The organism is Cellulophaga sp. 20_2_10, assembly GCF_023476645.1.
Taxonomy (GTDB): domain Bacteria; phylum Bacteroidota; class Bacteroidia; order Flavobacteriales; family Flavobacteriaceae; genus Cellulophaga.
In genome coordinates this window covers 173,014-230,684 of sequence record NZ_JAMCOJ010000005.1, presented here as the reverse complement: position 1 = coordinate 230,684, position 57,671 = coordinate 173,014, and the positions used below count along the sequence as shown (strand labels likewise).

Annotated in this window: 49 protein-coding genes (2 of these 49 only partly in view); 33 read left to right on the top strand and 16 right to left on the bottom strand. The window is 32.7% G+C overall.

The window, feature by feature from the left end:
- A protein-coding gene (locus tag M4I21_RS11750; protein WP_249559355.1) for a sulfite exporter TauE/SafE family protein crosses the window boundary here: on the bottom strand, positions 1 to 78 show its start. It extends 678 nt beyond the left edge of the window; 78 of the gene's 756 nt are visible here — the first part of the coding sequence; it begins with the start codon at positions 76 to 78; its stop codon lies beyond the left edge, outside the window.
- 74 nt (positions 79 to 152) lie between these two features.
- Here M4I21_RS11750 and M4I21_RS11745 point away from each other — a divergent pair, with 74 nt between their 5' ends.
- Positions 153 to 1,964 carry a sodium:solute symporter family protein gene (locus tag M4I21_RS11745; protein ID WP_249559354.1) on the top strand — a complete coding sequence of 604 codons (1,812 nt, stop codon included), beginning with the start codon at positions 153 to 155 and terminating at the stop codon, positions 1,962 to 1,964.
- A 78-nt stretch (positions 1,965 to 2,042) separates the two neighbouring features.
- Here M4I21_RS11745 and M4I21_RS11740 read toward each other — a convergent pair whose 3' ends face one another.
- Positions 2,043 to 2,627 carry a riboflavin synthase gene (locus tag M4I21_RS11740; RefSeq protein ID WP_249559353.1) on the bottom strand — a complete coding sequence of 195 codons (585 nt, stop codon included), beginning with the start codon at positions 2,625 to 2,627 and terminating at the stop codon, positions 2,043 to 2,045.
- Positions 2,628 to 2,682: 55 nt separating this feature from the next.
- On the opposite strand from M4I21_RS11740, the gene pdxA reads away from it, so the two are divergent.
- From pdxA to M4I21_RS11680, 12 genes are all read left to right on the top strand, one after another.
- Complete coding sequence (gene pdxA, locus M4I21_RS11735; protein ID WP_249559352.1) at positions 2,683 to 3,735, top strand: 4-hydroxythreonine-4-phosphate dehydrogenase PdxA; 1,053 nt, start codon at positions 2,683 to 2,685, stop codon at positions 3,733 to 3,735.
- A gap of 166 nt (positions 3,736 to 3,901) precedes the next feature.
- The gene (locus M4I21_RS11730) at positions 3,902 to 4,435 is read left to right on the top strand and encodes a YceD family protein (RefSeq protein ID WP_249559351.1); all 534 of its coding nucleotides are present in this window, start codon (positions 3,902 to 3,904) and stop codon (positions 4,433 to 4,435) included.
- Positions 4,436 to 4,444: 9 nt separating this feature from the next.
- Positions 4,445 to 4,642, top strand: coding sequence for a 50S ribosomal protein L32 (gene rpmF / locus M4I21_RS11725; protein ID WP_072303994.1), 198 nt, complete (start codon positions 4,445 to 4,447; stop codon positions 4,640 to 4,642).
- 174 nt (positions 4,643 to 4,816) lie between these two features.
- The gene (locus tag M4I21_RS11720) at positions 4,817 to 5,812 is read left to right on the top strand and encodes a beta-ketoacyl-ACP synthase III (RefSeq protein WP_249559350.1); all 996 of its coding nucleotides are present in this window, start codon (positions 4,817 to 4,819) and stop codon (positions 5,810 to 5,812) included.
- A gap of 42 nt (positions 5,813 to 5,854) precedes the next feature.
- Complete coding sequence (gene accB / locus M4I21_RS11715) at positions 5,855 to 6,337, top strand: acetyl-CoA carboxylase biotin carboxyl carrier protein (RefSeq protein ID WP_249559349.1); 483 nt, start codon at positions 5,855 to 5,857, stop codon at positions 6,335 to 6,337.
- A 67-nt stretch (positions 6,338 to 6,404) separates the two neighbouring features.
- Positions 6,405 to 7,760, top strand: a complete 1,356-nt coding sequence (gene accC / locus M4I21_RS11710; RefSeq protein WP_249559348.1) for an acetyl-CoA carboxylase biotin carboxylase subunit — start codon at positions 6,405 to 6,407, stop codon at positions 7,758 to 7,760.
- 150 nt (positions 7,761 to 7,910) lie between these two features.
- A complete protein-coding gene (locus M4I21_RS11705; protein WP_249559347.1) occupies positions 7,911 to 8,678 on the top strand; it encodes a DUF2314 domain-containing protein in 768 nt (255 codons plus the stop codon).
- Positions 8,679 to 8,775: 97 nt separating this feature from the next.
- Positions 8,776 to 9,465 (top strand): hypothetical protein, encoded by a 690-nt coding sequence (locus tag M4I21_RS11700; RefSeq protein WP_249559346.1) that lies wholly within the window; start codon positions 8,776 to 8,778, stop codon positions 9,463 to 9,465.
- 4 nt (positions 9,466 to 9,469) lie between these two features.
- Positions 9,470 to 11,410, top strand: coding sequence for a DUF4836 family protein (locus tag M4I21_RS11695; protein ID WP_249559345.1), 1,941 nt, complete (start codon positions 9,470 to 9,472; stop codon positions 11,408 to 11,410).
- A 51-nt stretch (positions 11,411 to 11,461) separates the two neighbouring features.
- Positions 11,462 to 12,823, top strand: coding sequence for a hypothetical protein (locus M4I21_RS11690; protein ID WP_249559344.1), 1,362 nt, complete (start codon positions 11,462 to 11,464; stop codon positions 12,821 to 12,823).
- A gap of 45 nt (positions 12,824 to 12,868) precedes the next feature.
- Positions 12,869 to 13,987 carry an NAD(P)/FAD-dependent oxidoreductase gene (locus tag M4I21_RS11685; protein WP_249559343.1) on the top strand — a complete coding sequence of 373 codons (1,119 nt, stop codon included), beginning with the start codon at positions 12,869 to 12,871 and terminating at the stop codon, positions 13,985 to 13,987.
- Positions 13,981 to 14,430 carry a 3-oxoacyl-ACP synthase gene (locus M4I21_RS11680; protein WP_249559342.1) on the top strand — a complete coding sequence of 150 codons (450 nt, stop codon included), beginning with the start codon at positions 13,981 to 13,983 and terminating at the stop codon, positions 14,428 to 14,430. The genes M4I21_RS11685 and M4I21_RS11680 overlap by 7 nt, the downstream gene beginning before the upstream one ends.
- Positions 14,431 to 14,506: 76 nt before the next feature.
- On the opposite strand, the gene M4I21_RS11675 is transcribed toward M4I21_RS11680, so the two are convergent.
- The 8 genes from M4I21_RS11675 to M4I21_RS11640 all read right to left on the bottom strand — a co-directional run bounded on the left by M4I21_RS11675 (position 14,507) and on the right by M4I21_RS11640 (position 21,142).
- Positions 14,507 to 14,905 carry a plastocyanin/azurin family copper-binding protein gene (locus M4I21_RS11675; RefSeq protein ID WP_249559341.1) on the bottom strand — a complete coding sequence of 133 codons (399 nt, stop codon included), beginning with the start codon at positions 14,903 to 14,905 and terminating at the stop codon, positions 14,507 to 14,509.
- 36 nt (positions 14,906 to 14,941) lie between these two features.
- Positions 14,942 to 15,490 (bottom strand): carboxymuconolactone decarboxylase family protein, encoded by a 549-nt coding sequence (locus M4I21_RS11670; RefSeq protein WP_249559340.1) that lies wholly within the window; start codon positions 15,488 to 15,490, stop codon positions 14,942 to 14,944.
- A gap of 312 nt (positions 15,491 to 15,802) precedes the next feature.
- Positions 15,803 to 16,645, bottom strand: a complete 843-nt coding sequence (locus M4I21_RS11665) for a helix-turn-helix domain-containing protein (RefSeq protein WP_249559339.1) — start codon at positions 16,643 to 16,645, stop codon at positions 15,803 to 15,805.
- Positions 16,646 to 16,772: 127 nt separating this feature from the next.
- Positions 16,773 to 18,221: a pyruvate kinase gene (gene pyk, locus M4I21_RS11660; RefSeq protein ID WP_249559338.1), complete on the bottom strand. Its 1,449-nt coding sequence runs from the start codon at positions 18,219 to 18,221 to the stop codon at positions 16,773 to 16,775.
- A 2-nt stretch (positions 18,222 to 18,223) separates the two neighbouring features.
- Positions 18,224 to 18,688, bottom strand: coding sequence for an IPExxxVDY family protein (locus M4I21_RS11655; protein WP_249559337.1), 465 nt, complete (start codon positions 18,686 to 18,688; stop codon positions 18,224 to 18,226).
- A gap of 110 nt (positions 18,689 to 18,798) precedes the next feature.
- The gene (gene rnc, locus M4I21_RS11650) at positions 18,799 to 19,539 is read right to left on the bottom strand and encodes a ribonuclease III (RefSeq protein ID WP_249559336.1); all 741 of its coding nucleotides are present in this window, start codon (positions 19,537 to 19,539) and stop codon (positions 18,799 to 18,801) included.
- 4 nt (positions 19,540 to 19,543) lie between these two features.
- Complete coding sequence (gene fabF / locus M4I21_RS11645) at positions 19,544 to 20,794, bottom strand: beta-ketoacyl-ACP synthase II (protein ID WP_249559335.1); 1,251 nt, start codon at positions 20,792 to 20,794, stop codon at positions 19,544 to 19,546.
- A gap of 114 nt (positions 20,795 to 20,908) precedes the next feature.
- Entirely contained in the window at positions 20,909 to 21,142 is a 234-nt protein-coding gene (locus M4I21_RS11640) for an acyl carrier protein (RefSeq protein ID WP_008269813.1), read from the bottom strand.
- Positions 21,143 to 21,304: 162 nt separating this feature from the next.
- Between M4I21_RS11640 and purN the strand changes: the two genes are divergently transcribed.
- From purN to M4I21_RS11615, 5 genes are all read left to right on the top strand, one after another.
- Positions 21,305 to 21,871, top strand: coding sequence for a phosphoribosylglycinamide formyltransferase (purN, locus tag M4I21_RS11635; protein WP_249559334.1), 567 nt, complete (start codon positions 21,305 to 21,307; stop codon positions 21,869 to 21,871).
- Positions 21,872 to 22,504: a ribonuclease H1 domain-containing protein gene (locus M4I21_RS11630; protein ID WP_249559333.1), complete on the top strand. Its 633-nt coding sequence runs from the start codon at positions 21,872 to 21,874 to the stop codon at positions 22,502 to 22,504.
- 86 nt (positions 22,505 to 22,590) lie between these two features.
- Positions 22,591 to 23,517 carry a PfkB family carbohydrate kinase gene (locus M4I21_RS11625; RefSeq protein WP_249559332.1) on the top strand — a complete coding sequence of 309 codons (927 nt, stop codon included), beginning with the start codon at positions 22,591 to 22,593 and terminating at the stop codon, positions 23,515 to 23,517.
- Positions 23,518 to 23,562: 45 nt separating this feature from the next.
- On the top strand, positions 23,563 to 25,461 hold the full coding sequence (locus tag M4I21_RS11620) for an amidophosphoribosyltransferase (protein ID WP_249559331.1): 1,899 nt from the start codon (positions 23,563 to 23,565) through the stop codon (positions 25,459 to 25,461).
- A gap of 781 nt (positions 25,462 to 26,242) precedes the next feature.
- Positions 26,243 to 27,133 carry a neutral zinc metallopeptidase gene (locus M4I21_RS11615; protein WP_249559330.1) on the top strand — a complete coding sequence of 297 codons (891 nt, stop codon included), beginning with the start codon at positions 26,243 to 26,245 and terminating at the stop codon, positions 27,131 to 27,133.
- Between the two features lie 408 nt (positions 27,134 to 27,541).
- On the opposite strand, the gene M4I21_RS11610 is transcribed toward M4I21_RS11615, so the two are convergent.
- The gene (locus tag M4I21_RS11610; RefSeq protein ID WP_249559472.1) at positions 27,542 to 28,150 is read right to left on the bottom strand and encodes a superoxide dismutase; all 609 of its coding nucleotides are present in this window, start codon (positions 28,148 to 28,150) and stop codon (positions 27,542 to 27,544) included.
- A gap of 122 nt (positions 28,151 to 28,272) precedes the next feature.
- On the opposite strand from M4I21_RS11610, the gene M4I21_RS11605 reads away from it, so the two are divergent.
- From M4I21_RS11605 to M4I21_RS11555, 11 genes are all read left to right on the top strand, one after another.
- Positions 28,273 to 31,392, top strand: a complete 3,120-nt coding sequence (locus M4I21_RS11605; protein ID WP_249559329.1) for a UvrD-helicase domain-containing protein — start codon at positions 28,273 to 28,275, stop codon at positions 31,390 to 31,392.
- 5 nt (positions 31,393 to 31,397) lie between these two features.
- A complete protein-coding gene (gene kbl, locus M4I21_RS11600) occupies positions 31,398 to 32,591 on the top strand; it encodes a glycine C-acetyltransferase (protein WP_249559328.1) in 1,194 nt (397 codons plus the stop codon).
- A gap of 114 nt (positions 32,592 to 32,705) precedes the next feature.
- A complete protein-coding gene (locus M4I21_RS11595; protein ID WP_249559327.1) occupies positions 32,706 to 34,064 on the top strand; it encodes an OmpA family protein in 1,359 nt (452 codons plus the stop codon).
- Between the two features lie 68 nt (positions 34,065 to 34,132).
- Positions 34,133 to 36,868 (top strand): PD-(D/E)XK nuclease family protein, encoded by a 2,736-nt coding sequence (locus tag M4I21_RS11590; RefSeq protein WP_249559326.1) that lies wholly within the window; start codon positions 34,133 to 34,135, stop codon positions 36,866 to 36,868.
- A 181-nt stretch (positions 36,869 to 37,049) separates the two neighbouring features.
- Positions 37,050 to 37,451 (top strand): response regulator, encoded by a 402-nt coding sequence (locus M4I21_RS11585; protein ID WP_249559325.1) that lies wholly within the window; start codon positions 37,050 to 37,052, stop codon positions 37,449 to 37,451.
- A 77-nt stretch (positions 37,452 to 37,528) separates the two neighbouring features.
- The gene (locus M4I21_RS11580) at positions 37,529 to 38,071 is read left to right on the top strand and encodes a heme NO-binding domain-containing protein (protein WP_072303967.1); all 543 of its coding nucleotides are present in this window, start codon (positions 37,529 to 37,531) and stop codon (positions 38,069 to 38,071) included.
- Positions 38,064 to 40,043 carry a PAS domain-containing sensor histidine kinase gene (locus M4I21_RS11575; RefSeq protein ID WP_249559324.1) on the top strand — a complete coding sequence of 660 codons (1,980 nt, stop codon included), beginning with the start codon at positions 38,064 to 38,066 and terminating at the stop codon, positions 40,041 to 40,043. The genes M4I21_RS11580 and M4I21_RS11575 overlap by 8 nt, the downstream gene beginning before the upstream one ends.
- Before the next feature lie 4 nt (positions 40,044 to 40,047).
- On the top strand, positions 40,048 to 41,181 hold the full coding sequence (locus tag M4I21_RS11570) for an FIST signal transduction protein (RefSeq protein ID WP_249559323.1): 1,134 nt from the start codon (positions 40,048 to 40,050) through the stop codon (positions 41,179 to 41,181).
- Complete coding sequence (locus M4I21_RS11565) at positions 41,181 to 42,257, top strand: sensor histidine kinase (RefSeq protein ID WP_249559322.1); 1,077 nt, start codon at positions 41,181 to 41,183, stop codon at positions 42,255 to 42,257. The genes M4I21_RS11570 and M4I21_RS11565 overlap by 1 nt, the downstream gene beginning before the upstream one ends.
- Positions 42,244 to 42,561, top strand: a complete 318-nt coding sequence (locus M4I21_RS11560; RefSeq protein WP_249559321.1) for an Hpt domain-containing protein — start codon at positions 42,244 to 42,246, stop codon at positions 42,559 to 42,561. The genes M4I21_RS11565 and M4I21_RS11560 overlap by 14 nt, the downstream gene beginning before the upstream one ends.
- A 3-nt stretch (positions 42,562 to 42,564) precedes the next feature.
- Positions 42,565 to 43,284 (top strand): LytR/AlgR family response regulator transcription factor, encoded by a 720-nt coding sequence (locus M4I21_RS11555; protein WP_249559320.1) that lies wholly within the window; start codon positions 42,565 to 42,567, stop codon positions 43,282 to 43,284.
- A 56-nt stretch (positions 43,285 to 43,340) separates the two neighbouring features.
- Here the strand turns inward: M4I21_RS11555 and M4I21_RS11550 are convergent, their stop codons facing one another.
- On the bottom strand, positions 43,341 to 45,413 hold the full coding sequence (locus M4I21_RS11550) for a tetratricopeptide repeat protein (RefSeq protein WP_249559319.1): 2,073 nt from the start codon (positions 45,411 to 45,413) through the stop codon (positions 43,341 to 43,343).
- A 226-nt stretch (positions 45,414 to 45,639) separates the two neighbouring features.
- Here M4I21_RS11550 and M4I21_RS11545 point away from each other — a divergent pair, with 226 nt between their 5' ends.
- From M4I21_RS11545 to M4I21_RS11535, 3 genes are all read left to right on the top strand, one after another.
- Positions 45,640 to 45,942 (top strand): STAS domain-containing protein, encoded by a 303-nt coding sequence (locus tag M4I21_RS11545; RefSeq protein WP_249559318.1) that lies wholly within the window; start codon positions 45,640 to 45,642, stop codon positions 45,940 to 45,942.
- Positions 45,929 to 47,164, top strand: coding sequence for an MATE family efflux transporter (locus M4I21_RS11540; protein ID WP_249559317.1), 1,236 nt, complete (start codon positions 45,929 to 45,931; stop codon positions 47,162 to 47,164). The genes M4I21_RS11545 and M4I21_RS11540 overlap by 14 nt, the downstream gene beginning before the upstream one ends.
- Positions 47,165 to 47,465: 301 nt before the next feature.
- Complete coding sequence (locus M4I21_RS11535; protein ID WP_249559316.1) at positions 47,466 to 48,740, top strand: glycosyltransferase; 1,275 nt, start codon at positions 47,466 to 47,468, stop codon at positions 48,738 to 48,740.
- 53 nt (positions 48,741 to 48,793) lie between these two features.
- On the opposite strand, the gene M4I21_RS11530 is transcribed toward M4I21_RS11535, so the two are convergent.
- Genes M4I21_RS11530 through M4I21_RS11520 form a run of 3 tightly spaced genes read right to left on the bottom strand, consistent with a single transcriptional unit; the run spans position 48,794 to position 54,630 of the window.
- The gene (locus M4I21_RS11530) at positions 48,794 to 50,314 is read right to left on the bottom strand and encodes a glycoside hydrolase family 2 TIM barrel-domain containing protein (RefSeq protein WP_249559315.1); all 1,521 of its coding nucleotides are present in this window, start codon (positions 50,312 to 50,314) and stop codon (positions 48,794 to 48,796) included.
- Entirely contained in the window at positions 50,311 to 51,540 is a 1,230-nt protein-coding gene (locus tag M4I21_RS11525) for a hypothetical protein (RefSeq protein WP_249559314.1), read from the bottom strand. Before M4I21_RS11525 ends, M4I21_RS11530 begins: the two co-directional genes overlap by 4 nt.
- Positions 51,541 to 51,543: 3 nt before the next feature.
- Positions 51,544 to 54,630: a putative glycosyltransferase family protein gene (locus M4I21_RS11520; protein ID WP_249559313.1), complete on the bottom strand. Its 3,087-nt coding sequence runs from the start codon at positions 54,628 to 54,630 to the stop codon at positions 51,544 to 51,546.
- Positions 54,631 to 54,846: 216 nt separating this feature from the next.
- Here M4I21_RS11520 and M4I21_RS11515 point away from each other — a divergent pair, with 216 nt between their 5' ends.
- Positions 54,847 to 55,998 carry a response regulator gene (locus tag M4I21_RS11515; RefSeq protein WP_249559312.1) on the top strand — a complete coding sequence of 384 codons (1,152 nt, stop codon included), beginning with the start codon at positions 54,847 to 54,849 and terminating at the stop codon, positions 55,996 to 55,998.
- Positions 55,999 to 56,074: 76 nt separating this feature from the next.
- Here the strand turns inward: M4I21_RS11515 and M4I21_RS11510 are convergent, their stop codons facing one another.
- Positions 56,075 to 57,671, bottom strand: the 3' portion of a protein-coding gene (locus tag M4I21_RS11510) for a sodium:solute symporter (protein ID WP_249559311.1). 41 nt of this gene lie beyond the right edge of the window; 1,597 of the gene's 1,638 nt are visible here — the last part of the coding sequence; its start codon lies off the right edge, out of view — the gene reads right to left on this strand; its stop codon occupies positions 56,075 to 56,077.

Below are 57,671 nucleotides of genomic sequence, written 5' to 3'. Positions count from 1 at the left end.
AACGCCCATAACAAATACGGCAGTAAATGCCAATATCCAAGCAGTTGTAGAAATATCTGTTGTTATTAATAGACCCATAATTGGCGTTTAGCTAAAAAAGGCAAAAGTATTGTAAAAAATAATATCTTTACTAATTAACCAACGACTAAAAAATGGAATTAAGTACGTTAGATTACACCCTAATCATTGTTTTTTTTACAATTGTTTTGGGTATTGGAATTGTGGTTTCTAAAAAATCAGGAAAAAGTTCGTCGGAATATTTTTTATCAGGGAGAACAATGCCTTGGTGGTTGTTGGGGCTTTCTATGGTGGCTACAACATTTTCTACAGATACGCCCAATTTAGTAACAGATATTGTTAGAACAGATGGTGTTTCTGGTAACTGGGTTTGGTGGGCTTTTTTAATTACGGGTATGCTAACCGTTTTTGTTTATGCAAAACTATGGCGTAAGTCTAATGTAAATACAGATTTAGAATTTTATGAATTACGATATGGTGGCAAGCCAGCCAGTTTTTTAAGAAAATTTAGAGCAATATATCTAGGAGTTATTTTTAATGTGATTACAATGTCTGCTGTAACATTAGCAGCTATAAAAATTGGAGGAATAATGCTTGGTTTAGAGCCTTGGCAAACAGTAGTAAGCGCAGGTTTAATAACAGTTACTTTTAGTGCGTTAGGTGGTTTTAAAGGTGTAGTTTATACAGATTTTCTATTGTTCTTTGTAGCAATGGGGGGAGCTATAGGTGCAGCTTATTACTTGGTTAACTTACCAGAAGTTGGTGGTGTTGCAAAATTGCTTGCGCACGAAAATGTAAAAGGAAAACTTTCTATTTTACCAGATTTTAGTAATACAAAGGCAGTGATTACCTTATTGGTTATACCCTTAGCTGTACAATGGTGGAGTTCTTGGTATCCAGGAGCGGAGCCAGGAGGGGGTGGTTATATTGCGCAACGTATGTTGGCGGCCAAAGACGCAAACCATGCAATAGGGGCAACATTCTTTTTTAATATTATGCATTATGCATTACGTCCTTGGCCATGGATTTTAGTAGCATTGGCGTCTATAGTTGTTTATCCAGATATAGCAAGTATATCAGAAGCTTTTCCTAATATTGCGGCAGATAAGTTGGGGCACGATTTAGCGTATCCGGCAATGCTAACAAAATTACCAAGCGGACTTTTAGGTTTGGTGCTAGCCTCTTTAATAGCGGCTTATATGAGTACTATTTCTACGCAACTTAACTGGGGGTCTTCTTATATTGTCTACGATTTTTACAAGCAACAGGTTAATCCTAAGGCATCAGAAAAAAAATTAGTAGCAGTTGGTAGAATTTCTACAGTGATATTAATGATACTAAGTGCATGTTTAGCATTGTTAATGCAAAATGCAATGGAGGTTTTTGATATGTTACTTCTTTTTGGTGCCGGTACAGGGTTAATTTTTATTTTACGATGGTTCTGGTGGCGAATTAATGCATGGACAGAGATTACAGCCATGTTTGCATCTGGAATATTATCTATACTCTTAAAAGTAACTCCTCTTGGAAACTATCTTTTTGCTACAGAAACAGGTGTTTTCCCAGATTGGTTTGAAATACCATTTGTGGTACTTGTAACTACCATAATATGGGTGGTAGCTACCTTTATGACCAAGCCAGAATCTAAAGACGTATTAAATAGTTTTTATAAAAAAATTCAACCAGGAGGCCCTGGTTGGGAAAAGGTGGTAATAGATGCTAAAGCAGACAATGTAGATATCGTAAACCCTAACGAAAAATGGAGTGTACCATCTGGTATAGGTGCTATGGTGTTAGGTTGCGTGTTAATCTACACTTGTATGTTTGCAACTGGATATTGGATTTACGGAGAAACAATGAAAGGAATTATATTTACAGTCATTGCAATTGTAGCTGGTTTATTCTTAATAAAAGCTTGGAATAAAATGAAAACAGACATTTTGTAAACAAAAAGACGAAGCCGTGTATAGGTCTAAAAGATATATACACGGCTTTTTATATGAAAATCGTTAGAAGAGGCTCGCTTATTTGGCAATTAGCTTAGCTACATATTTTCCAATAACATCAAACTCAAGGTTTACAACAGTACCAACTTTATAGGTGTTAAAAACAGTGTTTTCAAACGTATACGGAATTATAGCTACACTAAATGTATTTTTTCCGGAGTTAAAAACAGTTAAGCTAGTACCGTCTATAGTAATAGAACCTTTTTCAATAGTTACATTGTTATAATTGGGGTCATACTCAAAATTAAAAACCCAACTACCATCTTGTTCTTCAATAGCAGTGCAAATTGCAGTTTGGTCTACGTGGCCCTGTACTATATGTCCGTCTAACCTTGTTCCTAAGATCATTGCGCGCTCCAAATTTACCGGAGTATTAACTTGTAGGGAGCCAATACTTGTTTTTTGTAATGTTTCATCAATAGCAGTAACAGTATAGGTATCGTTGTCAATAGCAACTACTGTAAGGCAAACCCCATTGTGGGCAACACTTTGGTCTATCTTAAGTTCTGGTGTTAAAGTAGATTGTACAGTAATGTGTAGATTGCTGTCTTCTTTACGTAATGCGGTTACTTTCCCTAAAGTTTCTATAATCCCAGTAAACATATCGTTTTAATTAAGTAGTTTTGCGGTGTAAATTTAGACATTATACAGTTGAATTATGCAAGAAGGCAAAAAAATTAAAGTAGGAATTTCTATAGGCGATTTAAACGGAATTGGCTGTGAAGTTGTTTTAAAGACTTTTGAAGACAACCGAATGCTAGATTTTTGTACTCCAGTTATTTTTGCATCGAACAAGACCATTTCATTTCAAAAAAATGAATTAAAGTTAAACATTAATTACAATGGTATTCAAGATGCAGAAAAAGCAATAGATGGCAAAATTAATGTAGTTAATGTATGGAAAGAGGTGCCCAACACTAAATTTGGTGAAGCAACTGAAGAAAGTGGTAGGTATGCGTTAAAATCTTTGCAAGCGGCAACAAAAGCATTAAAAGAAGATAAGATTGATGTGTTGGTAACAGCACCTATAAATAAAAATAATATACAGTCTGAAGAGTTTAATTTCCCAGGGCATACAGATTATTTGGCAAAAGAATTAGATGGTAAAAGTCTAATGTTTATGGTAACGGATTCTTTAAAAGTGGGCTTGTTAACAGATCATATAGCAGTAAAGGATGTAGCTGAAGCTATTACGGCTAAGTTGATAAAAGAAAAGGTTGCTACTGTAGAACGTTCTTTGATAGAAGATTTTGCAATACAAAAACCAAAAATAGCATTGTTAGGTATAAATCCACATAGTGGAGACAATGGTGTTATAGGCAAAGAGGACGATGCTGTTTTAAAGCCAACCATAACAGAATTAAAAAACCAAGGTAAAATGGTTTTTGGACCGTATTCCGCAGACAGTTTTTTTGGTTCTGATGCATATTCTAATTTTGACGCCATTTTAGCAGCATATCATGATCAAGGCTTAATACCTTTTAAGACATTGTCTTTTGGTAAAGGAGTAAATTATACTGCAGGGTTAAGTAAGGTGCGTACATCTCCAGATCATGGAACAGCTTATGAAATAGCGGGTAAAGGAGAGGCTGATCATAGTTCTTTTAAAGAGGCTGTATTTACAGCTCTAAAAATCTTTAAAAACAGAGAAGAGTACAAGGAGTTAACGCAGAATCCATTAAAAAAGCAGCGTTTAAAACGAAAAGAATAAAATATTTCCTCTAGATTTAGAGATAATTAGCCCCGAAAATAGGCGAAAACTATACCTAAACTATTAAGTAGTAATATATTTGCAACAAATAGTTGGGTTTAATTAAAAAAATAATATCTTTGCACCCGCCTTTAAGGAGGCTGGTACTTTTAAATATAGTGTTGTTATGATGAAGCTAAAGGAGTTTTCCATTCCTTTTTCTGGATTAAAACAGGGAAAGCACAGTTTTGAGTATAATATAGATAATAAGTTCTTTGAAGCATTTGAGTACGACGAGTTTAATAGCGCTACTATACATATAGAGGTGTTGTTAAATAAGACAAGCACAATGTTGGAGTTAGAGATGAGAGCAGAAGGGACAGTGAATGTTTTTTGTGATATTTCTAATGAAGCTTATGACCAAGCTATAGATTCTGAATTAGAATTGGTAGTTAAGTTTGGCGACGAGTATAATGATGAGAATGAAGAAATACTGATAATACCTCACGGAGATTACCAGGTAGATATTTCGCAATATTTATACGAAATGCTGGTATTAGCCATGCCGTCTAGAAGAATACATCCAGGAGTAATGGATGGAACTTTAAGATCTGAGGCTGTAGATAAGTTGGAGGAACTTCAACCAAAGGAAGAGAAGGAAAATAAGGAAGATATTGATCCCAGGTGGGACGCATTAAAAAAATTAATAACGGATAAATAAAGTTTCATAATGGCACATCCAAAGAGAAAAATTTCAAAAACCAGAAGAGACAAGAGAAGAACGCACTATAAAGCGGTAGCTCCAACACTTGCAAAAGATGCAACAACAGGAGAAATTCACTTGTTTCACAGAGCTCACTGGCACGAAGGTAAATTATACTACCGTGGACAAATTTTAATTGACAAAGCAGAAGAGGCAGTAGCTTAATTCTATTTTTGTACAATATTCAAAACTCTCACCGTAAAAGTGAGGGTTTTTTTATTTTTCATCAATTTTCGTCAAAAAATAATCACTTTTGGTAAAAAGTCATAAAAATTGACTAATTTTCCATAATTTTTAGACTTTTTTGAAACTTTTTGATTAAAAAAATCAGACTTTAATATGGGTAAAATATCAGCGGCAATAACTGCAGTAGGTAAGTATGTTCCTGACTTTGTTTTAACTAACAAGGAATTGGAAACGATGGTAGATACAAATGATGAGTGGATTACCACTAGAACAGGTATCAAAGAGAGGCGAATATTAAAAGGAGAGGGTAAAGGAACTTCTTTTATGGCAATTAAAGCAGCTGAAGAATTAATACAAAAAAGAGGTATAGATCCAAAGGAGATAGACTTAGTTATTGTAGGTACTGCAACGCCAGATTTACAGGTGGCGGCAACAGCAGCATTTGTAGCGTCAGAAATAGGAGCAACTAATGCTTTTGCTTTTGATTTAGAGGCTGCGTGTTCTAGTTTCTTATACGGTATGTCTACAGCTAGTAGTTATATAGAATCTGGAAGGTATAAGAAAGTGCTATTAATAGGAGCAGATAAAATGTCTTCTATTTTAGATTATACAGACAGAACTACTTGTATCATTTTTGGTGATGGTGCAGGAGCTGCACTTTTTGAGCCAAATGAAGAAGGTTTAGGTTTTCAAGACGAGTACTTAAGGTCTGATGGTATCGGAAGAAACTTTTTAAAAATTGATGCAGGTGGATCTTTATTGCCAGCATCTGAAGAAACAGTAAAAAATAAACAACACTTTGTTTTCCAGGACGGAAAATCTGTTTATAAATATGCCGTATCTAATATGGCAGAAGTTTCTGCAAAAATAATGGAACGTAATAATTTAGAGGAAAAAGACGTAGATTGGTTGGTGCCGCACCAAGCAAACAAACGTATTATAGATGCTACAGCTAGTAGAATGGGTGTTGATTCTTCTAAGGTAATGATGAATATTCAGAAATACGGTAATACCACATCTGCTACTTTACCTTTATTGTTAGCAGATTACGAGAAACAATTAAAAAAGGGAGATAATCTTGTTTTTGCTGCTTTTGGAGGTGGCTTTACTTGGGGTTCTATTTACTTAAAATGGGCCTACAACTCTTAATAAAACATATAAAAACTTACAACTAAACAAAATCTAATTTTTATGGATATTAAAGAAATTCAGAGTTTAATTAAGTTCGTTGCAAAATCTGGCGCTAGCGAAGTTAAATTAGAAATGGAAGACATTAAAATTACCATTAGAACAGGAGCACTAAACTCTGGTGGAGAGACTACTATTTTACAGCAGATACCAATGGGGCAACCTCATATGGGACAAGCTGCAGCACCTGCACCGGTGGCAGGAACTGAAGCGGCACCTGCTCCGGCAGAAAGCGAAGATGCTAAATACATTACTATAAAGTCTCCAATTATTGGTACTTTTTATAGAAAACCATCTCCAGACAAACCTGTGTTTGTAGAAGTTGGCGATACTATTGGTCAAGGAGATGTTCTTTGTGTTATAGAAGCAATGAAACTTTTTAACGATATAGAATCAGAAGTATCTGGTAAAATTGTAAAAGTGTTGGTAGATGATTCTTCTCCGGTAGAATTTGATCAACCTTTATTCTTAGTAGATCCATCATAAGGAATTTTAGACACTAAATACTTTTAGTTTTTTAGAATTTAGGATTTAAAATTTAAAATTTCATAAGATGTTTAAAAAAATACTTATTGCAAATAGAGGAGAGATAGCGTTGCGTATTATTAGGACCTGTAAAGAAATGGGGATTAAAACGGTAGCGGTATACTCTAAGGCAGACGAAGAAAGCTTGCATGTTAGGTTTGCAGATGAGGCTGTATGTATTGGCCCTGCTTCTAGTAGTGAATCTTATTTGAAAATACCGAATATAATTGCAGCAGCAGAAATTACTAATGCAGATGCAATACACCCAGGATATGGGTTTTTATCAGAAAACTCTAAGTTTTCAAAGATATGTGCAGAGCATGAGATTAAGTTTATAGGAGCATCTGGCGAGCATATTGACCGTATGGGAGATAAAGCTAGTGCTAGAGAAACTATGAAAAAAGCTGGTGTTCCAACTATTCCTGGTTCAGAAGGTTTGCTTAAGGATGTTGCTGAAGCTAAAAAAGTTGCTAAAAAAATGGGGTATCCTGTTATGGTAAAAGCAACTGCAGGTGGTGGTGGTAAAGGTATGCGTGCTGTTATGTCTGAGGATAAAATGGAATCTCTTTACGAAAGTGCCGTGCAAGAAGCAACAGCTGCTTTTGGTAATGGTGCTATGTATATGGAAAAGCTTATTGAAGAGCCTAGACATATAGAGATACAGATTGTAGGTGATCAATACGGTAAGGCATGTCACTTGTCTGAAAGAGATTGTTCTATACAAAGACGTCACCAAAAATTAACAGAAGAAACACCTTCTCCATTTATGACAGATCAGCTGCGTAAAGATATGGGAGAAGCTGCGGTTAAAGCTGCGGAATTTATTAAGTATGAAGGTGCAGGTACTATAGAATTTTTAGTAGATAAACACCGTAACTTCTACTTTATGGAGATGAATACTAGAATACAAGTAGAGCATCCTATAACAGAACAGGTAGTAGATTACGATTTAATACGTGAGCAAATTTTAGTAGCAGGTGGTGTGCCAATTTCTGGTAAAAACTACTTTCCTAAATTACACTCTATAGAATGTAGAATTAATGCAGAAGATCCTAGAAACGATTTTAGACCTTCTCCAGGAAAAATAACGACACTACATACGCCAGGTGGTCATGGTATACGTTTAGATACTGCAGTTTATAGTGGTTATACGATACCTCCTTATTACGATTCTATGATTGCTAAGTTAATTACAACTGCGCAAACTAGAGAAGAGGCTATTAATAAAATGAAACGTGCTTTAGATGAATTTGTAATTGAAGGTGTAAAAACTACAATTCCTTTTCATAGGCAATTAATGGATCATCCAGATTATTTGGCAGGTAATTATACCACTGCCTTTATGGATACTTTTGTTATGGAACCAAGTAAAGACGACGAATAAATAATAACAAAGAAGTATAAATTAATAACTCCGATTCTAAATCGGAGTTTTTTTTTGGATAATAGCGAGAAGTTAGCTTTTCACGGTTTACAGGGTATAGGCTAGATGGCTTTGGCAATATCTTTGCAGTATCAATTAAAAAGTAACGCAATGTCAACATCAGAAAATAAAGAACAAGAAGTTTTTTTTGTAAAAGAGAACGATAAAATGTCTGTAGCTTATAAAAAAGCACAGGAAACTTTTAAGTTTTTTTGGAGAGAATTATATTGGGAACATAGGCGTATAGTGCCAGCTCATGGTATAGCAATAGTTAAGTTTCCGTTTGAGCAAATGTTTGAAGGAGATGAAAAACCTACAATTGAGTATATGTGGGTTAACGATATTAATTTTAATGGAGAGTCTGTTACCGGAGTGCTAGTAAATAAACCGATACAATTAACAAATGTGTCTGAAGGAGATGTAGTTACTTGTGATTTACATAAAATTAGTGATTGGCTGCTCGCTATCTCAGGTAAAACCTATGGTGGTTATACTGTTCACGCATTGCGTTCTGATATGAGTGAAGAAGCAAGAGCACAACATGATAGTTCTTGGGGATTAGATTTTGGTGATTACAATAACATTTTAACTGTTTATAACCAGCAAGAAAACCCAGAAAACCTTATAGAGCATCCTATGTGTGTAAATATGGGTGATAAATTTTTAGAATTCTTTAAAGAAAATCCAGACCAAGTTACGGCTGTAGATGAAGAAGGTTTTACTGTTTTACACAGGCAAGCAATTGCAGGTAATAAAAAAACCATAGAGATATTATTAAGTTTAGGAGCAGATAAAGAAGTTAAAAATAATAAGGGAAAAACAGCACTAGAATATGCTAAGGCATTAAACTGGGAATACGTTATTTCTGTATTAGAGTAACATTTAAAGCGAATGGTAGTCTAATTAAGAAAGTTTGCTCTAATTACAATTTTAAAGGAAAAATATAGTTTACTATTATAATTTTACAACAATACACATGTTTAAAAAACTATTTACATACACACTTTTGTTTAGCTCATTGTTGTTGTGTACAAGTTGTTTTGAGATTTTAGAAGAGATAAACTTAAATAAAGACGGTAGTGGCCGTATAATAGTTACAGCCAATCTAAGTAAGAGTAAGTCTAAGTTAGCTTCTGTAATGCTATTAGATAGTGTTAATGGTTATAAGGTGCCGTCTAAGGACGATATCAATTTAGCTATAAAAAATGCAATAGATCATCTCGGTAAAACAGAAGGTATTTCTAAAATAGAAAAGAGTGTTGATTTTGATAATTATATCTTTTCAATTTCATGCAATTTTAAATCGGTAGAGAATGTAAACTCAATTTTTAAAGAGTTAATTACCAAGCAGAATAAAAGAGAGAAAACAAACTTTAATACTACAAACTTCTCATACAATAATACAAATCATCAATTTAAAAGACATTTTAGATACGACGGTAGTGTAAAAAAGACATTTAATTCACTTAAACAAGAAGATAAGAAAGTGTTTAACGATGCTAGTTACACAACAATATATAGATTTAATTCACCTGTAAAAAGCATTTCTAATTCAGGTGCAAAAATAGCTCCAAATAAAAAGGCAGTATTTATGCGTGTGCCTGCATTGTCTTTAATAACAGGCCAACAAACCTTAGAAAATACCATACAATTAATAAACAATTAAAAGAATGAAAAAATTATTATTAAGCCTAACCATTTGTTGTGCAGCCTATACGGCACAAGCACAAGATTTAATACAAAATATACCCGCCAACTCTAGTGCGGTTGTCACTATAAAAGGAAGTAATGTTACAGAGTTGTTTTCTATTAAGGAGTTTGAAAACTCTAAAATAGGAAAAGAAATGCTAAGAGAACTAACTAGAGAATCAGATGGTGACTTAACAAGTCTTACTGATTTGGGTATAGATTTTAATGCAAATGCGTACTACTTTTTACAGGCAGAAAAAGGCGTTTTTTCTAATTACTTTGCTATTCCATTGCGTTCTAAAAGTGGTTTTGATAGCCTAATAAAAAAGAATAACAGCAGTACAGAGAAAATAAAGACTGATGGTGATATTACATATTTACAGGACAACTATGACGGCATTACTGTAGCCTGGAATGATAGCATGCTTGTTGTGGTTATTTCTGAGGATACAAACGAAGATGATGATTATGGCTATTATAATTATAGTGATGCTGTAGAGGTTGAAGAAGTAGTAGAAGCCGCTGCGGACGCTGTAGAAGAAGCTGTTGAGGTAGTAGAAGTTGAGGAAGTTGAAGAGGCAGAAGAAACCATTGAGGTTGTAGAAGTTGAAGAAGTTGAAATTGAAGAAACGGTAATTGAATCTACTGAAGATGCAGCATACTCTAATGAGGATTACTACCAAAAAAGAGAGGAGCGTTACAAAAGAGAGCGCGAAGAAAGAGAAGCAAAGAGAATAGCTAAAACTCAAAAAATAAAAGTGCTTAATTTGCAAAAAGCAAAGGCTTTTATACATGGTGATCACTCATCTAATAATATTTTACGTAATAAAAGTTATGTTGCTAGTTTAGGAAAACAAAACTTTGAGGCACACGCTTGGGCAGGAGATTTTATGAACCTTTACCAGGAATTGGTATTAACTAGAGGTTTTACCAATACTTTTGGCATGTATAATGTGGAGGAATTATATAGAAACTCTTCTGTATCTTCTACTTTAGACTTTACCAAAACTAGTGCTGTTTTAAATATAGATTATACGATGAGCGATGCTATGGCTAAACACGCCAAAGCGATGTATGATGGTAAAATGAACAAAGACTTTTTTAAGTATTTTAATGAGGATAAAATGTTAGGTTATATGTCTGTTAATGCTAGCACAGAAGGTTTACTTACAGAGTATCCAAAACTTATGAAGTCAATGTTTGCTAACTCTTCTAATAACGAAATGGCAACACTTGTACCACTTGGCGCAGATGTTTTGTCAATCTTTTTAGATGAAGAAGCTATTGGTGAATTGGTTAGAGGAGATATGTTGTTTGTGGTAAATGATATTGCTAAAAAGCAAGTAACATATACGACCTATGATTATGACGAAGACTACAACAGAATTCCAATAGAGAAAACTAAAGAAGAAGTCGTGCCAGATTTTATTTTTATGGCTACGTCTAATGGAGAAAGTATCTTTAACAAGCTTATGGCTATTGCTATTAAAGAAAACGAAATGACAGTAGATAACGGTATTTACAAGTTTAATACGCCAAGAAGTGTGCCTGTAAATGTGTATGCAATGCACAACAAAGGAGTGTTGTTTTTTGGAACATCTAAAGACCAGTTATTAGCAATTAGAAATGGTAGTTTTAAAGGTGGAGTTAGTAGTGAACATAAGAAAAATATTAGTAAAAATACTTCTGCAGCATACGTTAATGGTAAAAATATAATTTCTCAGATACCAGTTAATGAATTGCCAAGAGAGTTTAAAAGAAAAATAAACTTTTTAACAAGTAACACAGAAGACCTTTTAATCACAACAGGTAAGTTAAAGGGGAATAAATCTAGTAGTCAAGTTATTTTAAATACTCCAGAAGAAGGACATAAAAATGGCTTAGCATACTTTATTAATTTTATAGATGCTTTTGTAGATTAAGTTTTAAAACACAATATGCGTTTAAAAAAAATAGTAAAAATAGTAGTCCCAATGATTATACTTTTAGGTATAGTTTATTGGGGCTATAAATTTGTAAACAACACATCTTCTTTAATTGGTGTTGTACATAAAAATGCAGATGCTGTTGTAAAAATAGACTTGCACGGTATTAAAGAAACTTTAGTTTTAGATGCACTATCTGCACCTAAGTTTTATTACGATAACATATCGTTTTCAAGTAGTAAAAAAGAGAAAGATTCTACCGTAGAAAAAGGCATTAACCTAAAGCCATATACTGCAGTTTTATATACACTTAAAAATGTAAAAAATACAATTTTTACAACGTTACCTATAGAAAACACAGCGGATTTTAATGCGTATGTAAAGGAGTACGTAACAAAGAAAAAAGGAGTAATACAAATTGCAGAGGGGTACACATATGCAGTTTTAGAAAAGTCTAAAGTTAGTATAGCTTGGAACACTAAAAACTTGGCAATTGCAGCTGCGCCAGATAAAATAGACATTTCAAAAATTACTGCTGTTTTTAAGGATGTTTTAGTTGATGAAAAGTTAATTACAGATAAGAGTAATAGTTTAATTCAGAAACTAAAAAGTATAAAAGATCATATTGCTTATGTAAAAGGAGCTAGTGTAATTGGATTAAATTTTGAAGACGGAAAATTAGCTGTAGCTGGACAATTAGAAGTTGATAAATCTTCAGTTTTCTCCAATGAAATTATAGTAAATAGTCTTCCGGACGCATCTTTACAGATGTATATAGATTATAGTTTTGCAGATGATAATCATAAGAAAGATTTTATATCAACCTTTAAAAATAGTTCTTTTTTACAGAAAAGTAATTTACAGGTAGACAGTATTGCTAAGTACAGTACTGGTTTTTTTAGTTTAGCTATAGACGGTAAAACCAAACAACAAGATACTATTATTACGTATGCTTACGATGATAATTTTAATAAGGTTGAAGAGAAAACGGTTCAAGAAAAAGAGGCGCCAAAAATGTTTGTAAACTTGGGAGTAAATAAGGATGGTTTTCCGGCTTATCTACAAACACAAGGTACCATAGAACAGGGTGTATTTACTGCATTGCCTATTTATAATTTTTACGTATCATCAACAGCAACAACAAGCTTGTTTGCTACAGCTAAAAAGGCACCAAAAACAGAGGTGTTTAAAAGCGCTAACTTTTTAGATATTACGGCTAATTTCTCTAAATTAAACAGAGATATAAGCTTTCCTAAGTCCGGCGTACTATTTGGACTTTTAAATACACTAGATGTAAAGGCAAACTTGGTTAAACAAGGTGTTGTTGGTCTAGAGGGTTCATTATCAGCAAAAAGGGAAGATATAAATATTATTACCCAGCTCTTTTTTGGTTTAGAAAATGCCAAATAAGATTTTTGCACACATTTACTTGGTTTTAGTTCTTATTTTAGTAAAATGAATTTTAGTTACTGGGAGCATAAAACGTGGTTGTCTGCAGTAGACTTTACTGTTGTGGGTAGTGGTATTGTAGGTTTAAGCTGTGCATTGTATTTAAAAGAACGTTATCCTAAAGCCAAGGTTTTAATTTTAGAAAAAGGAATGCTGCCACAAGGAGCTAGTACTAAAAATGCTGGTTTTGCTTGTTTTGGAAGTATTTCAGAAATAGTATCAGATTTAAACTCGCACTCAGAAGAAGAAGTTGTATCGCTTGTAAAAAAAAGATTAGAGGGCATTAGTTTATTGCGATCTAATTTAGGAGACACAGCTATTGGATATAAAAATTACGGTGGGCACGAGTTATTTTTAGGCTCTAGTCTTAATTTGTATCAACATTGTTTAGATAAATTAAGCACTATAAATAAGTTGCTAAATCTTGTTTTTAAAGGTGATGCATTTGTAACTACACAGAATAAATTCAACTTTAATAAAATACAAGAAAACTATATTACACATACTTTTGAAGGGCAAATAGACACTGGTAAAATGATGCAGAGTTTATTAATAAAGGTCCACCAAAAAGGTATTTTAATTTTGAATAACACAAGTGTAAAAGCGTTTACAACAACAGCAAATGGTGTAGCTGTAGACACCGGTAATTTTACTTTACAGACGAAGAAACTAATAGTTGCAACCAATGGTTTTGCAGCGGAACTATTACAAGAAAAAGTTAAGCCAGCAAGGGCGCAAGTGTTAGTAACAGAACCGATACCTAATTTACATATAAAAGGAACTTTTCATTTAGACGAAGGTTATTATTATTTTAGAAATATAGATGATAGAATTTTATTTGGCGGAGGAAGGAACTTAGATTTTAAAACAGAAGAAACCTCAGAATTTGGACAAACGGAGTTAGTGCAGCATCAACTTGAAAAAATACTTAGAGAGACTATTTTGCCGAATACAACTTTTAAAGTAGATCAAAGATGGAGTGGTATTATGGGTGTTGGTAGTCAAAAAGCTCCAATTGTAAAAGAGATAGAGCCTAATGTGTATTGCGGTGTGCGTCTAGGCGGAATGGGAATAGCTATAGGTAGCTTGGTTGGTAAAGAATTAGCAGATATAGTAAAATGGTAGATAAAAAAGAGCTTTTAAAATTTTGTGCAAGTTTTGTAAACGACAGAGTTTCTAGAATACAAAAGAACATTGCAGGAGTGCAAGAATCACTTACTTCTGAAACAAAAAGTAGCGCTGGCGATAAGCACGAGACCGGTAGAGCTATGTTGCAGCTAGAACGAGAAAAGCTGGGGCAGCAGTTATTAGAGGCGGAGAAAATGCAGCAATTGTTATCTAAAGTTAGACCTATAAAGCAGGTAGCTGCTATTGGGTTGGGAAGTGTTGTTTTAACAGAGAAAAACAATTACTTTTTAGCTATATCTGCAGGTGAGTATACACTAGGAGCTAAAAATATATATTGTATATCTGCAAATACACCAATTGGTAAGTTATTGTTTGGTAAATGCAAAGGAGAAAATTTTGTTTTTAATGGTGAAAGTATAGGCATAACAGACGTACTCTAAAATAAAAAAATCCTCTACCAACATAATTATGCTAGAGGAGGATTTTTACACAAAAAAAGAATATCCTTACTTTACTTTACTTTACTGTAATTGTATTGTCTGTAGCTGTTGGGTTTAAAGGACAAAAGTATATATACTCGCCTTTTTCTAAAACCGTTGGGTTAGACTTTTCTTTTTTACCATTAGCAACTGCTTTAGTAACGTAAGCTGTCTTAATATGGTTTTCTGGCTTGCTAATATCTTGTCCTTTTTTCACGAGTACAAAACCAACATCATGACCAACATTGTTGTTTGCAATTTCAAAGACATACGTACCTTGACTAAGGGTTAAGTTTTTCTTAGTAAACTCACCTTCAACTTGCTCTAAAGAAACTACTTTAGGTTGTTTTTTGTCCATTTTATCTTGTGCGTTGCTTGTAAATACAGAACCTACTACTAATGCAACTAATGCGATTGTGTTTTTTAAATTTTTCATCTTGTTTATTTTATTTAATTGTTTGTTGTTTTTGTGTTAAGCCTCTACTGCGTTTAATGGCTGTGCTAAAGGGAAATCTACAGGTACTTTTGTTGTGCTGTGTACGTAGTTAGATATGGTTTTGTCGCCAACTAAAACTATGGTGTCTATTAGGTTTTCTTTAGTGTAACCAGCATTTAAAAAGTTATCTACAACAGTAGTCTCTGTTGCTCCTCTTTTTTCTGTAATATTTTTGGCTAAAGCAGCTAAAGCATCTAGTTTAGAATTAAAAGAAGCTTTACCAGCTCTTAACTCTAGTATTTCTGAATCTATAAAACCATTCATTTTACCTATTGCAGTATGTGCAGATAAACAGTAAATACAATTGTTAACCTCGCTAACGGCTAAGTTTACAGCTTCTTTTTCTTTTGCAGATAAAGATGATTTTGCGCTACTTAAATTAAGGTAGTTTTCTAATGCGTTTGTAGAGTATGCATATGTTGCGTATAAGTTGGGTACAAAACCTACTTTTTTCTCTAGTGAATCAAAAATTACTTGATTTTTTTCACTTACTTCTGCTCTTGTTGGTACGTTAAATTTGCTCATAATTATTTTTTTTGAAATCATTTTTTGAAATGACAGTTGCTATTATTTTTTATTATTGAAAATTTTGGATAAAAGGTTTTTCTGCATCACAGTAGAAATCGTGATGGTATTTTTTTTCACAATGATCTGTAGCTAATACAGGTTGTTGTTTGCTTTTTTTTGATGACCTAAAGATTTCGATTAGGTTAAAAATAGATGTATGTATTAAGTTCATGATTGCGTTGTTTTTAATTACAATGCAAAGATGCAGCCTATTACAAGTTATTTGTTAATAGCAATTTCCCGACGACTTGTAGAAACTTCCCGAAAAGGTTAGTTTTTGTGTATTTCGCGGTATTGGGTAGGAGAATAGTTGGTCATTTTTTTAAAAAATGAACTAAAATGTGCAGGATCGTTAAAACCTAAGTCGTATGCAATTTCTTGATTTTGCTTGTCTGTAAAATTCATAAGTCGTTTTGCCTCTAAGGCAATTCTACTTAAAATTATTTGTTGTGGTGAGTTTTGATTGTAAAGCGCAAAAATATTAGAAAGGGTTTTTGGACTTTTAAAAAGCAGGTCTGCGTAGTCACTTACTTTGCGTTTGGTTTTAAAATGCTCATCAACCAAAACATTAAATCTACGTACAATATCTATTTGTTCATTATTTAACTTTTTTAAAGTTAGTTGTTCTTTAGCTAAACGTGTGCATATGATTATAAGCCTTTTTAAGAGCATCTGTAGCATATCTCCTTGTATTTTGTCAGACGTACTAAACTCATCTATAAAAATCTCATACAGCGTGCTAAATTTGCGTTCTTGTTCTTTAGGTATGGTTACAATTGGCAATTCTTGCGTGCCAAAAAATAGAATACCGTTGCATGAGACCTCACTATCGTGATCTCTAATACAATAAAAAGGCCTGTTAAACATAAAAGCTGTTAAAGGTTTTTCTGTTTTTTGATAAGAAACGTAGTGTAAATAGGTGGTTGTAATTAATTGATTTGGGTGTAGCTCTACAATTGTGTTGTCTATTTCTAGAGTAACTGTCGTATTATTTTGGTTCCATAAAATACTTATGGTGTCTTTATTGGTATTAAAATAAGTGAGATGTTTTTTAATATCGTCTGTCATTCCAAAAACAGAATCTACTTTAGTATCGGTATATTTAAATTTCATAAAGACAGGTGTTAATGCTCTAGCTTAGTAGTCTTTTAAAGTAGGCCTAACTTACAATTACTTGTGGTTACAAACAAAAAAATCCTGAGCGTAAACTCAGGATTCTTGTATAAACTTAAAAAATTTCTTATTTTTTTATTGTACTAGCTTCTATTTCTGTAACACGTAATGTATTTACCATGCCTTTATTTGCAATTGGCATTGCGGCAAGGCTAATAAGCATATCGCCAACTTCTAGAAATCCTTTTTTGCAAGCAATAGCATTTACATCATCTATAGTTTCATCTGTAGTAACGTATTTGTCATAATAAAAAGCTTTAACACCCCATAGAAGGTTTAACTGTGTTAATATTCTTTTGTTAGATGTAAAAACTAAAATATGTGCACTTGGTCTCCATGCAGAAATTTGAAAAGCAGTATATCCACTATTTGTTAATGTAGAAATAGCTTTTGCTTTAATTTCATTAGCCATAATAGCTGCATGGTAACATACAGATTTTGTAATGTATCTGCTCGTTTTTACATGAGGTGGATTATGTGGTACAGAAATTAAATCTGATCCTTCTACACTTTTTAAAATGCTAGTCATTTTTTGTATTACCTGTACTGGGTAATTTCCAACCGAAGTTTCTCCTGAAAGCATTACAGCATCTGCGCCGTCCATAACAGAGTTTGCAACGTCATTAACCTCTGCACGTGTTGGTGTAAGGCTTGTAATCATTGTTTCCATCATTTGTGTAGCAATAATTACAGGGATACGCGCTTTTTTAGCGGTAAGTACTAATTGTTTTTGAATTAATGGTACTTCGTGTGCAGGAACTTCTACTCCTAGATCTCCACGAGCAACCATTAAACCGTCACAATAAGCAACAATTTTATCTATATTTTCTACAGCTTCAGGTTTTTCAATCTTAGCTATTATAGGAATTTTGTGATCTGTGTGCTTCTTAATTAGTGTTTGTAGGTCAATCAAATCTTGACTAAAACGAACAAAAGAAAGTGCTATCCAATCTACTTCTACTGAAATGGCAAAAATGGCATCTTTAATATCTTTCTCTGTAAGTGCAGGTAAAGAGATATTGGTATTAGGTAAGTTTACTCCTTTTTTGGACTTTAATGGTCCACCTTGTATAACCTCTGCCTTTACTTCGTCTTTCTTGTTTGTAGAAAGTACTTTAAACATTAATTTACCATCGTCTAAAAGAACTAATTCTCCTGGCTTAACATCTTTAGGAAAAGAGGCATAGTTCATGTATACTCTTTCTGCTGTACCTTCAAAAGGTTTTCCTGTAATAAAAGATATTTTATCTCCTGGAGAAACAACTACTTCACCAGCCATAACACCAACTCTAAGTTTAGGTCCTTGTAAATCTCCTAATATAGAAGTGTTAGATCCTAATTCTTCACTTAGTTCACGTATCATTTTAACACGTTCAGTAACATCTGCATAATCTGCATGTGAAAAGTTAATTCTAAAGACATCTACTCCAGAATTAATCATATCTCTTAAAACCTCTTTTGTGCTGGTAGCTGGTCCTAGTGTTGCTACTATTTTTGTTTTTTTGTTAGTTGGCATTCTTAAAAAATTAAGTTGTTTTTAGATTTTAGGTTATCAACATCAATACTATAAGCAGTTACAATTTTTGGTATACTTACAATTTGCTTTAAAATTGCAGCTACAATTTGTTTGTCTTCTTGCTCAATCTTTAAAAAATAATCTACGTCCTTATATTCGGGCACTAGATAATGTGTTGTGTATGATAGTTCACTACCAAACAGACCTCCTTGTTCCTCTTGTTCTTCTATTTTACTATGGTTGCTAATTAAAGTCCAATTATTGTGATTGTCTATGTCTTCCCATTCAAAAAAAGGAAATGAAATACGCTGGTTGACATCTAAATCTATTTTAGCTCTTTTAAAATTAGTTTTTAAAAATAAATTAAGATTATAGCCAATTGCATAATCTTCTAGACTGCTGTGTAGGGCAATTAATGAAAAAGAATCTTCAAAAAAATCTTCAGAAATTTTATGTATAGCTCCCATATTCTTTATGTCTGAAAGAGTAAATATAGGATTAAAACAAATACTAGCCTAGTATGTTTTAAGGTTTAAGCAAGGTATTTAGAGCGCAAACGTTTTAGTTAACAATTATTTTACTTAGACTGCTTAATTTTGTCTTGAAGTGCGAAAAAAGCACGCTTAGAAGCAAGCTCTTCAGCCTTCTTTTTAGATGTTGCTCTGGCTTTTGCTATGATGTTATTGTCTATAGAAAGTTTTACGGCAAAGTGTTTTAGAGCATCATTACCTGTATCTTCATATACATTATAATTAAACTGCTTTTTTTGTTTTTGACACCACTCAATAACCAAACTTTTATAACTTATTACTTTACCTTCTAATTGTTCTATATCTACATAGGGGCCAATTACTCTTTCGCGAATAAATTTTTCACAATAGTTGTATCCTCTATCTAAATAAATGGCGCCGACTAGGGCTTCAAAAACATTGCCATGTATGTTTTCTCCAAAATGAGATTTAGAAATTCGGCTTTCTACGTATTTAATTAGGTTTAGATCTTTTCCTAATTCGTTTAAATGCTCTCTGCTAACAATTTTAGAGCGCATTTTGGTTAGGTATCCTTCGTCTCCTAGTGGTACCTCATTATACAAGTATTTAGAAATAATAGTGCCTAGCATAGAATCTCCTAAAAATTCTAGGCGCTCGTAGTTTAAAGGATTCCCGTCTTTGTCTTTTTTGTTTGCGGATCTATGCAAAAAGGCTTTCTGGTAAATACCTATCTCTTTAGGTTTAAAACCTAAAATGTGTGTTATTCCTAAAAAAAAATCCCCATCTTTTTCTGGATGGGAATTAAATATTTTGGAGATAAAACTCATTATCTTAGTTTATTTTTTTAAAAATTACACAAGCATTGTGCCCTCCAAATCCAAACGTATTGCTCAGTGCAACTTTCACGTCTCTTTTTTGAGCCTTATTAAGTGTAAGGTTTAACTTAGGATCTATATTCTCATCTACATGCTCATGATTAATAGTAGGCGGTACAATACCGTGTTCCATAGCAAGGATAGATGCAATTGCTTCTATTGCCCCTGCAGCACCAAGTAAGTGCCCTGTCATAGATTTAGTAGAGTTTATATTAATGTTATGTGCGTGCTCACCAAAAACTTTAGTAATAGCTTTTAGTTCTGCAACGTCTCCTAATGGTGTAGAAGTACCATGTGTATTAATGGCATCTACATCTTCAGGATTTAAGCCTGCATCTTTAAGGCAGTTTTGCATAACACGTACAACACCAATACCCTCTGGGTGTGGAGCTGTCATGTGGTAAGCATCACTAGATAAACCACCGCCAGCAACTTCTGCATAAATCTTTGCACCTCTTGCTACAGCATGTTCGTATTCTTCTAATATAAGTGCACCAGCTCCCTCACCTAATACAAAACCATCTCTGGTAGCGTCAAAAGGTCTAGATGCTGTTGTTGGACTTTCGTTTCTTGTAGATAATGCATGCATTGCTCCAAAACCGCCCATACCCGCAATGGTTACAGCAGCCTCACTACCACCAGTAACAATTACGTCACAATGGCCTAAACGTATTGTGTTTAGTGCATCTATAATTGCATTTGCAGAAGATGCACATGCAGATACAGTAGTATAGTTAGGTCCCATAAATCCATGTTTAATAGATATGTTACCTGGCGCTATATCGGCAATCATTTTTGGTATAAAGAAAGGATTAAATCTTGGCGTGCCGTCACCAGCAGCAAAATTTAATACTTCGTTTTGGAATGTTTCTAAGCCACCAATACCTGCTCCCCAAATAACACCAACTCTAAATTTGTCTAATGTATCTAAGTCTAATTTAGAATCTGCGATAGCTTCATCAGCAGAAACCATAGCGTATTGAGCAAACTTATCTAGTTTACGTGCTTCTTTTCTATCAAAAAAATCGGCTGGATTATAGTTTTTTAATTCGCAGGCAAACTTTGTTTTAAATTTTTCTGCGTCATAATAGGTAATAGGGGCGCATCCACTTCTTCCATTTATCAACCCATCCCAGTATTCTTCTATGTTATTGCCTATAGGCGTTAAAGCTCCAAGACCAGTAACTACAACTCGCTTTAATTGCATGAACTCAAATTTTGTTAAATCTATTTATTAGATACGTGTAAATTAAAAAAAAAAATCCATGCAGCAAGACTACCACATGGATATTTTTTTAAATCTTGTTCAAGATATAATAAATTACTTTGCTTCTTCTATATAACTTATTGCTTGACCAACTGTTGCGATGTTCTCCGCTTGATCATCTGGAATTTGAATATCGAATTCTTTTTCGAACTCCATAATTAACTCAACAGTATCTAAAGAATCTGCTCCTAAGTCGTTTGTAAAGCTCGCTTCTGTAACAACTTCGTTCTCATCAACTCCTAATTTGTCAACGATTATAGCTTTTACTCTTGATGCAATGTCTGACATAATAATTTTGTTTTAATAATTTTAATTGAAGGCAAAAATAAAAAACTTTGGTTTAAATACACCATTTGTCGTTAAAATGTGTCAATTTTTAATTTAATTTAATATTGAAGTGTTAATTTTACACCTCATTTTTTATTCAATAATAACCCTTTATAGCCCTCTATGAAACGTATTGTTCTATTTGCTTCTGGTTCTGGTTCTAATGTAGAAAACATAGCAAATTATTTTAAAGACAACCCTTTGGTGACTATCACCAGTGTATTTACTAACAAAAGGGATGCCAAAGTAATTGACAGATGTAACAGATTAAATATCAGTGCGTTGTATTTTAATAAGGAGTCGTTTTCTAAGTCAGATTGCCTTTTAAGCATACTTAAGGGTATGGATCCGGATTTAATTATTTTGGCCGGTTTTTTACTTAAAATACCTAAAAACTTCGTGACAGCCTTCCCAAATAAGATTGTAAATATACATCCTGCACTTCTTCCAAAATATGGAGGAAAAGGAATGTATGGGATGAACGTACATAATGCAGTAAAAAACAATAATGAGACCGAAACTGGCATCACAATTCATTATGTAAATGAAAATTATGACGAGGGAGCAATAATTCATCAAGCAAAAACGACTGTTACTAAAGAAGATTCTCCAGAAAATATTGCAGAGAAAGTGCATGCATTGGAGTACGAATACTTTCCTAAGGTAATAGATCAAATTTTATCAAACTAAATGGGTAAAAAAGGAAAATTTTATACGGTTTGGAGAGGTAAAAAGCCAGGAATTTATGATTCTTGGTCTGCTTGCAAGGCGGCTATTAATAAAGAAAAGGGAGCGCAATACAAATCTTTTCCTTCTTTTGAAGCTGCAAAAAAGGCTTTTAATGGTAATTATGACGACTATAAAGGAAAAAAAATAGGAACAACCTTATCTAAGACAGCGTTAGATAAAATAGGACAGCCAAATTACAATTCTATTTCTGTAGATGCAGCCTCTAGCGGTAATCCTGGTATTATGGAATATAGAGGAGTAGTTACCCAAGGGGCAAAAGAGCTTTTTAAACAAGGACCTTTTAAGCAAGGAACCAATAATATAGGTGAGTTTTTGGCTTTAGTGCACGGGTTAGCGTATTTAAAGAAAAACAATAGTGACCGCATACTTTATACCGACTCTAGAACAGCTATGAGTTGGGTTCGTAAAAAAAAGTGCAACAGTAAATTAGCGGAATCCGCAAAGAATAAGGATGTTTTTGAGCTAATACGTAGAGCAGAAGATTGGCTAAAAACAAATACATACACCACTACAATTGTAAAATGGGAAACCAAGGCATGGGGAGAAATTCCTGCAGATTTTGGTCGTAAATAGTACTTTTTCTTGTTTTTATAAATTGATGTTCTAATGCTTCGGAATTGCTATTTCAAAAATGTATCTTTGCACCAAAATTAACTTATATGAGCAAATTGTTAATTGTGGGTACGGTAGCTTTTGATGCTATAGAAACCCCTTTTGGTAAAACAGATGTTATTCTTGGTGGCGCGGCAACGTACATAGCTTTAGCTGCATCACAATTTAAGGTGAACTCTGCAATAGTATCTGTTGTAGGTGAAGATTTCCCTCAAGAACACCTAGACCTATTAAAAAGCAAAAATGTAGACTTATCTGCTTTAGAAGTAGTTAAAGGCGGTAAAACATTTTTCTGGAAAGGTAAATATCATAACGATTTAAATTCTAGAGATACTTTAGCTACAGAGTTAAACGTATTGGCAGATTTTAAACCTGTAGTTCCAGAGAGTTATAAAGAAGCAGATGTTGTAATGTTAGGAAACTTACATCCTAGCGTCCAAATGAGTGTTATTGAACAAATGACAAAAAAACCAAAACTTATTGTTTTAGATACAATGAACTTTTGGATGGACAATGCATTAGATGAATTGTTAAACGTAATTAAACATATAGATGTTATTACAATTAATGATGAAGAGGCAAGACAATTAACTGGAGAATACTCTTTAGTTAAGGCAGCAGCCAAAATACAAACAATGGGACCAAAATTTGTGGTTATTAAAAAAGGAGAACACGGAGCTTTATTGTTTAAAGACGATAAGGTATTCTTTGCACCAGCATTACCTTTAGAAGAGGTTTTTGATCCTACGGGAGCAGGCGATACTTTTGCCGGTGGTTTTTCTGGCCATATAGCAGCATCTGGTAATGTGTCTTTTGAGAATTTAAAAAGTGCAATTATTCACGGATCTAATTTGGCTTCTTTTTGTGTGGAGCGTTTTGGTACAGAACGTATGGAGAAATTAGAAAAAACTGAAGTAGATAAAAGACTGCGTCAGTTTGCGGAATTAACGCAGTTTAATATAGAATTACAATAACAACAAGCCCATTTATGGGCTTTTTTTAATATCAAATTATAAGAAATGAGTGACGCCATTAAGCACGAATGTGGAATTTCTATGATTAGGCTTTTAAAGCCTTTAGAGTATTACAAAGAAAAGTACGGTACAGCTTTTTACGGAGTTAATAAAATGTATTTAATGATGGAAAAGCAGCACAACCGTGGACAAGACGGCGCAGGTTTTGCCAGCATTAAGTTAGATATGGAGCAAGGAGAACGCTATATGAGTAGAGTGCGTTCTGCAGAAAGCCAGCCTATACAGGATATTTTTGCACAAATTAACGACCGTATTAACACGGCTATGTTAGAAAATCCAGAATATGTGGATGATGTGGCTGCCCAAAAAAAACACATACCTTATATAGGAGAAGTTTTATTAGGACATGTACGCTACGGAACTTTTGGAAAAAATAGTATAGAAAGTGTGCACCCATTTTTAAGACAAAACAATTGGATGCACAGAAATCTTATTGTTGCAGGTAACTTTAACATGACTAATGTTAATGAGCTTTTTGACAATCTTGTGCAAATAGGTCAGCACCCAAAAGAAAAAGCAGATACAGTAACTGTTATGGAAAAGATAGGTCATTTTTTGGATGACGCCGTAGCAAAACTATATAAGCAAATAAAAAAAGAGGGTTTTACAAAGTTAGAAGCTTCACCGTTAATAGCAGAACGTTTAAATCTTGGTAAAATTCTAAGGAAAGCAGCTAAGAACTGGGATGGTGGTTATGCAATGACCGGACTTTTAGGTCATGGAGATAGTTTTGTGCTTAGAGACCCAGCTGGTATTAGACCAGTGTACTACTATAAGGATGATGAGGTTGTTGTTGTTGCATCAGAAAGACCAGCAATACAAACTGTATTTAATGTTCCATTTGATGAAATACATGAGTTAGATCCTGGCCACGCTCTTATTGTTAAGAAGAGTGGTAAAATGGATATAAAGCAAATATTAGAACCAACAGAACGTAAAGCTTGTTCTTTTGAGCGTATTTATTTTTCTAGAGGTAGTGATAAAGAAATATACCAAGAACGTAAAGAGCTAGGTAAGTTGCTTTTTCCACAGATATTAGAATCTATTGAGGACGATATTAAAAACACCGTATTTTCATACATACCTAATACAGCAGAGACATCTTTCTATGGTATGGTAAAAGAGGCTCAAAACCACCTAAACCGTAAAAAGGAAGAACAGATATTATCTATAGGAAGAGAAATTACTTCTGAGGAATTACATGAGATCTTAGAGGTAAGGCCACGTATAGAAAAAGTAGCAATTAAAGATGCTAAATTAAGAACCTTTATTACGCAAGATAGCAGTAGAGATGATTTAGTAGCCCATGTTTATGATATTTCTTACGGTTCTGTAAAAGAAGGAGATAATTTAGTTATAATAGACGATAGTATTGTACGTGGTACAACACTTAAAAAGAGTATTTTAAAAATATTAGATCGGTTACTGCCAAAGAAAATAGTTGTAGTTTCTTCTGCGCCACAAATTAGATATCCAGATTGTTATGGTATAGATATGGCTAAGTTAGAAGATTTTATTGCTTTTAGAGCTGCGTTAGACTTACATAAGGATAGAGATACTATGCATATTGTAGAGGGCATTTATAAAAAATGTTTAACGCAAGTAGATTCTGATGATAAAGATATTATAAACTATGTAAAAGAGTTTTACGAACCATTTACACCAGAAGAAGTTTCTGAGAAAATAGGAGAGTTGCTTAGTTCATCAGAAATTAAAGCAGAAGTAGAGATTATATATCAAACAGTAGATAATTTACATAAAGCTTGTCCTAAAAATTTAGGTGACTGGTACTTTACTGGAGATTACCCAACTCCAGGTGGTAACAGAGTCGTAAACAAAGCTTTTATTAACTTTTATGAAGGTAAAAGTGAACGTGCATATTAATTTAAGTCGATAAAAAGTGTAATTAGTGTATTTTATCGGTAAAATATGTATTTGGTCTTTTTTATGCAATACAACGGTGTTTCCATAACTAATTTAGGGGCTACCATAGCATAAGTAGGTTAAGTTCATGGTAAAATTTGGGGAAAAGGTGGAGGAAACTCCGCCTTTTTATTTTTTATACTATGCTGTACGTCGGATAATATGTAGTTTGACTGATGAAATGGACGTTAATCCGATAGATTATGTGTGTGTGTACCACATACTATATCTTTGAAGGACCATAGCATAAGTAGGTTAAGTTCATGGTAAGATTTGGGGAAAAAGGTGGAGGAAACTCTACCTTTTTATTTTTTACTACTTTCCCAAATGTAAATTTTCTTTTTTTTTCAAATCTCTTTAATAGCACACTTAGTCTAGTAAACTCAATAGTTTAACTAATATTGTTTAACAGGGTTTATTTAAACAATATCTTTGGAGGACCATAGCATAAGTAGGTTAAGTTCATGGTAAGATTTGGGGAAAAAGGCGAAGGAAACTTCGCCTTTTTATTTTTCATTACTTTTCTAGCGTTAGATTTTCTGTCTATCTAAAACAATTACATTTTTTCACTTTTTATTTTGTTTTGACTCTTTCTTGATTAACAATTGTAGATTCATTTGATAAAAGCCTAGTAATCCGATGGTTTCATATATATTGTTAAAAAAAAACTAATATTTAATTATTTGTAAGAATTTATTTATTAATATTGTGATATATATAACTAATTTAAATTTTTAAAGAAATGAAAAACTTAAACCGCAAAGTAGCCTATGTTTTAGGAGTTACTTTTTTTTCGATGTTACAATCTTGTAGCAAAGACACAGACGTTGCAGATGTAGAGAGTGCAGAAGAATCTGTTTTGGCAATTTCAGATGCTTTTCCAGAGGAATTGCATAATTGTGGGTATGTAGATGGTAACTGGAGTAGTTCAGCTTTTTTATCTAGCTCAATTGGTACTACATCAGAAACAAATTTTATGCAAACGCAGAATTCTAAGATAGCATCTGTTTGGGGAAGGCCAGCAGTGCCTTTATCTTTTGTAAAAGATAATTCTAATCCAAATTCTACGTACAATGCTATATCTTATGGTAGTGGTAAAATTTATTATGGTCAGGCTATTTATAATGCAGCTAAGGCACAAGGGCAAATTGCTAATGTTATGATTTTAGCACATGAATATGCACACCAATTACAATTTACTTATGGTTATCCTTCTAAAAATGAAACTACAGCAAGGGCGGCGGAGTTAGAAGCAGATGGTATGGCCGGGTATTACCTAAGAAGACCAAACGGGTACAATAAAACTAGTTTTTCTCAGATTGCAGCAGCTTATGAGTTTGCAGAATCTATTGGTGATAATAACACATCTAGTCCAGGACACCATGGTCGTAGCTACCAAAGACGTTCTGCAGTAAGATTAGGGTTTCTTTTAGGAGCTTATGATCTTAATGCATCTAGTTTTGATTACAACTTTTTCTACTACTATAATGGAGTTTTAAATGGTTCTTACAAACAAGAGAAATCAGAATTTTTTAATCCAGAAATGGACAAATACATTCGTTCTTATACTAAGGAATTAGAAAGAATTAAGAATGGTGAAATGACAGATGAAGAGTATTTTGAGTTAGATTAAAAATTGTAATGCAATCATTTTTGTACAAATTTTTAATTGTTACTATAATTTTAACAGTACTATAAGATTTGTGCACAAGTTTTGGTATTAGTTTTTGGATAAAAGGCGAGGGAAACTTCGCCTTTTTATTTGCTTGTAATCAAGCGATTAGGGTGCATTTCATCGATGTTTTTTACATTTTTTCGTTTTTTTTCATTAATTTTTTCTCATAATATTTTTTTTATTAGACACAATACCAGTAATTTAGCAGAGCCATAGCATAAGTAGGTTAAGTTTATGGTAAGATTTGGGACGAAAAGGGTAGAGATTTCTCTGCCCTTTTCTATTTTACAGAAACTATTTAAATAAAAGGTATAAAAAAAGCCACTCTAAGTTTAGAGTGGCTTTTTTTATTTGTAAGAATAATTCTTATTTATTACTAGCGTAAAGTTCAGATACTTTATCCCAGTTAATAACATTAAAGAATCCTCCAATGTAGTCAGGTCTTCTGTTTTGGTAATTTAAATAGTATGCATGTTCCCAAACATCTAAACCTAAGATAGGGAAACCACCACAACCAACACCTGGCATTAATGGATTATCTTGGTTAGGAGAAGAACAAACTTCTACTTTACCACCTTTATGTACACATAACCAAGCCCAACCAGAACCAAATCTAGTTGCAGCAGCATTAGAGAAAGCTTCTTTAAAAGCATCAAAAGATCCGTAAGCAGCGGTTATAGCAGCAGCTAATTCTCCTGTTGGCTCACCACCACCGTTTGGAGACATAACTTCCCAAAAAAGAGAGTGATTGTAAAAACCGCCACCATTGTTACGTACAGCACCATTGCTCATATCTAAATTAGTTAAGATATCTTCAATAGATTTATTTGCTAAATCTGTACCTTCTATAGCGCCATTAAGTTTAGTGGTATATCCGTTATGATGTTTAGTATGGTGAATCTCCATAGTTCTAGCATCAATATGTGGTTCTAACGCATCGTATGCGTAAGGTAATTTTGGTAAATCAAAAGCCATAATTATATCTATTTTTAAGTTAAAAAAATGTCGTAGCTCAAATTTACAATATTCTAAAGCATTTTCCATAAGGTTTCTGTTAAGAACATTGTAATATTATGTAATTTGCAACTAAAAACTACTTGGAAACTTCTCCTTATAAAATATACAGTGCATCTGCCGGTTCTGGTAAAACATACACCTTGGCCAAAGAATACCTAAAAATTATTTTGTCTTCAGAAACATCTAAAAGTTATAGACAAATACTAGCTATTACATTTACAAATAAGGCTGTAAACGAAATGAAACAGCGTATTTTAGATAATTTATATGCTTTTAGTAAAACAGGTATTACAGTTACGCCATCAGATTTATTCTTAGATGTCGCTAAAGAGTTAAGTGTAAGTACAGAAGAATTACAAAAAAGAGCTAAGCAAGTACATAAGAGTATATTGCATAATTATGCTTTTTTTGATATATCTACGATAGATAAATTTACGCACAGGCTTATTAGAACCTTTGCTAAAGATTTAAAAATACCTCAGAATTTTGAAGTTGTTTTAGATACCGAATTACTTTTGGCTGAAGCGGTGGAACGTTTAATAGCTAAAGCAGGTACAGATAAATTATTAACCAATACATTGTTAGAATTTACTTTTGAAAAAATTGATGATGATAAAAGTTGGGACATCTCTTTTGATTTAAATAAGGTAGGGAAAATGTTATTTAATGAAAATAACATAGAGCATTTAAAGAGTTTTAAAGCCAAAAGTATTACCGATTTTTTAGCTTTAAAAAAGACAATTACTACGGCTCTAAAAAATTTAGAGGATAGTAGTATAGAAAAAGCAAAGGCAGTACAAACTATTATAGATACAGAAGGTATCGATATTGTAGATTTTCCAAGGCAAACATTACCAAATCATTTTAAAAAAGTAATAGAGGGTGAGTTTAATCCAACCAAGTTGTACAACAACAAGTTAGAAGAAAACTTGCGAGATGGTAAAATATTTAAAGCGAGCGTAAAAAATGCGCCAGAGCATATAGCACCTTTACTTTTAGAAATTTATTTAAGTGTAAAGCAAAGTGTTTACCAAAGAGCATTGTATAAAAACGTGTACAATAATATTGTGCCATTAACCGTCTTAAACGAAATACAAAAAGAGATAAATGCTATTTGTAAAGAAAGGGACCAGTTAACATTGGCTTCTTTTAATGCTATTATTTCTAAAGAAATAAAAAATCAGCCAGCTCCTTTTATATATGAACGTTTAGGGGAGAAATACAGGCACTATTTTGTAGATGAATTTCAGGATACATCTGAGCTTCAATGGGAAAACCTAGTGCCACTAATTGGTAATGCTCTAGAAAGCTTAGACGATTATGGTAAAATGGGATCTCTTTTATTGGTGGGTGATGCCAAGCAAGCTATTTATAGGTGGCGTGGAGGTAAAGCAGAACAGTTTATACAACTTACCAATAAAGAAAAGCTGCCTTATGTATTAGAGCCCGTAACAGCAGAATTACCTAAAAATTATAGAAGTTATTCAGAGGTTATTAATTTTAATAATAGTTTTTTTAGTTTATCTAGTGAGCTTTTAAATAACCCAACCTATGCAGAATTGTATGTTTCTGGTAATAAACAAGAGGTAAATACAAAAGAAGGTGGTTTGGTTACATTATCTTTTATACCAAATGAAAAGGAAGAAAATGATAACGATTTATATTGTATTACTGTTTTAGAAACAATAGAAGAACTTACGTTAGAAAAAAAATACAATTATAAGGACATTTGTATTTTAGTAAGGTCTAATAGTCATAGTTATGTATTAGCAGATTTTTTAACTGCGCAAAGCATACCTATTATATCATCAGAATCTTTGTTATTAAAGAGTAGTACTAAAGTAACTTTTCTTATCAATCTTTTAAAATACAGTACACAGCCAAAGGATAAGGATACAGCTTATGAAATCTTATATTTTTTAGCAGATGAAAAAGAAGGAACTCATAATTTTATACAAACCCATTTAAACTCTTTAGAAGAGTTTTTGCTTAATGATTATGGTTTTGCAATAGGTAAATTAAAACAATCATCTGTTTATGATGCTTTTGAAAAAGCAATTCATCAATTTAAATTAGCAGAAGCATCAGACGCATACCTAATAAGCTTAATGGATGAGGTTTTAGATGTAGAGCAAAAAGATGGTGTTAGCGCCCAAACTTTTTTATCATATTGGGAAAAGAAAAAAGATAAATTGTCTTTAAAAGCTCCAGATAATATTAATGCTGTCCAGATTATGACAGTTCATAAGTCTAAGGGGTTAGAGTTTCCTATTGTTATATTTCCGTTTGCAAATTCATTTATATATGGTAAAGACGAGAAGATTTGGCTTCCCGTAGATCCTGTACATTTTAATGGTTTTACAGAAATGCTTGTTACTAAGAAGCAAGAAATGGAAGAGTACGGTGAGTTAGCAGCAAAGTTATTTACAGAAGAGCATAGTAAAATGGAACTGGACGCCTTTAATGTACTGTATGTAGCACTTACAAGAGCAGTTAAAGGATTATATGTAATAAGTAAAAAAGAGATTAGTACAAAAGGCGAACCTAATATGAATAAGTATTCTGGCTTGTTTATTAAGTACCTGCAACAAATAGGAGTTTGGACAGACACTGAGCTTACCTATAGTTTTGGTAATTTAGAGGAAGCAGAAGCTTCTGCTAAAGTAGTTAATGAGCTAAACCACATACCTTATCAATATTCTACAAAAGATAGACCAAGTTTTAAAATACTAACTCAGTCTGGTATGTTGTGGGAGACTGGTAGAGACGTAGCTATGGAAAAAGGGAACTTAATACATCTACTCCTTAGTTATATTAAAACAAAAAAAGATGTAGATAAGGCTATTGCTATATTAATAAGAGATGGGCATTTAGCCCAGCAAGATAAAAAAGACACTAAGCAAAAAGTACTTACAATAATAGAGCATCCAGATTTAGAGATATATTATAAGGAAGGAAATATTGTTAAGAACGAAAAGGATATAATTACAGCAGAAGGGTTACTTTTGCGTCCAGATAGGGTTGTTATTAATACAAATAATGAAGCAGCTATTATAGATTATAAAACGGGTGTTGAAAACAAAACGTATCACCAACAAGTAAATAAGTATGCTGCGGCATTAGAAGCTATGAATTATAAAATAGCAACTAAAGTTATAGTCTATATTAATGATAACATAACGCCAGAATTTATAAGTTAAAAATTATGTACGGTAAAATTAAAGAACACTTACAACAAGAAATAGACGCGATTAAAGAAGCAGGTCTATACAAAACAGAGCGTATTATAACGTCTCCACAAGATGCAGTTATTAAAATCTCTACAGGAGAAGAGGTAATTAATTTTTGTGCCAACAATTATTTAGGTTTATCAAATCACCCAGAAGTAGTACAAGCAGCTAAAGATGCTATGGATACGCATGGTTTTGGTATGTCATCTGTGCGTTTTATATGTGGTACACAAGATATACATAAAGAGCTAGAACAAAAAGTAGCTAATTTTTATGGTACAGAAGATACCATATTATATGCAGCAGCTTTTGATGCTAACGGAGGTGTTTTTGAACCATTATTATCTGCAGAAGATGCTATAATATCAGATTCATTAAACCACGCATCTATTATAGATGGTGTTCGTTTGTGTAAAGCAAAGCGATATAGGTATGCTAATAATGATATGGCAGATTTAGAAGAGCAGCTTAAACAAGCCAATGCAGATGGTTCTAGGTTTAAAATAATTGTTACAGATGGTGTATTCTCTATGGATGGTATACTAGCACCTTTAGATAAAATATGTGACTTAGCAGATAAGTATGATGCTTTGGTAATGATAGATGAATGCCACTCGGCAGGTTTTATAGGAGAAACAGGTCGTGGTACATTAGAAGAAAAAGGAGTTTTAGACCGTATAGATATTATAACAGGTACCTTGGGTAAAGCTTTAGGTGGTGCAATGGGAGGTTATACTACCGGTAAAAAAGAAATTATAGAAATTCTAAGACAGCGTTCTAGACCTTATTTGTTTTCAAACTCTTTAGCGCCAGCAATAGTAGGTGCATCTATTAAAGTTTTTGAGATGTTAGATAAGGATACAACCCTAAGAGATAAGCTAGCAGAAAACACGGCATACTTTAAAAAAGGGATGAAGGCAGCAGGTTTAGACATTATAGATGGTGATTCTGCAATAGTACCCGTAATGCTTTATGACGCAAAGCTTTCTCAGAAAATGGCAAATATGCTATTAGAAAGAGGCATATATGTAATAGGGTTTTTCTTTCCGGTTGTGCCTAAAGACAAGGCAAGGATAAGAGTTCAACTGTCTGCTGCACACGAAAAAGAGCATTTAGACAAAGCTATTGCGGCTTTCACCGAGGTTGGAAAAGAACTTGGTATCATATAATTAACATTCTTTTTTTACATGTAATGTTAAAAAAAAGAGTTGTTTGATTTTGTTAATAAATCCTAACAACTTACATTTGCAGCTTACAAACACTTAAAACTTAAATTTTAAAGCATGAAAAATCTTAGCAAATTAATGGTTGTTGCCTTACTTCTAGTAGGTGTAAACAACATGCAAGCGCAAGACGAAAATAATCCTTGGCAGATTAATTTTGGTGTAAACGCAGTTGATATGTGGCCAACTAATGATGAGGATGCCGCTTACCCTACTGGAGAATTGTTTGATGAGTACTTCAATGCTACTGATCACTGGAACATTCTTCCTTCTATCTCTTATATTGGAGTTTCTAGATCTGTAGGTAATGGTTTCTCTGTAGGAGTTAGAGGTTCTTTAAATAGAATTGAAAACTTAGGAGATTGGGCAGCTGATGACCTTTCTTACTACGGTTTAGATGGTGCAATTAAATATGCATTCTTAAAAAATACAACAATTGATCCTTTCGTTGAAATCGGTGGTGGTTACACGTGGGTTGATGAAATCGGTTCTGGTACTGTAAACGGTGGTGTTGGTGTTAACATATGGTTCTCTGAGAACATAGGTTTAACATTACAAACTGGTTACAAGCACGGATTTGAAGATTACAGCGTTAAACATTTCCAACACTTAGCTGGTCTTGCTATCAAATTTGGTGGTGCTGATACAGATGGTGATGGTGTTTATGACAAAGATGATGCTTGTCCAGAAGTTGCTGGTTTAGAAGCTTTCAACGGTTGTCCTGATGCTGATGGTGATGGTATCGAAGACAGCAAAGATGCTTGTCCTAACGAAGCTGGATCTAAAGAAATGAACGGTTGTCCTGATGCTGACGGTGATGGTATCGCTGATAAAGATGACGCTTGTCCTAATGAAGCAGGTACTGCTGCATTAAACGGTTGTCCTGATGCTGATGGTGACGGTGTTGCTGATAAAGATGATAAATGTCCTTCTGAGGCTGGTCCTGCTGCAAACAACGGATGTCCTTGGGCTGATAAAGATAAAGATGGTGTATTAGACAAGGATGATAAATGTCCTGAGGTTGCTGGTACTGTTGCTAACAACGGTTGTCCTGAAGTAACTGAAGAAGTTCAAAAGCAATTGAATGACTACGCTAGAACTATCTTATTTGATACAGGTAAATCTTCTATCAAAGCTGAGTCTACTGCTGTTATGGTAGATATCATTACTATCTTAAAAGAGTATCCTAACGCTAAGTTTACAGTTGAAGGTCACACTGATAGTGTTGGTTCTGCTTCTTTAAACCAGAAATTGTCTGAGTCTAGAGCTCTTTCAGTAAAAGAATTTTTAGTAGAAAAAGGAATTGGTGAATTTAGATTATCTGCTGTAGGTTACGGAGAAGATAAGCCAATGGCTACTAACAAAACTAGAGCTGGTAGAAAGCAAAACAGAAGAGTTGAAATCAACTTAGTAAAATAATAAGAGTTTTAAACTCTAATTTTATAGAAAAAGCTCCGCAATTGCGGAGCTTTTTTTATTTTTAACCCATGCAAAGCTTTTTAGAAGAAACACTACTTACAATTATAGAAAAAGAAGGTTCATTAGAGAACCTTATTTTTGTTCTACCTAGTAAACGTGCAGGCACGTTTCTTAAAAATGCAATCTCCCAACATACAGATGCAACCATATTTGCCCCAGAAATACAAAGTATAGAAGACTTTGTAGAAACAATATCTGGTTTAGCTTATGCGTCTAACACACAACAATTATTTGAGTTATACAAAGCATACGAATCTTCTGTAAAAGGAGAAAGAGATAATTTTTATGCTTTTTCTAAATGGGGAACTACCCTATTACAAGACTTTAATGAAATAGATAGATATTTAGTAGATACCGCTAAAATCTTTTCTCACCTTAATGCGGTACAAGAAATTAATCATTGGTCTGTAGAAAAAGATAATAGTACTATTATAACCAATTATATTGCTTTCTGGAACTCTTTAGAGGCTTTGTACACAGCTTTTAATGCTGGACTTAAGGCAGAAGGTCTTGGTCACCAAGGATTGGTGTATAGGCAAGCTTGTGCTAATTTAGATAGCTATATACAAGAAACAAAACAAAGTAAACATTTGTTTATAGGTTTTAATGCTTTAAATACTGCCGAGGAGCTTATTTTAGAAACTATTTTAGAAAAAACAGAAGCAGAAATTTACTGGGATTTAGATGAGTATTTCTTTAACGATCCTGTGCATGATGCAGGCTTTTTTATTCGTCAGTTTAGTACTAAATGGGGTTATTTTAAAGACAAGCCATTACGAACTACAAAGGGGCAATACTTAACAGAAAAAAACATTAGCATTACAGGTGTTCCTAAAAATGTATCACAGGCCAAGTTTGTTGGTAACCTATTAGGAGAAATGCATTTAGAGAAAAAGAGTATATTAACCAATACAGCGGTTGTTTTGGGAGATGAAACTCTTTTAAACCCTTTAATTAACGCTATACCAGAAGAAATTAATGGTATTAACATTACAATGGGTTTTCCGTTACATAAATCACCTTTAGAAAGTTTATTTACGCAATTGTTCGAGGCTTATATACGCCAAGATGTAAAAGGCTGGTACTACCAACAAGTAATAACACTTTTAAATCACCCCTATATACAACTATTGTTTTCTACTGAAGATGCAGAATCTATTGCAGATACTATATGTACAGAAATTAAATCTAGAAACTGGATTTATGTAGATGTGCCTAAATTAAAGTTAGCTAGTAACAACAATACAACTCATTTAGACTTATTGTTTTACAGTTCTACTGTAACGGTACCAGTGTTTTTAGAGAAATGTTTAACTCTTATTACCGCAATAAAAGAACACGTAACTGTAGAGGGTAATGGTTTGGAGTTAGAATATTTATATAGGTTTCATCAGTTGTTTAATCAGTTGAATGATTTAGTAGTTAAATACCCATTTTTAGACGATTTACAATCGCTTTTTGGACTTTATAAAGAATTACTGTCTAGTGAAACCTTAGACTTTAAGGGAGAGCCATTAAAAGGCTTGCAAATTATGGGAATGTTAGAGAGTAGAAATCTAGATTTTGAAACCGTAATATTAACATCTGTAAACGAAGGTATATTACCATCAGGAAAGTCTAACAATTCTTTTATTCCTTTTGATATTAAAAAATTGTATGGTTTGCCTACGTACAAGGAAAAAGATGCAGTTTACACATATCACTTTTATAGACTTCTTCAACGAGCAAAAAATATTCATTTGGTGTATAATACAGAACCAGATGTACTAGAAGGCGGTGAGGTTAGTAGGTTAATTAGACAGTTGGTAGCAGATGATAACATGTCTAACTACATTACCGAAACCATAGCTTTTCCAGAAATTAAATCTCCAGAAAAGAAAGAGGTTTTAATACAGAAAGATATACATTTAATGGAGTTAATTAAAGGCATTGCTGCTTATGGTTTTTCGCCAACATCTTTATCTAATTACATTAGAAATCCTTTAGATTTTTATAAAAAGAACATTTTAAAAATTAACGAATTAGAGGAAGTGGAAGAAACTGTAGCGGCCAATACTTTTGGTACTATTGTACATGAAACTTTAGACGAGCTTTATCAACCATTTTTAGGCCAATTTTTAGATCCCGAAAAGTTAAACGCGCTACTACCATCTATTAATGCTGTTGTACGTAAACAATTTGCTAAGTTTTATAAGAACGTAAGCTTAGAAGAAGGGAAAAATTTAATAGCTTTTAATGTAGTTTTAAAGTATGTAGAAAACTTTATTAAGTTAGAAGTTACGAGTGCTAAAAGACATAAGATAAAAATAATAGGATTAGAGCTAGCACTAAAAACAGCTATAAATGTACCTGGATTAAACTTTCCTATACATATAAAAGGTAAACTAGACAGAATAGACGAGATAGATGGTGTTTTGCGTGTAATAGATTATAAAACAGGTAAGGTGGAGCAAAGGAATCTTAATTTATCTTCATGGGAAGACATTGTACAAGAGTACGATAAAAGTAAAGCTTTCCAATTGCTATGCTACGCATATATGTATAATAGTGAGCATCCTATAGATAAAGTTGAGGCAGGTATTTTTTCTTTTAAAAACATAAAGGCAGGTATTTTAAAATTTACGGATAACAAAAGTACTATAATAACACAAGATACATTGGAGTTGTTTACAAAAGAGCTGCAAAGTTTGGTGCACGCTATTTGCGATCCAAATACGCCATTTGTAGAAAAAGAGATTAAATAAAACAAGATAATATTTCACTAGATTTCTTGGTTGCTTAATGGTGAATTTTATTAATTATTAAAATTTAAATTTATTAACCTATAGTAAATTACCATTCGTCTACACTAAACTACTATTCACCTACAGGCTAAATTTTAATTAGAAGTGTACTATTACTTTTGTCTATATAAAATCTAGAATTATGAATATTTTATTTATTGAAGACGATATGATTGAGACTATGAAGCTGAAAAGAACAGTTTCTAAGCTTCAATTAAAGCATAAAATAACGGAGGCAAAGAATGGTGAGGAAGCTCTAGATATATTAAAATCAGGTAATACTTTACCAGACATTATTTTGTTAGATTTAAATATGCCAAGAATGAGTGGCATAGAGTTTTTGTCTATTTTAAAGGCAGATGACACTTTAAGGTATTTGCCAACAATTGTATTAACAACATCAGAAAATAGAGCAGATTTATTAGAATGTTATAGAATTGGTATTGCAGGTTATGTTATTAAACCGCTTAAATACGAGGATTACGAAACTAAAATGCAAAGTGTTCTTAACTACTGGGACAACAACGAACTAGTAAAAGGCTAATGATTTAACGCGTTTCACAACAAAAATGATATTGTAGGTATTATTTTTCTTACTTTTAATTACTTAAACGTCTAAGTATGAAAGGAGTTGTATTTACCGAATTTTTAGAAATGGTAGAATCTAAGTTTGGATTAGAAACTGTAGATAATATTATAGAAAATTCTAATTTACCATCAGAAGGGATTTATACATCTGTTGGCACCTACAGTTTTAACGAAATGGTAAGTCTTATTACCAGTTTAAGTACAGAAGTTAAAACGCCAGTAGGAGATTTAATCTACGCATTTGGTTTATTTTTATTTAATGGCTTGGCAAGTGCACACCCAGAAGTAATTAAAAGTTATAATTCTCCTTTAAGTTTATTGTACTCTATAGAAGACCATATTCATGTACATGTAAAAAAACTGTATCCTGATGCTGAGTTGCCAACGTTTAAAATTTTAGAAAAAACAGATACTTCTATCTCTATGGTTTATTCTTCATCTAGAGGTTTGTACCAATTAGCTCACGGTCTTATAGAAAAGTCTTTTGAACATTTTAATAGTACGGCTACAGTAACATATCAACTTTTAAATGATAACGGAACAGAAGTTAAATTTGATATAGTACAGAATGGATAGTGAGAAAGAAATACACTTGCTCAAAAGAGCACTAGAAAGACAAAAGAAAGCGAGAATACAAGCAGAGAAAATTTTAGAGGATAAATCTAAGGAGCTTTTTGATACTGCACTACATCTTAAACAGGCAAACAACAAATTAGAAAATTTGTTAACAGAAACAACATCACAATTAGACGGTGGCTTTGTTAATATTATAGATCCTTATGTTGTTATGGATCTAAATTTTAATGTTGTAAACATGAACAAATCTGCCCGAGAATTTTTGGGTTATGATAATACCAAAGAAACCATAAACCTACCCAAGTTAGTACACAAAGATTTTATACAATACACCATAGAGTCTTTTCAGCGATTACTAGAAATTGGGACTTTAAAAAATTACAGAGCTAAAATTATTTTAAAAGATGGTAGCTATAAGTGGATACAAATAAATACAAGCGTTATTTATGATATGGACTTTAAGCCAATAGGCGCCCAAGGTATAATAAGAGATATTAGTCAGGAAACAGAAATTAAAGAATTACTAAACGAGCAAAAAAAACAATTAGATATTATTGTAGAAAATTCTCCTTTAGGGATTGTTTTAACTGTTGACGATAAAATAATAAAATCTAATACCGCGTTTATAAACCTTTTAGGATATAAAAATGCTGTGGTAGAAGAAATAAAATTATCAAACATTTCTGAACCCGAAGATGTAGCAGCAACAGAAAAGCAGGTTTCAGAAATGACTGCAGGGCTTTTAGACAACTTTTCTACTGTAAAAAAGTACTTTAAAAAAGATGGCTCTATCATTTTAGCTAAAACAAATGTAAGTGTTGTTAAAAACGATAAAGGAGAGATAGAATATCAAGTTTACGTAATAGAAGACATTACCAAAGAGCGAAAAGCAGAAGAACAAATTAAAGCAGAAAAAGATAAATATAGTGGCATTATAGCTAATATGAATCTGGGTTTAATAGAGATAACTATTGATGATGAAATCCAGATGGTAAACCAAAGCTTTTGTTCTATGAGTGGTTATACCAAAGAAGAACTAATAGGTAAAGATGCTATTAAGATATTAAACATACAGAATAATGAAGCTGTAGCAGAGAAAACTCGTAAAAGACTAGAAGGAATATCAGACTCTTACGAGATTAAAATATCTAATAAAAAAGGAGAGATTAGAGATTGGCTTGTTAGTGGTGCTCCAAGATATAATGAAGAAGGTAAGGTCGTTGGTTCTATTGGTATTCATTTAGATATAACAGGGCAAAAAAAGTTAGAAGAGCAAAAAGAGCAGCTACTTAAAGAGTTAAAAATTAGTAACGATGGTTTGCAAGAGTATGCACATATAGTATCTCATGATCTTAAATCACCTCTACGTAGTATAAGTGCATTGGCAACTTGGACGTATGAAGATTATAAAGATGTGTTGGATGAAGCTGGAGTGCAAAACCTAACACTTATGCAAGAAAAAATTGCTTTTATGGACAAGTTAATTCACGGTATTTTAGAGTATTCTACTGCCGGAAGCTCCCAAATGTCTACTGCTAAAGTAGATTTAAATAACATTATTACAGACATAAAAGATAGTATTTATATACCAGAACATGTAACTGTAGTTGTACCAGAAAAACTTCCATTGTTAATTGCAGACAGTACTAAAATTCATCAATTGTTTCAGAATATAATTGGTAATGCTGTTGTTCATATAGAAAAAAAGGAAGGAATTGTAAAAGTATTGTGTACAGATCAAAAAGAACATTGGCAATTTTGTATAGAAGATAACGGTGTTGGTATACCAGAGAAATTTCACAAAAAGATATTCGAAATTTTTCAATCTATAGGAGACAACGAGCGCTCTACAGGAATAGGTTTATCAATAGTTAAAAAAATTGTAGACCGCTACCAAGGTAAAGTTTGGATAGAAAGTGAATTGGGAAAAGGAACAAAATTCTTTTTCACCCTTAAAAAAGATAGTAATTAGAGTTATGATAATAGTACAAGCAAAAAAAAATAATGGCTCTAGTTTTCAATTTACAACAGAAAATGTAGCTTTAAATAACCCTTTGGTATTGGTATTTGGCAATAGATATATGTTAGAGGATACAAATTTATATACCGAGGTTAAGGAAATGTTTCCTAACGGAAACATAGTTTTTGGTAGTACTTCTGGTGAAATTTTAGGAGATAGTGTCACTAATAATTCAATTGTATTAACAGCAATAGAGTTTAAAAAATCGTCTTATATAGTTAAGAGTAAAAATGTAAAGGATTTTAATAATAACGAAGAAGATTTAGGATCACAATTAATAGCAGAATTCCCTAAGGAAGATCTTAGGCATATATATGTAGTCTCTGAAGGCAGTACTGTAAATGGTAGTGCTTTAATTGCCGGAATAGAAAAAGAGAAAGATATATCTATAGGACTTTCTGGTGGTTTATGTGGAGATGATGATCGTTTTGAAAGAACACTAACATCTTATAATGAGAACCCTAAAGAAGGTGAAATTGTTGCCATTGGTTTTTATGGTACATCATTAGAGATTACTAGTGCTAATTATGGAGGCTGGACGGGTTTTGGGCCAGAACGTATTATAACAAAATCTAAAGGAAATATTTTATATGAGTTAGATGGTAAGCCTGCATTAGATCTCTATAAAAAGTATTTAGGAGAAAAAGCAAACGAGTTGCCTAAATCTGCATTATTATACCCTTTAAGTGTAAAAACAGACGAAGGTGCAGAGCCCATTGTACGCACAATTTTAAATATTGATGAAGATAAAAATACAATGATATTAGCCGGTGATGTACCAGAAGGCTCTATTGTACAATTAATGATGTCTACTGTAGATGATATTGCAGAAGGTGCAAATAAAGCGGCTGTATATGCATCTAGAAATAGGAAAACAAATCCAGAGCTTGCATTACTTGTAAGTTGCATTGGTCGTAAATTGGTTATGGACCAAAGAACAGAAGAAGAAGTAGAAGAGGTTTTAGATGTAATAGGAAATCAATCTAAAATTATGGGATATTATTCTTACGGAGAAATGGCACCTTTTGAAGGCAACAATGCTTGCAAATTGCACAACCAAACAATGACTTTAACCTTAATTAGCGAGTAATGCATTCACTATTAAAAAGACAAATTCGAAAAAATTTGCCAGAAAAGTTTAAAAATGATGTAGACTTAGCAATGCTGTTTAGTGCCGTAGAAAAATCTTATGAAGATTATGACGATAAAATTTCTATGATACAACGTGCAACGACTATTAGTGCACAAGAATTAAAAGCAGCAAATTTAGAACTAGCAGAAGAGGCAAAAGAACAAAATAAAACACTAGAGGCACTAGAAAAAGCCATTAATAGCCTAAATATTAATTTAGGTAATACAGAAGATGTTGTTAAAACAGAATCTAATATAGTAAGTGCACAAATGTTAGCAAAGCATATTAGTAAACAGGCAGAACATATTGCAATGGTTACTATAGAAAAAGATAGGCTGGTAAAGGATTTAGAGGAACAAAATAAGTCTTTAAATAACTATGCGCACGTAGTATCTCATGATTTAAAATCTCCTATGCGTAATATAAATACGCTTATGAGTTGGATTGTAGAAGAGGAAAAGCACAAGTTTGCAGAAGATAGTCTAAACAACTGCTCGCTAATATCGCAGAACTTAATAAAAATGGACAACCTAATTAGTGGCATTTTAAAACATGCAACCATTGGGTCTAATGAAGAAACTAAAAGTAATGTAGATTTAGTAGAACTTATAAAAGATATCGAGAGTACTATATATGTACCCGAAAACGTTACAATTATAGTAGAAGATAAACTACCAACGATACATATAGACAAGTATAGGTTAGATCAATTGTTTATGAACTTACTTACTAACGCTGTTAAAGCTACAGAGCATTTAGATAGGGGTATAATAAGTATTAGTTATAAAGAAGATGATAAATTTTGGAGGTTTGCTGTAAAAGATAACGGTACAGGCATTCCTGAAAAATACCAAGGTAAAATTTTTGAAATGTTTAAAAAGTTAGATAACGATATAGAAGCTAACGGAATAGGTTTAGCATTAGTAGAAAAAATTGTAAATTTCTATGAGGGTGAAATATTTTTAGAATCAAAAGAAAACGAAGGAACTACATTTTACTTCACTATTAAAAAAGAACAGAATGGAAGAGCCTAATCTAAATTACGTAAATACCCTAGCAGACGGAAACCAAGAATTTTTAAACGAATTTATTGCTATTATAAAAAAAGAATACCCTGGAGAAGTAGAGACGTACAACAAGGGAGTTAGTACTAAGAACCATATTGCTACGGCAGATATAGTACATAAATTAAAACACAAGTTTAATATTCTAGGACTAGAAAAAGCCTATGGATTGGCCGTTACTTATGAAAACGAGCTAAGAGAAGGAAATTTTAAATTAGACTCAGATTTTAAACGAATACTAGATAAAATAACTAGCTACCTAAAAACCATTTAGAATATGAATTGTATTATAGTAGATGACGAAGCAACAGCAAGGCTAATTGTATCTCAGCTATGCTCTAAAATTGATAACTTGGATGTTATAGATGATTTTAGTAGCGCAATAGAGGCTATAAAATTTTTAAATCAGAATACAGTAGATGTAATCTTTTTAGATATACATATGCCAGGTTTTAGTGGTTTTGATTTTGTGCAGACATTAAAAAATCCACCAAAAATAGTTTTAACGACTTCTGACACAAACTTTGCAATAGAAGCTTATGAGTACGAGGCTATTGTAGATTATTTGGTAAAGCCAGTTACACTAGAACGTTTTGAAAAATCGATACAAAAAATAAAAAAATCACTTTCTCAGCAGTCACAGGTAGAGTCGGTAACACAAAGTTCATCATCTAGCTCTGAGATAGGTGAAGAATTGTATATTAATATAGACAGGCGACTAATAAAAATAAATTTTAACGACATACAGTTAATAGAAGCCAAAGGAGATTATATAGAAGTTAAAACAGTAAAAGAAACCTATAGAGTACGTAATACGCTAAAGAAGATTAAAGATAAATTACCAGAAAAGCTGTTTTTGCAAATACACAGATCTTATATTATAAACTTTACTAAGATTATAGATATAGAAGACAATAGTGTGTTAATAGAAAAAAACGTAGTGCCAATTAGCAGGTCTAATAGACCAGAATTAATGAGAAGATTAAATTTATTATAAGTAGCTCTTCAGTCTAAAAAAACAAGTTTATGCCTTAACTATATGTTGAGGCATTTTTATTTTATCTGATATTTTTTCTTGAGCTTATTTAAAAATAATGGCTGTTTAGTTAAGTAGTATTTTAGTTTAATACCAACTTCAGTAAACTCAAAACCAGCAGCTGTTGCAGATGCTATGTTACTGTATTTACCATAGACGTCACCAATTAACCGATCAGAAAATTGATGTGTTAAACCAGCTTCAGCTCTAAAAAGGGAACTAGCATCTTGTTCTTCTACATATTGTAAACCAGTTGCTGCGCTTGCAAAATAGTTTGTTTTTTCATTTACTTTTCCTCTTACATCACCAAATAATTCTAATGCTTTGTATTTGTCCGGACTAAAATATATTAATGGTAACTGATCTTTAAATGTTATGTATTGGTAGTTTACACCAAATTTTAAAGCAGGTTTTTGCAATACATTATAATATAAAGAAGTAAATAAAAGATTTCTTTCATTGTCATCGGTTTGCTTAGTATGTATAAGTTGGCTATACCAACCTAAATTAAAATTAGTACTAAGGTTATAAATTAAGCTGTAATGGTTCATCACAATTTCTCTTTCTATAAGCTCTGCGTTAAAGTTTTGTACCTCTCTTTGGTATCCTAAATCTAGGTTTAAAAAAGATAAAGGCTTCATTTGTAATTTAGCTTGTAAAATGGGTTGTGTGTATGCAGTATTAGAAAACCTAGAGTTGTTAAGGCCAATAGAGGTTAATAAATTAGTTTGCGGCATCAATTTATATTCAATATCAGCTTGTACAATATGCGAATTTGCTTTGTTGTTTGTAGTGGTATTTTCTGTGGTTCTATATTGGTAAGATACCATTGTTCTAAATTTAGTAGATAGTGGTACCATAACAGCAGTTCTTAAAGATATAGCTGTGTTGTCGCCATTATCAAACGTGTAACTAACTTGCTGTTCTGCAAATGGCGTGTAATTCGTATTTAGCTTTTTAATTAAGCCTGATGCATCTTTCTGTTTGGGAAAAATATCTAAGGTTTTATATGTAGTTATGTATGCAGGTACAATTTTATCAGACGCAAATAATGCATTTGCTTTTCCTAAATTACCATCAAAAGATAAGCTATCGTTTGCTAGTATTTTGTCATAATTAGTAATACTAGTTTTAAACTTAGCAGTGTACATACCCAATGTAGCTTTTAGTGCCATAACCCAATTTCGGTTTGTATATTTTTGGTCTAATGCGCTAATTTCTTGTTTTGCAGATACAAATTTTCTATTCCAGATTAATGCTTGCACATAACGTTCTTCACTTTTTTCTAAAAGCTTGGGGTCATTAAGTTTAGTTGCTTTTTGTTTAGCGATAGTAGCGGTTTCTAGAGCTATTTTTTCTTTTTCTCCTATATGCTCTGCTAAAGCAACACCGTTTAGAGCTGTTATAGAATCTTTGGGTGTTTTGGCGTATCTGTAATATGTTTCTTTGGCCTTTTTTACATCTTTAGTAATTAAAAAGATATTGGCTAGATTTAGTAGCGCATCTTTATCATCCGGAAAATCTTCTAATATTTCGTTTAATAGGCTCTCTCCCTTTTTATAATTTTGGTTATTTACATAGTAGTTAGCGTAGCCAAGCTTAATATATTTTCTAGATATTTTAGCGCTACTATTATTAGGATCTACTTCTAATGCTTTGTTAACCCATTTTAAAGCATCCTTATATTCCTTTAAATTACTCAATGTATTTGCATACCCTAAAATGGCCGCAAAGTTAGTAGGGTTGTTTTCTACTAGATTTGCATATAATGGTTTTGCTTCTTTAAATTGATTTGCCCATAAGAAAGACTCGTAATAATTTATTTGTACTTCAAAATCATTAGGGTGCTTTTCTAAGAGGTCTTTAAATATTCTGTTGGCCACATCTGGTTCTCCGCTTAAACCGACTGCTCTACCATAACAAATTAAAACAGTTTTGTTTGTAGGTAGGCTTTTTGTAAAAGGTTCAAAAAATGATTTCGCTTCTTTAAAATCTCCGTTTTCTAATAACTTAAAACCAGGAGTAAAGTCTTCTTGTGCAGTTAAAGATATGGTTATAAGGAATATAAAAAAGGAGACAATTTTTTTCATTATATAATAGGTAGGTTTAGTACTACAGTAATATAACGAATACATTTTAAATTTATTAGTGCTTTGTTTTATTTAATTAAGACAGAACTAATTTTTTATTTAAAGAGTAAACCTAACCATTCATCTACAGTAAACGTCTAGTCGTCTACAGACGCCAATTTAAGATAATAAGTTCTCTGATATTTGCTGTATCAATAAAACAAAACTTAACCTAAAATATAAAATTATGGCTTTACAAATTAATCATAACAACGAGTTTCTAGAAGTAAAAGGAAATCTTAACACTCAGAATATGAAGACACTTAACAACCATATCGATTTTTATTTAAAGCGTAACGAAAAATTAATTTTGTCTCTAGAAAGAGTTAACGAAATAGTTTTTTCTAGTGCCAAACAATTAGAGCAATTATATATTAAGGTAGCCAAAAATAATAAAGTATTAACTATTGTTGGTCAAGAGAATAAGCAAATTGCACCAGTAATGATTTTGTCTAACACATCTTATATCTTTAGCAATGACCGCGTTTAGTTTTGTAAAAAAGAAGATTACTCCAGAACAACTATTTATGACAAGTGTGCTTGTTGTAAACGGAGGAAACTACCTATATAACTTAGTATTAGGTCGTATGTTGGGACCAACAGCCTTTGCAGATGCTGCTTTACTAATAACATTATTATTAGTGCTATCGTTTGTAGGAATGACTTTTCAATTGGTAACTACAAAATTTAATATTTTATTTTCTGGAGACCAGTGGATTGCTTTTGAAAATTACATGCAGAAATACGCTGTTATTTTTGGATTTGCAATTGGAGCATTGCTTTTCTTCTTCTCACAAGATTTACAACAGTTATTTAATACGCAATCATCTACAATGTTTAAGGTTTTTGCAGTTGGTATTCCGCTTTATTTTGTAATGTCTGTTAAAAGAGGAAAATTTCAAGGAAAACAAGATTACGCAGGTTTGTCTGTAACATATCAATCAGAAATGTGGAGCAGACTTTTAATAACTCTAGCATTGTTGTTATTTATTCCTATGAACCCTGCTTTTTTGGTAGCAGTAGGTATAGTTATCTCTTTTGTTTTTGGACTTGTCCCTGTAAAATTCAAGAAAATATCTTTTGCAACTTCTAAAATTTTAACATCAGAAAATAAAAAGAAAGTAACCACATTTATACTACTAACTGCAGGTTACGAGCTTACACAGATTATAATAAACAATAGTGATGTACTTTTAGTAAAGCACTATTTTAATTCCTTAGACGCCGGGCTTTATGCTTCTTTAGCATTAATTGGTAGAGTGGTTTACTTTGTAGCCTGGATGTTTGTAATGTTATTGTTGCCAGCAGTAATAGAAAAAAGAAAAGAAGGTAAACGCACAGCACCAATTTTGTTTAAGTATGTTGGTTACATAAGTTTATTATCTGTTGTTATAGTTGCTGCTTGTTACATATTTCCAGAAACAATAATCTCTTTAATGTTCGGAGATGCTTACTTAGCAATGTCTTCATTATTATGGCAATATGCATTGGCAACTTCCCTTTTTGCAATTTCTAACATATTTGCATATTACTTTTTATCTCTAGATTATTACGTTCCTGTAATATTATCAGGAGTATTAGGATTATCGCAAATAGGATTAATAGTATTTTTTCATAGTAGTTTAGCTATGATCGTTCAATTACAAATAATAGTGATGCTAGCTCTGCTCTTTTCACAGTTGCTATATTTTTCACTAAAAAGAAATATATAAGACCTACTTATAATATGACTGTTCCCCCCGAGAAACTGCCTAAGACTTTTAATTAAGTTTTGGGCTTTTTTGTTTTTCGACAGCTCTAGTTTAATTATAAAAATGGAGTTCTATTCTTATTAACACAATAGATAAAATCTTTTTTTTTACGTCGTTTTGCGATGAAAACCTTTAACCTAAACACTCTTTCCATTCGTCTATAGTAATAGTTGAGTCGTCTCTAAGCGCCTATTAAATAAGGGTTTAAGATGGATATTTGTATAAGAAATTTAACCCAAACAAGTATTTAAAACTTAACCTTATGAAATTAGCAATTGTAACAGCGTACCCACCAAGTAAAGTAACTTTAACAGAGTACGGATACCACTTGGTAAAACATTTTAGATTACAAAAAGAAGTAACTGAAATTGTCTTAATTACAGACAAAACCAAAGAAGCCAAAGACCTTTCTTTTACTGAAGATGGTTGTAAAATTACAGTTAAAGAATGCTGGGATTTTAATAGCTACAAAAATGTTTTTGGTATTATGGGTGCAATTGCAGACACTAAACCAGACGCAGTTTTATTTAACCTTCAGTTTTTAAAATTTGGAGATAAAAAAGTCCCTGCTGCGTTGGGTTTAATGTTGCCATTAATATGTAAATTAAAAGGAATACCAACAATTTCTTTATTACATAATATATTAGAGCAAGTAGATTTAGAAAATGCAGGTATCACTAAAAATAACTTTTTAAAGAAAGCTTATAACTTTATTGGTAGTACACTAACAAAAGTAGTTTTAGCTTCAGATGTGTTAGCCGTTACAATTAGTAAATACAAGAGTATATTAGAAGATAAATATAACTCTAGAAACGTTGCTTTAATACCACACGGTGCTTTTGAAACTCCACCAGAACCAACTTATGAGTTACCTAAAGGGGCTAAGCAAGTGATGGCTTTTGGAAAATTTGGAACGTATAAAAAAGTTGAGGTTTTAATAGAAGCAGTAGAAATTATTCGCCAACGTACAAAACAAGATATAGAAATAGTTATAGCAGGTACAGATAGCCCAAACACACCAGGTTATTTAAATGAAGTGAGCAAAAAGTATAATCACGTAGCGCAATTAAGGTTTACTGGTTATGTAGCAGAAGAGGATGTACCGGTTATTTTTGGAGATAGTGCTGTAGTTGTGTTTCCTTATACATCTACTACGGGTAGCTCTGGTGTATTGCACCAAGCAGGTAGTTATGGTAAGGCAGTTGCTTTACCAGATTTAGGCGACCTAAGCATATTAGTTAAAGAAGAAGGATATAGAGGTGAATTTTTTGAGCCAGAAAGTGCTGAGTCTTTAGCAGATGCAATAGAAAACATATTAACGTACGACGATTATAGAGAAGAGTTATCTAAAGCTAATTATAAAGCTGCTTGTTCTTTGCCAATGTCTGATATTACACAGATGTATGTAGATTACTTTACAGCAATACAAATGGCTAAATCCGGTAACGTTAGTATTGATACTATTATAGCAGAAAGAGAAAAGGAAAGAGAATTACAGAAAGAAGGAGAAATTAAAAATGAACTTATAGCAAAATAATTTACGGTTAGGTTAAGCCCAAAGGAGAAACAGTATGGTTAGCTGTTTCTCCTTTATTTTTTTGCTTTTATATACGTAAGAGCCTCTTTTGCTTTGCCCTCTGTAGTAAATAGACCAAAATATTGTTGTTGTTTTTTACGCCAAGGCAACCTACCAACCACAGCAGTTGGTATGGTTTCAAAATCATATAAAGTCCATAATACAAACGGAATATTTTTTTGAGCCACATAAGCTTGCATTTCTTTGTAATACTCTGCTTGGTCGTCATTAGAGCCAGTATATAGGTTCCAAAAACCACTATAAGAAGAATAACCGTACTCTTGCAAAACCAAATCCTTGTCTTTACTGTTCTCTTTTAAAACTGCATAAGCATTTAAAAAATCTTTAGGCTTTTTGTAATAATGAAAAGACACAAAATCTACTTCTTCAACTAAGTTTTCTGCAGCTTCTGTACTAGACCAACCAATAGTAACATTTGTTTTACTGTCCCACTCTTTTATATTTTTTATCATTTGTGTAAGCCAGGCAGTTACCTTTTCTTTTCCACGAGATTCAAAATCTAAATCTGGTTCATTTTTAATATCCCAGGCAAGTAGTGCGTTATGACCTTTAAGTGCCGTTACAATTTGTTCTGCGTGCCTATGGGTTAAAGTCCAATCTTGAATATCATAATTACCATAAAAATCAAACAAAGTAACTATTACTTTTAAATTATGCTGTTCTGCAATAGTTAGAGTTTGTTTTAGTTGGGCTAATTTTTTTAGGTCTACAGTAGCTTTGCCGAAGGTTTCATAAGGCACAAAAACCCGAATTGTATTTAGTCCCATTTGCTGTATTAGGCCAAAATCTTTTTGTAAAACAGCGCTGTCGTATTTTTTACCATACATATCCCAGGGAGTGTTTTTTGGATAGTAATTAATACCTTTTATACTTTTTGCATCTATAGTTTCTCTTTGGCTTGGGTTGTTTTTTTCTGAATCAGGCTCTATTTCAACCAAATGTCTAATTCGCCAAAAACCATCTTCTAAAAGCATCATAACTTTGTAGCTAGGAGCAATATGGTATGTGCTAACCAATTCTTTGTTGCTATAAACTTCTTGGTATTGCGCTACATTATGATCTGTAAACACAATTAGTTTGCCATCCGTGCTGTAAAAATTTACAGTTGGGTTGTGCTTTATAGTCGTAGTCTTTAAGGTTGTTCCGTTTTTAGCATTTAACTGTAGGGTGTTGTTTATTTTTTTTCTAGCGCTTTCTGTATAGTAGTCTTCAATACCATACATATCGTTTGTTGCATAGGCTAGGTTACGAACGTTCCAAGCACTTATATAATCTTTTTCTACAGCTTTTAAAGTCTGGTCTTCTATAGGTCTGCCTTCGTTTGTTGTGTTACTCCACGTAATTTTAGGAGTATATGTTTCTTCAAAATTTTGTTCAATATGTAAAATAGAAGCCCTATCTGCGCCAGTATTTAAATAAGATAAGATAGAGCTAATACCAAAAAGCAACAATGCATTTAACCCTATAAAGGATAAAAGCAAAAGTATGCGGTATATGTTTCTGTTTCTTTTCATCTTAAGTGTATGGCTTTATTTTTTTTAATACCAGCGGCTTCAATTGTTATATTGTAGTCGTTAGATTTGTAAAAATCACTATCAAGATTAAATGTTGCAAACCCTTTTAAAGTGGTTGTTTCTTTAGTGTTTAGTACTATTTTATTTGCGTCGTAAATAATGGCTTTAACGGCTAATCCGTCTGGTACCAATTGTTGCATAAAACTCTCTATTGGTCCAATAGTTATAGTTCTATTATCTTTAGAAAATGTAATTGTATAGTCTACTATTGCAGCATCAAAATCTACAGGTAAATTATTGCTTTTTGCAGCACCAGTAACATATGCTGTAACTACCCAAGACTCTTTTTTTGCGGGGTGTAATAATTTTGCTTTTGCAACACCATTAATAGTTGTGCCATTAGTTTGTAACTGTATACCACTACTGTTTTTTACTGAGAATAAAACCAAAGTACCGTCACTAACTATATTACCATGATTGTCTTTTATTATGGATGATGTAAATGTAATAATTTGATTGCCATCTGCGTATTTATGATTTCTAGTGTAATCTATGGTAAAGTCAGATGCATTATCTGGCAAAATAACAGACGTTAATTCTTTAGATTTAGTACCATTAGATAAAGACGTAATTAAAATACGTCCCGTTTTTTTAGGAGAAAAAATAGTCGTCCAGGCTACTAAGCTTTTTACTTTCAAGGTGTCTACAGTTATCTCTTTTTTAAATTGATGTTTTATAGCAACTTTAGTATCATCTAACATTGGGTTATCTAACCGATCTGTAGGGACATTAACAAGCATAGAAAAATCGGAGCCACCAGCAATAATACTTCTTGGTCCTAAATATGTTTCTAGTTTGGTTTTTTTAGTAGTGTCTGGTGTAATTTGTAGGCTACCTGTTGCTAATTTCTTAGAACTTAAGATTAACTCCCAATGTATTTTGTTAGCAATAGTACTAAAGCTATTAGGAATTTTATAGGTCGATATTTCTTTGTCTTTCTTTGGACGCAATACTGTAGTCCCGTATGCATTTTTTACTATTAAAACAGCTTCATTTTCTTTGGTTGAAGAAAATTTTAATACAATAGAATCACCAGCCGTAAAAGAATCTTTTTTAGTTACTAATGTTGTGGTTATAGCACTTGTATCCTGTTTTTTTGGGGCATCACTTTTACTGCAACTAAAGCTGCATATAAGTATAACGAGTATGTATATATAGTGCTTCAAAATTTATTTTGGATTTCCTATGTAGCTATTAATCTCTAGTTTAATAAAACTAAAACCTTTTCCTGTTTGTCCCTGTAATTGTTCTGCTATATGCTCTGTTTTTCTATTAGGAAATACTTTTTTTGCAATTTCAATATTCGGAGAACCATTTACAAAACAGTTTGTCATATCGTCATTAATAATATGCAAATCCTCTAAATCTAACAAGTCATAGTTAAAAGACTGTTTTCGTTGTATCCGCACGCCTTCGGTTAAAAAATTATGATCTACCCAAACTAATTTTTTATCGTCATCATAATAAGATATTAATAGCTGAGGTATGGTAACTTCTTGCACGCCAGAATTAAATAGCGCGCCAGACATTGTGCCATTAGAAAAGTTTAACTCTTGTAAAGACAATTTTTTGTATAAATCTGTATTAGCAACATTACCTGCACATTGCAAGTTAAATTTAGTTGGTATTTCTTCTAAATTAATAGGTGTAAACTCATCTGGGTTAAATGTTGGCGGCAATGTATCTTTTGTTGAAGACCAGGCTATGCCTTCAAAATTTATTTTAAAAGAGGTAATCTCCTTTGGCATAAGTTTGTGCTTAATATTGTCTTTAGCATTGTAGTTGGCTAGCTCTTTATTTTTTTGATTGTAAAGTGTGCCTTTTATAACAACATCACAAGGAACATTGTCTACGTTTTGCAATTGGCCAATAATGCTATACCTACCATTGTATTCTACTAACTTTGCAGTTAAGATTTCTAAAATAGGTTGTTTTAATACATCTTCATGGTGTGTTTGTTCTGTTGTAATTTTACGTCTACCGTGATTAAAAAAGGTAGTATTGTTATCTATAAATAATTGATCTGGTGGCAGGTCATTGTCAATTTTAGACGGACTTATATACCACTTGTTTTTTCTTTTTTTAACGGTATGGTAATAGGTTTTGTTAACAGCCTCTAAAGGTGTTATCCACCTAGTGTCAACTTTTACTCTAGCGCTAGTTTTGGTTTTGCTTACAAAAGAAATACCAATAGAGTCTAACTTGGCATACGAACTTAAAATACCATCTGTTACAGATACTTCTAACATATATTGAGATAGGCTTACATCATCATCAGGATTTAAATAAGAAAAAGCTCTTTCAAACTCTTTAAAATCTATAGCGTCATAATAGGCAGTAACTACATTTTTGGCATTTAACTGAGTCGTGTTTTTTGCGTAAAATAAATATCCGCCGTAGGCCAAACAAACCAGCACAATAACTGCCCAGATATGATTTACGGTAACTAATTTTTTAGAAAACTTATTGTACACTAATTTATACTTTAAGTAAGACGGTTCTGGTAATTTTTTAGATTTTAAAACACGTATCCAAACCAATTGTATGTTTATAATAAAAGCAAACAAAATTGTTAGTATAGGTATGGTGCTCCACATTATTTTTAAGGTGGTAGAGACATCTTCTTTAGGTATAATGGCAGGTATGGGTGGTACATTTAGTTTTTCCCAAACCATAATACCATTTTCTAGTTGCTGCAGTCTTTGCCACCCGCAGTAATATAAAATAGGGTCGTAAAACTTATCGTTAGAAAATATATACTTTAGATTGTATTTTTCTGGTACGGTTAAAAATTGCTGTAAAGAGCCAATACCTTCTACGCCTCTAAATTTAGAATTTTCTAATCGTTCTATAGCTCGTGTTGTAAGTTCTGGTAAGCGTCTTGCAGAGTGGTAATTACCATCTACCGTCATTGCTTTTGTTTGTGCAGACAACCACGCCATTTGGTCTCCAAAACCAAGAGTTAAGTAGCGCCAATGATCATGTTGATCTTGATTTAAAAAATTTACAATAGGCAACATCTTTATTTTGGCTGGTTGTGATGGTCTAAAATAGCCTAAGCTCATTGTAAAAATGACCATAAAGAGAATGCCACCCATAAAAAAACCACCAAGAATTCTATGGTAAACAGCACCAAAACGTTTTTGTAAATTCTGTTTTAAATCACCTTCTACCATCCGGTAGGCAAATTCTCCAAAAATGGGCAAAGCCATAATAGTAGCCCAAAGGGTAAAGCGGTCTAAGGTTAAAATATTAAAAGCTGTTTCGCCTAATAATTTTAAGGGAATAGGCGTTGTGCCGCCCGTTCCTAAAACAAGGAGCATAGAAAAAGAGAGTCCAAAAAATAAATATCTTTTGCTATAAAATCTATAAAAAATGTACGGAAGAATAAACAAGAGAATCCCCCAAGGAATCATAAAAAATACGAGTCCGGAAGAAAGTACTTCTAGAAAATTATCTCTAGATCCGTGCGGTATAGGAACCTGGGTAATTGGGTTTTTTTTAGAGTTTATCCAATAGGGTAAAATACAAAATATAATAAGTAAGAGCGATGAAAAGCCAAAGGTTACAATGCGCCAAAAAAGCTTTTTAAAGGCAGTTAAAAATACTTTAAAGTTAACGTCTTTAGATTTCTCTACTGTATCTCTAGCGGTATCCATAACCACCATACCAATAAGTGGAAAAATAAAGAATACCATTCCAAAAATTGGTGTAACATGATGAGATGTTACTGTAACAGCAATTAAAGAAAGACTGGTTATTAGGTATCTAATTTTACCATCTTTTATCCATAAATAAATCTCAGGTATACTATGTAGTAAAAGGGAGAGTCCCATAATACTAGGTAATTGCCCAAAAATATGTAGTGTCTCTATAAATGTAGATGAAAATACGGCGAGTAAAGCAGTGTATCCGGCAACCTGCCTATTGGCTGTCATTAGTAATCCAAACCTATAGGCACCAGTAATAAATAAGATAATGGCGAGTAGAGCAACAGAAAACATTCCAAATTTTAAACCACCTATGTACGATAAAATTGCAATTAGCTGATGTACCAGTGGCGGGTATGCCTGTACCGTAAAGCCCGTATACCAACGAAAATCCCAAGGTTCAAACCAACTATTGGCGTAATGATCAGCAAAAAATAAATGAATAAGGGCATCATAAGTATTCTCTAGAGTAAAGAAAATACTTGAACCGTGAAAAGCTATGCCTATAATAAGAGCTAATATTAATAAAATATTGGTTCTCTTCATAAATTAAATCCTGTAAGAATATATAACAAGATAAAGATAGACATATTGTAGCACTATATATAATGTGTGTTGTCCTAGCATAAAAACCATTCATCTACAGTAAATGGTTACTGACCTTAAAGTCAGATTTTTAAATAGTATTGCGTTCTATATTTGCAGAAGAAAAATGATAGTAATAACAGAATTTTTCTAACCCAAATTATAAAACCTTAACCTATGAAAATTTTAGCCATCGACGATCAACAATTAATTTTACTTTCTGTTGAAAAAAAATTAACTGATTTAGGATACCAAGTAGAAACTGCAAGTTCTGGAGCATCCGGAATAGAGATCTTTAACTCTTTTAGTCCAGATCTTGTTATAGTAGATATTAATATGCCAGATATGAGTGGTCTAGATGTGGTAAAACACATTAGAGAAACATCTAAAACTGCTATAATGGTAATGTCTGGTAATACTAATGAGGATACTATTTTAGACGGATTTAACCTTGGTATAGATGATTACATGAAAAAGCCTGTAAGTTTAGATGAGGTTGCGGCTCGTGTAAAACGTATAGTAGGCGCACCAGGACAGCCAAAAGAAACGGTTAAGACTCAAGGCGGACAAATGCTACAGAAAAACTGTGTGGGTGTTGTAATACCCTGTTATAATGAAGCAGATAGATTGTCTAGTGATGCTTTTAAAGATTTTGCTAGTAAAAATCTAGGGTACCATTTATGTTTTGTAAACGATGGTAGTACAGATAATACTTTAGAAGTGTTAGAAGAATTAAGAAAAGGACATGAAAATACAATAAGCATCTACAATTGTGAGAAAAACGGGGGTAAGGCAGAAGCTGTACGCCAAGGAGTATTGCATTTAACTAAAGATCCACAGTTTGATTATATAGGATATTTAGATGCAGATTTATCTACAGATTTTAGAGATTTTGATGAGTTGGTAAAAACATTAGAAAACTCAGAATATAAAATAGTAAGTGGATCTAGAATTAGTAGAATGGGGGCAGATATTACTAAAGAATCTGCTCGTAAAATAATAAGTAAAACAATAAACCTTATTATTCAGAATATATTAAAAATGCCTTTTAAGGATACACAATGTGGTGCTAAAATAATGGACAGAGAAATAGCAACTACAATGTTTAATAAAAAATTTATAACACGTTGGTTGTTTGATGTTGAGATCTTTATGCGTATGAAAAAGAAATACGGAAAAGATAACGTTCAACAATTAATTTGTGAGCAACCATTAAAAAGATGGATACATGCAGATGGTTCTAAACTGTCTATGAAAGACTCTATAAAAATTGTTGGTCAGTTAGCGCAAATTAGTTTGCATTACGGAAAAAAAAGTTATGAAGTTTAGGTTAAGGTTCTCTTCTAACTAAAAAAAACCACACTGTAATAGTGTGGTTTTTTCAATTAAACTAAACTTAGCTCTTTTAATAAAATAAGCCATACATAACAAAACAAGCTATAACTAATAAAATAGCTTGTACTCTAAAATTTTTATACCAAACAATGCCTTTTAATTCTTTGGTTTCGTCTATCCAAATTTGTTTTGTCCACGTATTTTCTGCAACCTTATCTGCGGGTGGCGGTGCAGTTGCTAAACTTACAATTATAGATACTACCAAACTAATAATTAGCAATACAGGAGCTAGTAATAAAAAGTGAATATCTATTTTAACGCCTAGTACATATTTTAACGTCATAATTGTTGCTGCAACAGCTAAGCCTGCCATAAGACCGCTAAAAGCGCCTTTAGCATTGGCTCTTTTCCAGAACAAACCAATAAAGAATGTGCCCACAATTGGTGGAGCTAAATAAGAAACTATTTCTTGGTAATAAGCTATAAGCGAATCAAATCTTTGAATATATGGAGCCCAGATAACAGCAATAATTAAAGTTACTATTGCTGTTATTTTACCAACTTTCACTTTTTTAGCACTACTTGCTGTTTTATCAATTTTACTGTAAAAATCCATAGTAAAAAGGGTTGATACAGAACTAAGAGTGGCACTTAACGTAGATGTTAATGCAGAAATCATTGCAGATAAAATAATACCAATAAGACCAACAGGCAATAACTTTACAATAAGCCTTGGGTATACCTGATCTGTATTTATGCCATATTTTTCTTTTAAATCGATACCACTTATTAATTCGTGCGGTAAATTCTCTACTCCAAATAGGTTTATGCCACGCGCAATTAATCCAGGAACAATAAAGATGAATAATGTAAATAGGTATAAAAAACCTACTAGTAAAACACCTTTTCTTCCGTGATCTATAGATTTAGCAGACAATACACGTTGCACCATAACTTGGTTGTTGGCCCAAAAGTAAAACCCAAGTATAGGTATCCCAACCCACATTCCCAGCCAAGGTACTGTTGGGTCGTCCAAAGGTCTGGTTAATTTTAACCAAACACCATCGTTAAATTTATCTATAAAAGATTCCCAGCCACCAATACTACTAATAGCATAGAACGATAAAATTGAAGATCCAATAATTAATACAGCGGCTTGTATCATATCTGCGTTAATAGCAGAAGACAAACCACCAATAATAGTGTAACTACCAGCAACGGCAGCCATTCCTATAATAATATAGAGGATTTCTACTTCCGGAAAAATCATTTTAATAATTAGCGCGCCAGTATATAATGTTGCGGCTGCATCTAAAAAAACATTTCCTATAATGGTAATAAAGGAGAAGTAGGTTCTAGACTTGCCATCAAACCTGCGCTCTAAAAATTCTGGCATTGTAAAAATTCCAGATTTTATATAAAATGGAAGAAAGAACATTGCGAAAAAGACCATTATTAAAACCGATATCCAGTTGTAATTAAAAACTGCAATACCACTTATAAAACCTTCGCCAGAATGCCCCATTAAGGTAGAACTAGAAACACTTGCAGCAAATAAGGATAACCCAACCATTGGCCAAGTTAAATTTCTACCAGCTAAAAAATAGTCGTCAGAATTATTACTTTTTCCATTCTTTAAGGCCCACCAAATAATAAAAACAATGTAG

Bases quoted from the DNA above. Each gene is read 5' to 3' on its own strand.
- M4I21_RS11745 (WP_249559354.1), top strand. From the start codon at position 153: ATGGAATTAAGTACGTTAGATTACACCCTAATCATTGTTTTTTTTACA.
- M4I21_RS11740 (WP_249559353.1), bottom strand. From the start codon at position 2,627: ATGTTTACTGGGATTATAGAAACTTTAGGGAAAGTAACCGCATTACGT.
- pdxA (WP_249559352.1), top strand. From the start codon at position 2,683: ATGCAAGAAGGCAAAAAAATTAAAGTAGGAATTTCTATAGGCGATTTA.
- M4I21_RS11730 (WP_249559351.1), top strand. From the start codon at position 3,902: ATGATGAAGCTAAAGGAGTTTTCCATTCCTTTTTCTGGATTAAAACAG.
- rpmF (WP_072303994.1), top strand. From the start codon at position 4,445: ATGGCACATCCAAAGAGAAAAATTTCAAAAACCAGAAGAGACAAGAGA.
- M4I21_RS11720 (WP_249559350.1), top strand. From the start codon at position 4,817: ATGGGTAAAATATCAGCGGCAATAACTGCAGTAGGTAAGTATGTTCCT.
- accB (WP_249559349.1), top strand. From the start codon at position 5,855: ATGGATATTAAAGAAATTCAGAGTTTAATTAAGTTCGTTGCAAAATCT.
- accC (WP_249559348.1), top strand. From the start codon at position 6,405: ATGTTTAAAAAAATACTTATTGCAAATAGAGGAGAGATAGCGTTGCGT.
- M4I21_RS11705 (WP_249559347.1), top strand. From the start codon at position 7,911: ATGTCAACATCAGAAAATAAAGAACAAGAAGTTTTTTTTGTAAAAGAG.
- M4I21_RS11700 (WP_249559346.1), top strand. From the start codon at position 8,776: ATGTTTAAAAAACTATTTACATACACACTTTTGTTTAGCTCATTGTTG.
- M4I21_RS11695 (WP_249559345.1), top strand. From the start codon at position 9,470: ATGAAAAAATTATTATTAAGCCTAACCATTTGTTGTGCAGCCTATACG.
- M4I21_RS11690 (WP_249559344.1), top strand. From the start codon at position 11,462: ATGATTATACTTTTAGGTATAGTTTATTGGGGCTATAAATTTGTAAAC.
- M4I21_RS11685 (WP_249559343.1), top strand. From the start codon at position 12,869: ATGAATTTTAGTTACTGGGAGCATAAAACGTGGTTGTCTGCAGTAGAC.
- M4I21_RS11680 (WP_249559342.1), top strand. From the start codon at position 13,981: ATGGTAGATAAAAAAGAGCTTTTAAAATTTTGTGCAAGTTTTGTAAAC.
- M4I21_RS11675 (WP_249559341.1), bottom strand. From the start codon at position 14,905: ATGAAAAATTTAAAAAACACAATCGCATTAGTTGCATTAGTAGTAGGT.
- M4I21_RS11670 (WP_249559340.1), bottom strand. From the start codon at position 15,490: ATGAGCAAATTTAACGTACCAACAAGAGCAGAAGTAAGTGAAAAAAAT.
- M4I21_RS11665 (WP_249559339.1), bottom strand. From the start codon at position 16,645: ATGAAATTTAAATATACCGATACTAAAGTAGATTCTGTTTTTGGAATG.
- pyk (WP_249559338.1), bottom strand. From the start codon at position 18,221: ATGCCAACTAACAAAAAAACAAAAATAGTAGCAACACTAGGACCAGCT.
- M4I21_RS11655 (WP_249559337.1), bottom strand. From the start codon at position 18,688: ATGGGAGCTATACATAAAATTTCTGAAGATTTTTTTGAAGATTCTTTT.
- rnc (WP_249559336.1), bottom strand. From the start codon at position 19,539: ATGAGTTTTATCTCCAAAATATTTAATTCCCATCCAGAAAAAGATGGG.
- fabF (WP_249559335.1), bottom strand. From the start codon at position 20,794: ATGCAATTAAAGCGAGTTGTAGTTACTGGTCTTGGAGCTTTAACGCCT.
- M4I21_RS11640 (WP_008269813.1), bottom strand. From the start codon at position 21,142: ATGTCAGACATTGCATCAAGAGTAAAAGCTATAATCGTTGACAAATTA.
- purN (WP_249559334.1), top strand. From the start codon at position 21,305: ATGAAACGTATTGTTCTATTTGCTTCTGGTTCTGGTTCTAATGTAGAA.
- M4I21_RS11630 (WP_249559333.1), top strand. From the start codon at position 21,872: ATGGGTAAAAAAGGAAAATTTTATACGGTTTGGAGAGGTAAAAAGCCA.
- M4I21_RS11625 (WP_249559332.1), top strand. From the start codon at position 22,591: ATGAGCAAATTGTTAATTGTGGGTACGGTAGCTTTTGATGCTATAGAA.
- M4I21_RS11620 (WP_249559331.1), top strand. From the start codon at position 23,563: ATGAGTGACGCCATTAAGCACGAATGTGGAATTTCTATGATTAGGCTT.
- M4I21_RS11615 (WP_249559330.1), top strand. From the start codon at position 26,243: ATGAAAAACTTAAACCGCAAAGTAGCCTATGTTTTAGGAGTTACTTTT.
- M4I21_RS11610 (WP_249559472.1), bottom strand. From the start codon at position 28,150: ATGGCTTTTGATTTACCAAAATTACCTTACGCATACGATGCGTTAGAA.
- kbl (WP_249559328.1), top strand. From the start codon at position 31,398: ATGTACGGTAAAATTAAAGAACACTTACAACAAGAAATAGACGCGATT.
- M4I21_RS11595 (WP_249559327.1), top strand. From the start codon at position 32,706: ATGAAAAATCTTAGCAAATTAATGGTTGTTGCCTTACTTCTAGTAGGT.
- M4I21_RS11590 (WP_249559326.1), top strand. From the start codon at position 34,133: ATGCAAAGCTTTTTAGAAGAAACACTACTTACAATTATAGAAAAAGAA.
- M4I21_RS11585 (WP_249559325.1), top strand. From the start codon at position 37,050: ATGAATATTTTATTTATTGAAGACGATATGATTGAGACTATGAAGCTG.
- M4I21_RS11580 (WP_072303967.1), top strand. From the start codon at position 37,529: ATGAAAGGAGTTGTATTTACCGAATTTTTAGAAATGGTAGAATCTAAG.
- M4I21_RS11575 (WP_249559324.1), top strand. From the start codon at position 38,064: ATGGATAGTGAGAAAGAAATACACTTGCTCAAAAGAGCACTAGAAAGA.
- M4I21_RS11570 (WP_249559323.1), top strand. From the start codon at position 40,048: ATGATAATAGTACAAGCAAAAAAAAATAATGGCTCTAGTTTTCAATTT.
- M4I21_RS11565 (WP_249559322.1), top strand. From the start codon at position 41,181: ATGCATTCACTATTAAAAAGACAAATTCGAAAAAATTTGCCAGAAAAG.
- M4I21_RS11560 (WP_249559321.1), top strand. From the start codon at position 42,244: ATGGAAGAGCCTAATCTAAATTACGTAAATACCCTAGCAGACGGAAAC.
- M4I21_RS11555 (WP_249559320.1), top strand. From the start codon at position 42,565: ATGAATTGTATTATAGTAGATGACGAAGCAACAGCAAGGCTAATTGTA.
- M4I21_RS11550 (WP_249559319.1), bottom strand. From the start codon at position 45,413: ATGAAAAAAATTGTCTCCTTTTTTATATTCCTTATAACCATATCTTTA.
- M4I21_RS11545 (WP_249559318.1), top strand. From the start codon at position 45,640: ATGGCTTTACAAATTAATCATAACAACGAGTTTCTAGAAGTAAAAGGA.
- M4I21_RS11540 (WP_249559317.1), top strand. From the start codon at position 45,929: ATGACCGCGTTTAGTTTTGTAAAAAAGAAGATTACTCCAGAACAACTA.
- M4I21_RS11535 (WP_249559316.1), top strand. From the start codon at position 47,466: ATGAAATTAGCAATTGTAACAGCGTACCCACCAAGTAAAGTAACTTTA.
- M4I21_RS11530 (WP_249559315.1), bottom strand. From the start codon at position 50,314: ATGAAAAGAAACAGAAACATATACCGCATACTTTTGCTTTTATCCTTT.
- M4I21_RS11520 (WP_249559313.1), bottom strand. From the start codon at position 54,630: ATGAAGAGAACCAATATTTTATTAATATTAGCTCTTATTATAGGCATA.
- M4I21_RS11515 (WP_249559312.1), top strand. From the start codon at position 54,847: ATGAAAATTTTAGCCATCGACGATCAACAATTAATTTTACTTTCTGTT.